Origin of the sequence: Natrarchaeobius chitinivorans, from assembly GCF_003841505.1 — an archaeon.
In the GTDB taxonomy this organism is placed as follows: Archaea; Halobacteriota; Halobacteria; order Halobacteriales; family Natrialbaceae; genus Natrarchaeobius; species Natrarchaeobius chitinivorans.
On the sequence record NZ_REGA01000008.1, the window covers coordinates 1 to 55,092 of the forward strand.

Below are 55,092 nucleotides of genomic sequence, written 5' to 3' on the forward strand. Positions count from 1 at the left end.
GACAATCCCATCGAATGCAGACGCACCGCGAACACCCTGACGGGTGTCGGGGTGCGCTCGTTCTCCCAAACCTCATCACAATCCACGTCTAAGGTCTCTCTGAGCAGGTTGGCGAGTTGCATTGGACACTTCTCGCCACCACCTGCTCGTTCCTCAAACTCTCATCTAGACAGTGCCGACTCCGCCATGTGAACAGTGATTGAGATTTCGAGCGGGTGCTCGAGGCGCTCTCGCTCCCGGGACCGGGCGACGAAGAGTGGAACCCGGTCGTAGACACGGCGACTACCATCCCGGAAACTGCTCGTCGGGTCGACCGGCGGGATCACCGAGATTCTGGACTGGGAGAACGCCCACGTCACTCACGCGGGATACGCACTGCGCCCGCGCCGAAACGCGATTCGTCGGGCTCTACGCCCGAACCGTGCCGCCCGCAGAGCGTATTGACCTCCGGCGGACCTTCCGAACGGCGTACGCTCGCCACGCGACGCTCGAGGAGGGGTTCGATCGGCGGAGACGGCGGCAGTGTCGGAACGCGCTCGCCCGGCGGCGGCCGTGATACGGTTTGCTGTACCGAGTACCACGCACCCGCGATCCAAGCGGCGGGGGCGTCGGTACTGACGGATAGTAAACCGTATGAATGCGGCAACCACGGCCGCACCGCTCGAGTTGGATCTCGGCGGTGCACCGCTCGAGTCGAGTTCCGATGGCCGGACCCCTCGAGTCGAATCCCGCCGGCAAGTTGTCGGCGGATTTATCCGCCGTTTTGTGTAAGCGATATACATGAACGACGACGAAAACGGAGACGGCGGTGGAACCGGGGACGGGTCCGATCGCGGCGGCTCCGTTCGAGACCGCCCCGACCGGGACGATGGGTCGGACGACGAATCGCGGATTCGCGTCGATCCTTCAGCATCCGAACCGGAACACGGGCCGAACGGGGGCGGACGGTCGGCGTCGGAATCGCCGTCGGAACCATCGGGATCGTCGCCGAGGCTGACGGCCGGCGGCCCCGATCCGGGACCGAACGCCGTCAGAAACTGGAGCGCGCTCCTCGTGGCCCTCGCGGTGGTTTCGTTCGTCACGGCGGCCGCGACGGTCGCCACCCACGACGACCCCCTCCCCGTCGCCGGTGTGACGGTTCTCGGAGTGGCGTTTCTCGCCATCGCGTTCGTGGGGCGAGCACGCGCCCCGTGGCTGCTCGAGGGGCTCGATGCCGCCCGAATCGAACACCGACGATACGTCTGGTTCGCGACCGGACTGTTCGCGTTCGGGATCCTCGTCGGCGTCGCGCTGTTGCTCGCGGGCGTGAACTTGCTCGAGTTGCTCATGGAACTCCTCGAAGAGGGGCTGTTTCCCGAATTCGAGGACGAGGAGTTCGAACTGACGGCGACCTTTTTCATCGTAAACAACAGCCAGCCGTTCGTGCTGTCGATCATCGGCGCGCTGTCACTCGGCGTGCTGACGGCGGTGATCATGCTCTTCAACGGTATTATCGTCGGCAACGTCGTCGCCGCCATCGTCGGCGTCACCGGGTTCGATTACGTCATCGTCGGGCTGGCACCTCACGGGATCTTCGAACTCGCCGCGCTGTTTATCGCCGCCGGCGTCGGCTTCCGTCTCCTCTATCGGCTCGCCGAGCGCGTTCTCGGACGGCGCGACACGTTCCTCGGCAAGCCCTACGTCCTCCGGACGCTCGCGTTCGTCGGCTTCGCCTGGCTCCTGCTCGTCCTCGCGGCGTTCGTCGAGGCCTACGTCACGCCGGAACTGCTCGAGATGCTGTTCGCCGAACGGCTCGAGGCGATCGACGACGAAACGGGCATGCCGTAAGTTTCCCAGTAGCTACTATATCGTTCCCGTTCGAGAACGAGTATGCGACTGTTCGTCAGCGTCGATCTTCCCGACGAGTTCGCACAACCGATCGCCGACCTCCAGGCCGAACTGTCTGACGCGAGCGGGCTGAACGTCACCGATCCCGAACAGGCACACGTCACGCTGACGTTCCTGGGAGAGGTCGACGAGGACCGACTGCCGACGCTCGCGGACGAACTCGCGGCCGCCGTCGACGACGCGGGCGTCGACCCGTTTCCCGTCCGCTACGGCGGCCTCGGCGTCTTCCCGGATCTCGAGTACATCAGCGTGGTCTGGCTCGGCGTCGAGGCCGGCGGCGGGCAACTGACCGAGCTACACGAGTCGATCGAAGACCGAACGACTGCGATGGGGTTCGACCCCGAAGACCACGACTTTACGCCTCACGTGACGCTCGCGCGGATGGAACACGCCGGCGGAAAGGAACTGGTCCAGGAGTTCGTTCGCGACCGCGACCCGACGATCGGCGAGACGACGGTCGAAGCGGTTCGACTGACCGAGAGCACCCTCACCAGCGACGGCCCGGTGTACTCGACCGTCGAACGGTTTCCCCTCGAGTGATACCGACTGCTGTAAGCCGACAGACGGTCACTGCGCCCTAATCGGGGTGCTCTGCGCTCGAGTCACGGGATGGCTTCCAATGGACAAGATTTTAAGCCAGCGTGGGCTACCTGGGGCTACTATGGGTAAGAAATCGAAGGGCAAGAAGAAGCGACTTGCCAAACTCGAGAACCAGAACAGCCGCGTGCCGGTCTGGGTGATGATGAAAACCGACATGAACGTCCAGCGAAACCCGAAGCGACGCAACTGGCGGCGCAACGACACTGACGAGTAACGATGAGCGCAACTGATTTCGAGGAACGCGTCGTCACCGTTCCGCTGCGCGACGTCAAGAAAGGACCGAACCACGAAGCCGCGGACTACGCGATGCGACTCATCCGCGAACACCTCGCGAAACAGTTCGCGGTCGACGAGGACGCGATCCGTCTCGATCCGTCGATCAACGAGGAAGTCTGGTCGCAGGGCCGATCTAACCCGCCGCGAAAGCTCCGCGTCCGTGCAGCTCGCTTCGACGAGGAAGGAGAGGCCGTCGTCGAAGCCGAGGTCGCCGAGTAAACTTGCAGCGTCTCGCCTTCGCCGGATCGGCGTACGTCGGCGTGTTCGCCCGTGCGACCGACTCGTGCGTGCTCGTTCGCCAGGACGTCGACGACGACGTCGTCACCGCACTCTCCGAGGAACTCGAGGTGCCCGCGTTACCGACGACCGTCGGCGGCTCCTCGACGGTCGGCGCGTTAGCGACGGGTAACGAGAACGGACTCCTCGTGAGTTCGCGCGCACTCGAGTACGAACGCGAACGGCTCACCGAGGAACTCGACGTCCCGGTCGCAGAACTCCCGGGCAACATCAACGCCGCCGGTAACGTCGTCCTCGCGAACGACTACGGCGCGTACGTCCACCCCGACCTCCCACGGAACGCGATCCAGATCGTCAAGGACACCCTCGAGGTTCCCGTCGAACGCGGCGACCTCGCGGGGGTGCGGACCGTCGGGACCGCGGCCGTCGCGACGAATTCGGGCGTGCTCTGTCATCCGAAGGCGACCGACGAGGAACTGGACTTCCTCGAGGAGGCACTCGACGTCAGAGCCGACGTGGGCACCGTCAACTACGGCGCGCCGCTCGTGGGCTCGGGCCTCGTCGCCAACGAGTCCGGCTACGTCGTCGGCGAAGACACCACCGGACCGGAACTGGGCCGGATCGAGGACGCGCTCGGATATCTCGAGTAGCGGTTCGGCGATCCGGCGGACGCCTTTTCCACGACCGTTCGCACTTGTTACGAACGGGCTGTCCCCGCCGCAGGGGTTACTCAAAACCGATTTTGAGCCTACGGGAGGGCTAACTACGCCGTCCGCGAAGACCTAGTCGCAATGGCAGTACTCCCCGCATTTCGAGACGGCTGGACAGTCCTCCGGGAAAATCCCGTGATACTCCTCGCCGGGTTGCTCTTTGCGACCGTCAGCCAGTTGGGTACAGCGGTAGAACTCATCAACCCGTGGGTCGCCATCGGCGTCAGCGTCGTCGGATTTCTGCTCGCGCCGTTTTTCCTCGGCGGCATCATCGGGATGGCTCTCGAGGCGTTAGAGGAGTCGGCGACGACGCTCGGCCAACTCGCAGCGTCCGGAAAGGCGTTTTACCTCTCGTTGCTCGGCGCGTCGGTTCTCTTCGGTGCGCTGATGTTCGCCATCGCCTTCGGCGGCGTGCTGATCGCGTTTTTCGGCATCGCAGCCGGCATCGGACTCGCGGGAGCGGAGGGCGGCGCGCTGGCGGTGCTGGGCGTCGGCGTCGGTATGCTGCTCGTCCTCGGCATGTTCCTGCTCGTCTTCGTCCTCTTTCTGTTCCTCCAGTTTTACAGCACGGCGATCGTCGTCGAAAACGAGCGAGCGTTCGGCTCGTTCTCCCGGAGCATCGACGTCGTTCGGTCGAACCTCGCGAGCGTCGTCGGCTACTCGCTTCTGTGGATCGGAATCAGCATCGTCGTGTTCACGCCGATCGTTGGACTCGAGTTCGCGTTAGTCGAACCCGGACTCGTCGACGGCGTCGACCAGACGCTCGCGCACGCGATCACGATTCTCGTCGCCGTCGTCGTCACCGGTCTGCTCTACTCGTATCTCTACTCCGTACACACGGCCTACTACACGCGACTGATTCCGGATCGGGTGGCGAGCTAACGGCGATCGGTGCAGACGGGATGCGAGCTAACGGCGATCGATGCGGATCGGGTGGCGAACTGACGGAGCGGTCGCCCGCTACCGTCGTTCGAAGCGATGCAAGACGACCTCGTTGTCGTCGTCCCACTCGAAATTTTCGTGGGCGCGCTCGAGCAGCCGTCTGTAGGCCTCGAGGTCGGCCATCCCTTCCGCCCGCGCGTCCTCGTCGGTCAGATCGCCAAGCGTGCGCTCGGTCACGGACGTCACTTCGAAGCGTTCGCCGTCGATATCGAACGTGTCTCCTTCCGATGCGTACTGGTGGCCGCGGTGGATCTGCGTGACGTCACCGTGGAGGACGCCCTCGCGCATCCGACCGCTCGGTAGCAGTTCGGTGGGATCGATGTCGCCCATACGCACCCGTCACCGGCGACGAGCAAAACGGTTTGCCAGCACTCGAGCGGCGGGCCGGGCTCGCGTCGATCGCCTCCGATGGAAGGGAAGATTCTTCCGACTGCCCGCCGGAGTGAAAGCCATGAGTCAATATACGGTCACCGGTCGGTTCAAGAACCGCGACGGCTTCGCCGAGTTCGAGACGACGATCGACGCCGAAAACGAGAACGTCGCCCGCGAGCACACGCTCTCCCAGCTCGGGAGCCAGCACGGTCTCAAACGAACCCAGATCGAACTCGAGGAGGTCGAGCAGCGATGAGCCAACAGCAACTCCAGCAGCTGTCCCAGGAACTCCAGGAGATTCAAGAGCAGATCCAGGTTCTACAGAACAACGTCGAATCGGTTCAAAGCGAGAAGAGCGAAGCGGACGAGGCCATCGACGCACTCGAGACCCTCGAAACCGGTTCGACAGTCCAGGTACCGCTCGGTGGCGGGGCATACCTCCGTGCGACGATCGAAGATATCGACGAGGCGATCGTCGAGATCGGTTCGGACTATGCAGCCGAGTTCGAACAGGACGGTGCCGTCGACGCCCTCGAGAACAAGAAAGATCACCTCGACGAGCAGATCAGCGAACTCAACGAGCAGATCGCCGAACTCGAGTCCGAGAGCAGCGAACTCGAACAGCAGGCCCAGCAGCTCCAACAGCAGGCGATGCAACAGCAGATGCAGCAGATGGGAGGTCAGGGACCAGGTCCCGACGAGTAACGTAGGAGCCGCCCATGTTCGACAACCTGAAGGAGAAACTCGGGAGCTTCCGCAAGGACGCCGAAGAAGCGGCCGAAGAGAACGTCGAAGCGGTCGAGGACGCGGAACTCGACGACGAGGACGACATCGACGCGGACGGCGCGGAACTCGACGATGCGGACGACGCCGACGCTCCCTCGGACGAAGTACCCGCCGAAACGGAGGGGAGAGCAACGGAACCGTCGGGTGCGGATTCTGCCGCGGCGGATCCGTCCCCCTCCGATTCCGAGGGGACAGCCGTCCTCGAGGAGGAGTTCGAGCCACGCGAGACGGCTGAAACGGCTCTCGAGGAGAACGCGGAGAATCTCGGGGAGAAGGCAGGTTCGGACGCAACTGACGGGATCGAGACGGACGACGCGGGGACGACCGGCGGGCCAGACGCAGCCGAAGGGTCCAACGCAGCCGAAGACCAGCAAGAGGCGGCGGACGACGATAACGGCTCGACCGGCTTCGGCCGCAAGGCGAAGTCCCTCGTCAAAGGCAAGTTCGTCATCGAGGAGGACGACCTCGAGGGACCGTTGCAGGAACTCGAACTGGCGTTGCTCTCGAGCGACGTCGAGATGGGCGTCGCCGAGGAGATCCTCGACAACATCCGGGAGGAGCTGATCGGCGAGACGCGGACGTTTACGACCTCGACTGGTGCCGTCGTCGAGGAGGCGCTGCGGGACGCGATCTACGACGTGATCAGCGTCGGGCAGTTCGACTTCGACGAGCGGATCGCCGTCGAGGACAAGCCCGTCACGATCGTCTTCACCGGCGTCAACGGCGTCGGAAAGACGACTTCGATCGCCAAACTCAGCCGGTACTTCGAGGAACGAGGCTACTCGACCGTGATGGCAAACGGCGACACCTACCGCGCGGGGGCCAACGAACAGATCCAGGAGCACGCCGACGCGCTCGGGACGAAGCTCATCAGCCACGAACAGGGCGGTGACCCGGCGGCGGTGCTGTACGACGCCGTCGAGTACGCCGAGGCCAACGACGTCGACGTCGTGCTCGGCGACACCGCGGGCCGGCTCCACACCGACGAGGGGCTGATGGATCAACTCGAGAAGATCGACCGCGTCGTCGGTCCCGATATGACGCTGTTCGTCGACGAAGCGGTCGCCGGACAGGACGCGGTCAACCGCGCCCGCGAGTTCGACGACGCCGCCGAGATCGACGGCGCGATCCTCACGAAGGCAGACGCCGACTCGAACGGCGGCGCGGCGATTTCGGTCGCCCACGTCACCGGAAAACCGATCCTCTTTCTCGGCGTCGGGCAGGGGTACGACCACCTCGAGCGCTTCGACCCCGACGAGATGGTCGATCGCCTGCTCGAGGACGACGCGTCCTGAGGCGGTCTACTGTCAGACGGAGCGTCGAAGATCTGTACCGGTGATCGCCCGGACGAGGTCGGTGATCACCGGGAAAACGCGACACCAATCCGCATCAGTCGTTGCCTGGCAGATGAGGCCGCGATCTCACCGGGATATCGACAGCAACCGCCCGATCCGTCTGGCGAGCAGGTGTGGGATGACGTGCAGTGGCTACGATATCTCCCGGCCCCGGTTGTGAGGGAATAGCATAGAAACCCCCGCCGGAGAAGTTTGCCGGTACCGGTGACGTCCTCGAGAGGCCCGAAACCGAAACCGGATCGTTCGATACTCTCGAGCGGGTTTCACGCGAATCGAAAATCGAGAGCTGATTTTTCGAGGTAATATTCTCCGCATAGGGCGACCGACGTCAGCTTTCGCCACATTACGGAGAGGTATACTTCGGGGGGATTATTACCCGCTAAACGATGGGATCTGAAGAGATCGGAACGACCGCCTTGCAGAACAGTCACGCCGGCAGGCGGTGGGACGAATGAACACGACCGAACGATACAAACAGGAGAAACACCCCCTCGACGTACTCGAGGACGTCTACGAGTACGCCGAGGACGGCCTCACGTTCGAGGAAATCGAAGACCGCGCCGGCGACGGCGAGTGGGAGCGCCTGAAGTGGGCCGGCATGTACGCCCAGAAGCAGGAGGGTTACTTCATGATCCGGACGAAAGTCCCCGGCGGGAAACTCACGCCCGAGCAGGCCGAAGTGATCGGCGAGGTAACCGACGACCTCGCGGTCGCACCCGAGGAGTACGGCGGCGAGGAGCAAAACGAACTCTGGGGCGACGCCTACCTTGACATCACGACCCGCCAGGACATCCAGAAACACTGGATTCGTATCGAGGACGTCCCCGAGATGTGGGACCGGTACGACGAGGTCGGACTGACGACGGTCCAGGGCTGTGGCGACTCCGCCCGGAACGTACTCGGCTGTCCCGCCGCCGGGATCAGCGACCACGAGTGTTTCAACGCCCAGCCGGTCGTCGACGCCGTCTCCGATTACTTCACCGGCAACCGCGAGTACGCCAACCTCCCGCGGAAGTTCAAGCTCACGATCACGGGTTGTGCCCACGACTGCGCGCAGTCCCAGATCAACGACGTCGGCCTGGTGCCGGCGAAAAAAGAACTCGAGGGCGAACACTATTACGGCTTTCACGCCCGCGTCGGCGGCGGCCTCTCGGACGGGCCACGGATGGCCTCGGAACTCGACGTCTTCATCCCGCCGGAAGACGTCGTCGAGTTCGTCCGCGCCGTCGCCCAGACGTTCAAAGAACTCGGCGACCGCAACAACCGCGGCGTCTGCCGGATGCGCTATCTCGTCGAGCAGCTTGGCCCCGAGACGTTCGAGGAGGCAGTGCGCGACCGCTGCACCGTCGATCTTCCGACCGGCGGCGAGAACCTGACCGTCGGCTACCAGGGCGACCACGTCGGCGTCCACGACCAGAAACAGGACGGCCTCACATACGTCGGCTTCAACGTCATCGCCGGCCGGATGGGCGGCGACGAGTTCGCCCAGGCGGCCCGCGCCGCGAAGAAGTACGGCACCGAGGACGCCTCGGTCCGCCTCGCGACCGACCAGAACTTCCTCATCACGCACGTCCCCGAGGAGAACGTCGACGAGCTCCTCGCCGAGCCGTTCGCCCGGGAGTACCAGCCGGATCCCGGCCCGTTCTCCCGCGGGGCCGTCGGCTGTACGGGCAACGAATTCTGTAACTACGCCATCATCGAGACGAAAAAGCGTACCAAGCGCTGGGCGCGCGAACTCGACGAACGGATCGACGTTCCGGACGACATCGAGGCCATTCGCATGCACATGTCCGGCTGTTCGGCGTCGTGCGCACAGCCACAGATCGCGGACATCGGCTTTCGCGGCGAGACCGTCAAACTCGAGGACGAAGACAGCCCGAACGACGAGGGCGACAACATCGTCGAGGGGATGGACTTCGGCCTCGGCGGCTCGCTCGGCGCGGACAACGAGTTCTTAGACTGGGTCGAGAGCGCCGTCCCCGCCCACGCCGTGATCCCGGCGCTCGAGCAGCTGTTCGACGCCTACGCGGACGATCGGCGCGACGACGAGGCGTTCTACGCCTGGTGTCGCCGCGTCGACAACGAGCGGCTCCGAACGATCATGCAGGGGGCGAACGCCCCGGTCGCCGGAGGTGTCGCGCATGGGGACTGACGAAAACGGCGACGACCGCCCGAACCGACACCTTCCTGGCGTCCCCGAGTCGGACGACGACGAGGCCGTCGTCGTTCCCGACGCCGGAAGCGCCGCGCCGCGATCGCGCGACGGGACAGATCACGCTCGAGACGGCGCGATCCGGACGGACGGCGCGGACTCGAGCGCCGATGCCGGTGACGGCTGCGCTCCCGACGCCTGCACCTGCGACGAGAAGTCGACCGCCGAGCGCGGATCGAAGCCCGTCGTCACGGACGGCGCGGGCGTCGCCAACGTCGACGACGGCGGCGAACTCGGCGACCTCGAGTTCACCGACCCCGCCGAGAACGTGAGCCAAGACGTCTACGACGACGCGCCGGACACCCGCGTCGGCGTTCCGGAAGGCGTCGACCTGGAGACGCCGGCGTACTCGATCCGATCGGAGATGAACGACATCGAGACGCCCGATGAGAAGACCTGGTTCCACGAGCTCGACGAAGCCGTAATCGACGAAGGCCGGTGTATCCAGTGTGGAACCTGTGTCGCCGCCTGTCCGTCGGACTCGATCGGCGTCGGCGACGACGACCTGCCGAAACTCGTCAAGATGTGCACCGGCTGTTCGATGTGTTGGGACTTCTGTCCCCGCGGCGGCCTGCGCTACGAGCGCCAGTGGAAGATCACCGGCGGCGAGGACAACGTCAAGGGCGCGGGCGACCCGATCACGGAGTTCTCCGCGAAGGTCGACGACGACTGGACCGACGGCGCACAGGACGGCGGCGTCGTCACCGGCATTCTCGCGACGCTGCTCGAGGAAGGCGAGATCGACGGCGCACTGATCGCCACCGAGAGCGACGACGAACCCTGGAAGGCAGAGAGCTTCCTCGCGACCACCGAAGAGGAACTAATCGAGAACGCCGGCACCGTCTACAACCAGACGCTCGCGCTCGGGAATCTCGACCTGAAACAGTGGGAGCACAAGCTCCCCGAGAAAGAGTGGGACGACATCAGCCTCGCGCTCGTCGGCACGCCCTGTGAGATCGAAGGCATCCGCGCCCTGCAGGACTTCGAGTGGGACTACCAGGCCCATGACGAGGGCATTCAGGCGGTGGAGTACACCATCGCGCTGATGTGTACGAAGAACTTCAACTACTACAGCCTCATCGGCGAGCAACTCGAGGAGAAACGCGACATCGCACCCGACGAGATCGGCAAAATGGACGTCCTCCACGGCAAGATGATGGTCTACGACCACGACGGCGAGATGATCCTCGAGGAAGACGTCGAGAACTTCCACGACGCCGCGCTCAAAGGCTGTGACGAGTGTGCCGACTTCACCGGCTTCTGTTCGGACGTCACCGTCGGCTCCGTCGGTTCCTCCGACGAGTACTCGAGCGTCATCCTCCGGACCGAGCAAGGCGTCAACGCGTGGGAACTCACCGAGCCGAAACTCGACTACCACGATCTCGAGGACAAGTCGGCCGTCGGCAAGCTCCAGGGCTGGGACAAGAAGAAGGCCTTCGAGAGCTTAGAGCGGCCGTTCGACCCCGACGCACCGCGCTTTATCGACTACACCGACCACGCGGAGAACTACGGGACGGCGCTGAATCCGCACGATCAGGGGCACTGAGTCGATTTCCTCTCGATCGACGGCTGTCACCTCTCACCACGACCGCCATCCCGTCACCTGTCACCTCGTCCGTCTCCCCGCCAACTCTTCACCCCGTCCGTCAGCCCCCAACGCCGGCTGTCTCTCCCTCCTCACCTACTGACGCGGTGATCTGACGCCGGGACCACTCGCGGAACCGGCCGTCGGAGAAGACGCCGGCCGTCAACACGACATCGGGATTCCGTCCTCGGGTTCGCCATCGTGACTGTCGACGCGATAGGTCTCCGTATCCGAAACGTAGTAGACCGCCTCCGCCTCGCCGTCGCCGTGAAATTCCTCGATCGACAGCGACGCGTCGATCGGTTCCCCATCGTGTGCGAGCGTTACCGTCTTCCCCTCGGCTCCGGTGAGATCGAACGCGTCGATGAACGCATCGCGAATCTCGTAAAACTCGTCGTGTCCGGAGTGAACGACCGTCTCGTCGCCGGATTCGAGAACTGCTGAGAGCGTGTCGTGAAAGGCCTCGAGATCGGCGAACGGATCGTCGGCCGACGACGGCGCGTCCGCCGGAAGGGAATCGCCGGGCCGAAACTCGATCTCGAGGACGTCGACGCCGGGAACGATCCAAGTTGATTCCACGACGACTTTCTCGAACGTCGTATCGTGACGCTCGCTCGAGGTAACCGACGCGTCGATAGACGGCGGATCGCCGTCGAAGAGTTCGGCTTCGAGGTACGACACCTCGCAATCCTCGATTTCGGATTCGGAGACGTTCGATTCCGTGGAGAGTCGCGACAGACATCCCGAGAGCGCTCCGAGGGCGACACCCGACCCGACGAGGACCGATCGACGACTCGCGGTGTGGCGCTTTGCGAATCCGGTACGGTTCACAGGTCGAGTTTTTGACGGGTGTGTATAAGTCTTCTACACGTTCGAACGGGCGCTTTACCGTCGTTCGATCGGTTGGGCGGGAAAACGGCGCAGTCAGTCGGGATCGATCGCGTCGACGCCGCGGAAGGCGAACGCGGTGCCGTCGTCGTCCTCCGCGACGCCGACGTCCCAGCCGTGGGCGTCGGCGATTCGCTCGACGAGCTCGAGCTGGGTGCTGGTTCCGTCGGCGTCGACCAGCCGACCGGGTTCCGGGTCGCTCCGTCGATCGTCGTTCGCCTCGTTCGAGCGCGGGGTGTGTCCGGCGACGTAGAACCCGTCGTCGGTCGCACCGACGGTGACGGTGACCGGATCCGCGTCGGGCTCGCCTGTCGCGTTCGCGTCTTCGATCGCCACCCGCAGGACGTACTCGAACAGCTCCTGCAACCGGTCGCGGTTCGCCTCGAGGAGGAGGTCGCCGTCGGTCGCGAGCGTCGCATCGCCGGTTTCCGCGTCGATCCAGGCGAGGTGTGCCATCTCCCGAATCCCGATCGGTTCGGTCTCGACGTCGCCGGTGGCGGCGACCTCGGTCACCGCCTCGAGGGACCCCGAGAGCTGGTCGTGGGCCTGTTCGACCATCTCGAAGTGTTCGCGGTTGCCGGTTTTCTCGGCGAGTTCGAGGTAGCCCCGAGCGGCGTTCAGCGGCGTTCGCGTCTCGTCGTCGACGAGTTCCGCGATCGTCTCGAGGCGATCTCTCGTTGCTGCGAGCGCGCGTTTCCGACGCCGCGATTCGGTGACGTCCTCATAGACCAGCAGACCGCCCGACTCGAGCGCGTCTGCAGGTCCGTCGGACTCGAGTTCGTCCGCGGATTCGGCGGTTTTCCCCCCGTTGGCGGATTCGGCGGTTCCGGTCTCGAGCGGAACGACGGTCAGGACGAACTCGCGGACGCCGTCGACGGTTTCGTGACGACACTGGAGGTGGCGCTGTTCACCCGACTGGATCGCCTCGCGGAGCGTCTTTGCCTCCTCGCTGAGGCCGTTCGGGACGGCGTACTCGACGACCGGAACGTCCGCGAGGTCCGCGGCGTCGTCGCCGAAGACCGCCACGAACGGCTCGTTTGCGTCTCGAACCACCGGCCGTCCGTCGACGAACCCGTACCGAATCGTCGGCTCGGAGACGCTCGAGACGAGCGAGACGAGGTCGTTTCGGTCGGCCTCCATTCGATCCCGGTCGGCGGCGAGTCGGTTGTACTCCGCGACGAGTCGCTCGCGTTCGCGCCGGAGCCTGTCCCGTTCGTTGCTGATTCCCGTCTCCGTCCAGTTCCGTTCGAGGATCGACGCGGCGGTTCCACACAGCCCCTCGAGCAACTCGAGGTCGGTCGTCGCGAACGCGTCGGGGAGTTCCGATGCGACGTAGAGGACGCCGACGTCGCCGACCGGAACGCAACACAGCGACCGGACGTGTTCGAACGGCGCCTCGACGGCATCGACGGTCGAGAGGTCCGCGATTCGGATCGACTGACGCGCTCGAAACGCGACGCTGAGCGGATCGTCGAGCGGCGTGGAGTCGAGCGCGCCGTCCGGAACTGCCGGTGCGACGGCACGCGGTACGAGTTCGCCGAAGTTGATCGTCGCGATCCAGCAGTACTCGAACCCGAGGACGTCCACCGCGCCGTCGACGAGCCGGTCGAAGAGCCGATCGCGGTCGCGACACGTGGCGATCGTCGCCGCGGTCTCGAGGGCGGCGATTCCCGTGTGGTCGTTCCCGCTCGGGAAGGGATCGCCGGCCGGCTGAACGTCGTCGCCGCGGCACAGACAGGTGATCTCGTCGACCAGGTGTTCCAGCGCGTCGTCGGCGTCACGGCGAACGTAGCCGTCGACGCAGTCGCTCGAGTGAAGCGCCGGAGGGGCGTCCTGTCCGTCCGCAAAGATGACGAGCGGCGTCGATCCACAGGCCGCGGCCACCTCGTCCAGGCGTGACTCGTCTCCGCCCTTCGCCGAAGTGGGTCCCTCCGCCGGCGAATCAGCGTCGGTCTCGGGCGGACCGGCGTAGACGACGCAGTCGACCTCCGGCGTCCACTCGCGGATCCGGTCGACAGACGCCGTCGGGTGGACCGTCCGATCCGGCCCGGTGGGAACCTCCTCGAGGGCGAGCGCTCCGTCCTGGGCGCGTTCGTCCGTCGCGGCCACGTAGAGTATCAAGAGGGGGTGTGCCCGCGGTGTCGAGTGTGCCATCGATGTCATCGAATCCACTTGTCCGTCTATACGTAGGTCCGGATGACCACGATAAAATTCTGCTGGGCGTTTCGACTCGTGAGGCGGCGATATTGCCACTATTGTACGACAGGTGTCTTGGTGAGAATCGCTGATTGTCGAATTTCGGTCGCGGCGAAAGACTGACGCGGTACTCGAGGTTGGATGGGTATCGAGTTCGATCAGTGGGACCGGATTACCGGGTCCGAGCAGCGGGGTCGGATTACCGGGTTCGATCCGAAACCAGATTACCGGGTTCGGCTGATGGGTGGACACGGGCAGCGCCCGACGGTCTCCTGTCCGACAGTTTCGGTGAGTCGGGGGCAGGTTCGGTGCCCCCCGATACATCGGTGTACGGTCCGTATCAGCCAATGAACGTTGCGGAACTGTTTTAGGCGCTGGCTGGCCAACACACGTACAATGAGCGAACTGGCGGACGAATACCGCCTCGAGTACTTCGAGGAGGAAGGTTTCGTGCGAAAGGAGTGTCCCGAGTGTGGGGCGCACTTCTGGACGCGCGACGAAGGCCGGGAAACCTGCGGTGAACCCCCGTGTGAGGAGTACGACTTCATCGACAACCCGGGTTTCGACGAGGAGTACAGTCTCGAGGAGATGCGCGAGGCGTTTCTCTCGTTTTTCGAAGACCACGACCACGAGCGGATCGAGCCCTACCCCGTCGCAGCCAATCGCTGGCGCGACGACGTCCTGTTGACCCAGGCGTCGATCTACGACTTTCAGCCGCTGGTCACCTCCGGCGAGACGCCGCCGCCGGCGAACCCGCTGACGGTCTCTCAACCCTGCATCCGGATGCAGGACATCGACAACGTCGGCAAGACGGGCAGACACACGATGGCCTTCGAGATGATGGCCCACCACGCGTTCAACGCGCGTGAGGAGGCTGACGAGGAGTACGCCTATCAGGGCGAAGTCTACTGGAAGAGTCGCACCGTCGAGTTGTGTGACGAACTGCTCGATTCGATGGGTGCGGACATCACCGACGTCACCTACATCGAGGACCCGTGGGTCGGCGGCGGTAACGCCGGCCCCGCGATCGAGGTCATCTACCGCGGCCTCGAACTCGCGACGCTCGTCTTCATGTGCATGGAACAGGACCCCGACGGCGAGTACGAACTCAAAGACGGGAACACCTACTCGTTCATGGACACGTACATCGTCGACACGGGCTACGGGCTCGAGCGCTGGACCTGGATGAGCCAGGGGACGCCGACGGTGTACGAGGCCATCTACCCCGAGATGATCGCCTTCCTCAAGGACAACGCGGGAATCTCCCACACCGAGGAGGAAGCCGAACTCGTCGGCCGTGCCGCACGCCTCTCGGGCAATCTGGACATCGACGACGTCGACGACGTCGAGGCCGCACGCGACGACATCGCCGGCCGGCTCGACGTCTCGACCGACGAACTCCGGACGCTGGTCGAACCGCTCGAGGACATCTACGCGATCGCCGACCACTGTCGGACGCTCGCGTACATGCTCGGCGACGGCATCGTCCCGTCGAACGTCGGTACCGGCTATCTCGCCCGAATGGTCCTCCGGCGCACGAAGCGCCTGTGTGACAACGTCGGCGTCGACGCGCCGCTCGACGAACTCGTCGACATGCAGGCCGACCGCCTCGGCTACGAGAACCGCGACACCATCCGCGACATCGTCCGGACGGAGGTCGAAAAGTACCGCGAGACGCTCGATCGGGGCGGCCGACGGGTCGAATCCCTCGCCGAGGAGTACGCCGACCGCGGCGAGGCGATCCCGACCGACGAACTCATCGAACTCTACGACTCACACGGCATCCAGCCCGACATGGTCGAAGAGATCGCCGCTAACGCCGGGGCGACAGTCGAGGTCCCGGACGACTTCTACAGCCTCGTCGCACAGCGCCACGACACCGAGACGGCTCTCGAGGGCGTGACTGAAGACGGTGACGAACGCTTCGAAGACCTTCCCGAGACGGAAAAACTCTACTACGACGACCAGCAGCGCACCCAGTTCGAGGCGGTCGTCCTCGACGTCTTTGAGCGCGAGGACGGGTACGACGTCGTTCTGGATCAGACGATGTTCTACCCCGAAGGCGGCGGACAGCCCGCCGACACGGGAACGCTCTCGACCGACGAAACCACGGTCGAGGTTCGCGACGTCCAGATCGAAGACGGCGTCGTTCTCCACCGGACCGACGAGGATCCCGGCAAGGGCGGGTTCGTCAACGGCCAGGTCGACACCGGCCGCCGCAGACAGCTCATGCGCCACCACACGGCCACCCACATCGTCGTCCACGCCACACGACAGGTCCTCGGCGATCACATCCGTCAGGCCGGTGCGCAGAAAGGCGTCGACTCCTCCCGGATCGACGTACGCCACTACGACCGGATCGACCGCGAGACCGTCCGAGAGATCGAACGGATCGCAAACGACGTCGTGATGGAGAACACGTCGATCAGCCAGGAGTGGCCCGACCGCCACGACGCCGAGGCCGAATACGGCTTCGACCTCTACCAGGGTGGCATTCCGCCGGGCGAACAGATCCGGCTCATCCACGTCGCCGAGGACGTCCAGGCCTGCGGGGGGACCCACGTCGCCCGAACCGGCGACGTCGGTGCGATCAAAGTGCTCTCGACCGAACGCGTCCAGGACGGCGTCGAGCGAATCACGTTCGCCGCCGGCGAGGCCGCCCTCGAGGCGACCCAGCGAACCGAGGACGCCCTCTACGACGCCGCGGAGGTCCTCGACGTCTCGCCCGAAGACGTTCCCGACACCGCAAATCGATTCTTCGAGGAGTGGAAAGACCGCGGCAAGCAGATCGAAGAGCTGAAAGAGCAACTCGCCGAAGCTCGCGCCGGCGGCGGGGACGGTGCGGACGAGGTCGACGTCGGCGAGACCACGGCGGTCGTCGACCGGATCGACACCGACGTGGGCGAACTACGGGCGACCGCGAACGCCATCGCCGAGGAGGGGAGTATCGCCGTCCTCGCCAGCGGAGAAGGCAGCGCCCAGTTCGTCGTCGCCGTCCCCGACGGCGTCGGCGTCAACGCCGGCGAGGTCGTCGGCGAACTCGCCGCGAAGGTCGGCGGGGGCGGCGGCGGACCGTCCGACTTCGCACAGGGCGGCGGTCCGGACGTCGACGCCCTGGACGAGGCGCTCGAGGACGCACCCGACGTGTTGCGCCAGATCCAGGACGCCTAATCCGGATACCGATACTCGATTTTCGAACCCCTCGAGTTCACGGTACCACCCGTGAAACACGTCCGAAAGCTCGAGTCTCGAGGACTGAGGACGACCGTCACCGCGTGGAACCGAAACCGTCGCCTTCCTCCGGGTACTTCCAGTCGGTATGCCCACCGCCACGAACGGCGACGTCTCGCTGTACTACGAGCGCGACGGCGATCCCGACGCCGACTCGATCGTCTTCGTTCCCGAGGCCGGCCTCGGCGGCTGGCTCTGGGGCTGGCAACACGCCGGACTCGCCGGCCCGTTCGAGACCGTCGTCTGGGATTTCAGGGGAACCGGCCGCTCCGACGCACCGCCCGGCCCGTGCGACCTCGAGGACCTCGTCGCCGACCTCGAGACCGTCCTCGCGGACTGTGAAATCCGCGACGCTCACCTCGTCGGTTGCGGTCTCGGCGGCGCGGTCGCGCTTAGTGCGGCCCGCGCGACCAACCGGGTCGAGACGCTGACGCTCTTCGGTGTCGCCGCCCGCGGGGACGACTACGCCCTCGAGTCGCTGTTCGCTCCGCCGGACGATCGCGACGCCCTCCGGCGGTCGCTCGAGACGGCGCTCTCCGCCGAGTTTCGCGACGAACAGCCCGACGCCGTCGACGGCATCGTCGACTGGCGCGCCGACGGCGACGCCGACCGTGCGGGCTGGGAAGCCCAGGTCGCCGCGCTCGAGGGATTCGACGCGAGCGGACGGCTGCTCGAGGTGACCCAGCCGACGCAGGTGTTCCACGGTACCGACGACGAACTCGTCCCGGCCGCGGCGGGCCGCGACCTCGCACGTGGACTACCGCGAGGGGAGTTCGTCCCGCTCGAAGGCGCGGGCCACCTCTGTTTCATCGAGCAGTCACGGACGGTCAACGATCGGATCGCGGGGTGGCTCGAGGAGCAGATGGCCGACGAACGGTAGACGTAGTCGTCCCCGAAAAAGCGGTGTCGATGACGGAGCTCTGCTTTGCGTTCGTACCGGTATAGGGATCGCTGTACGGAGCCTTAGGCCGTTTTCGCCTCGTTTAGGAAATCGTCCAATCCGTCGAACACCGCTTTCGATCCCTCGGGGCCGGTGATGGTAAGCCGCGTCTCATCGTACGGCGGCGACGTATCGATGGTGTACTCGGCAAACGAGCAACACTGTCGTTCGTTCGCGACGAACGTCGCGAGAGCGGCCAGTGTTTCGTCGCTGCCGTCGAACTGGAACGTGTAGCCGTCCTCGCGTTCGGTGGCGTCCTCGTACCGGTCGGCGAGGACGTTGCGGAGACGTTCGGCGCGTTCCGCTCGCTGTTCGGCGTTTAACGTACAGGCAATCGGTGGGTTCGGGTCGGATCCTGTCATGCTGCGCCTTAGCTTTGAATAGTGAAGTGCTTATACTTCAAAGTCCGAAGTATTGGAGTAGCTTCGAGTGATCGAACCGACGACAGAGAATCCGAGGTCCGCGGACGGCGACCCTGGTGGCACTGCCAACGGTAGACCGTATCAGATACGGCGAGATCGAGGATACGTTCGGCGGCGTCAGCAGTTCCACGCTATCGGCCCGACTGAGCGAGTTGATTGACGCCGGACTGCTCTATAATAGCCTCCCAAGCGTCGACTGATGAGCGAAATCACGCGATGTGGTCCGATTTCGCTCATCAGTGCAGGCTTGGGACGCCACTAGCGGACACAGCGGTCGTACCGATCGCCGGTTCGCGAGTGCCATCGCGATGACTCGAACCGATTGTGATCGGACGATCGCCGCCAGTCTGTGAGCAAAACAGACTTGTATACTGGCCCGTATACAACCATCTGTGAGCAAGAGTATCCGCGTCGACGAGGACACTCACGCCGCTCTCTCGTCACTGAAAGGCGAAGACGAGACGTTCGACGAGCTACTCTCTCGTCTCGTCGAGGAACGCCGGGAAAGCGTCCGGTCGGGGGCCGGTCTCTGGAAGGGAACCGACGCGGCGGAGAAGGCACGAGCGGTACGTAACGAGATGAAGCGAGACCTCGGGGGCCGATGACCGTCTACGACAGCAGCGTGCTCATCAGCTACTTGAACGGCGAGGACGGCGCTGTTCGGTACGTTCGGGAACACATCGACGAACGGGCGGTCGCTCTGCCCATCGTAGTGTTCGAAGTGTACCAGGGCGAGGTGTTCAAATCCGGAGCAGCGGACTTCGACGCCGTTGACGGAGCCCTCGAGTGGCTCACCGTTATCGAGAACACGGCTGAAATCGCCCGATCGGCAGCCGAATTACAGACTGTTCTTCACGAGCAGGGCAGTGCGCTTGCTGCTCGAGATACGTTCATCGCCGGAACAGCGATGGCGCTCGACGAACGACTCGTCGTGGCCGACTCGGATTTCGACGTTGCGGGTATCTCTGACGTGCTCGACGTCGATCTCGTCTGAGCGATCGTCGCCGCCTGATACGGTTTACTGTCAGTCCTTACCGGCGCATCCGCCGCCCTGGTCGCCGGGGCGCCGGTAAACAGTGACAGTGATCCGTATGAGTACCCTCCCAAGCGTCGGCTGATGAGCGAAATCGAACCACACCGCGTGATTTCGCTCATCAGTGCAGGCTTGGGACGCCACTGATTTCGACGAACGTCTCCTTGCAGATGACCCCCAAGCACCTACGGTCTCGAGCGTGGTTTTCGACGACGTGACTCTCTCGCTCGCCCGGCGGGCCGCTCGATTTCCCGACCGAACGGCCGTCGTCGACATCTCCGAGGATCGGCGGTACGCGCCCCCGGAGACCATCCACGAGAATCGAGTCTCCTACGCCGAACTCTCGGAGTTGGCAGATCGAACGGCCGCCCGGCTCGCCTCGGTCGGGATCGACGCGGGCGACACCGTCTGTCTGCTCACCCGAAACCGGATCGCCTCGCTCGCTCTCCTGTTCGCCTGTCGACGCCTCGGCGCGACGCTCGCTCCCATCTCGCATCTCCTGACGCCGGTGACGGTCGAACGGCCGTTCGACGCGCTCGAGCCGTCGCTCGTCCTGGCCGAACCCGCCCAGCGCGACCTCGTCCGCTCGATCCCCTTTGACCGGTCGATGACCCTCGAGGCGCTGTCCGATATCGATCCCGCCGACGTGGACGCCACCGACACCGACGCCGCCGACGCGGACCCCGCGGACGGCAACCGGCCGCAGTCGGAGAACGCAGGGAACAATCGGCAGAGACCGAAACCGGATTCGGACGACCGCCATCGGCCGCTGCTCGCCCTCCACGGCGAGGGCGGTCGACCGGTCGCCGCGTTCTCCGAACGAACCCTCGAGTGGAACTGCATCACGGCAGTCGTGACGTGGGGGCTCCGTCGGAACGACGTCTCGCCGGTCGTATCGCCACTTGCGACGGCAACCGGACTCGTGCGTAACGCGCTTTCGCTGCTTTACGTCGGCGGTCGACTCCTGCTCGATCGGGCGTTCGATCCCGGCGATACGCTGACCGCGATGGCTGAGGAGGACGCAACGCTACTCGTCGGGCGAAAACCGGCGTTCCGGGACCTCGCTGCGGATTCGTCGTTCGACGACGCGACACGCTCGCTCGAGCGGGCCGTCCCCGACCAGTCGGTCACCGCGGATCTGCTCGATCCCTACCACGAGCGCGGCGTGACGGTCACCCGTGCGTACGGTCGACTCGAGTGTCCGGCCGCGCTCTGTCAACCGGAACCGAACGGCGTCGATCCGCGACTCACACCCGACGACGGCGTCGCGGTCGGCGTTCCGGTTCCGGACTGCCGGGTTCGAGTGGTCGACGAAGACGGCGACGTACTCGAGGGCCCGGGGACGGGCCGACTCCAGGTCTCGGGACCGGTCGTCGCCGACGGCTACGTAAATGCTGCCGGTTTCGCCGACGACGATGGCGGGGAAAACGAGGCGACGTCCGACCGAACGGTGAAACCGGACGACGTTGGATTCGCTGGCGGCGGGCGATTCGTCGACGGCTGGTTCGACACCGAAGAGTGGGTTCGCCGCGACGGGGACGGCGGCTTCGTCCTCGAGTGACACGAACTGCCGTGAGCCAGAGGCGGCGTCATACGGTCTACTATGAGTCTTTACCGGTCGATCGCAGAACGGCGGGCTATCGACCGGCAATCAGTCATAGCAGACCGTATCAGTGGTCGCGGCAACGTCGGCGACGTACAGAAGGAATATCCCTCCGGAGCCACCAGTACCCCTCGATGAGTCAACTGCGGATCGCCGTCCTCAACGCATCTCAACGGGACGACAATACGACGCGAAACTTCCGGCGCGAACTCGACGCCTCGCTGTCCGAGTTCGACGTGACTGACGGCTTGCTCCCCGAAACGTTCGATTTCGACGGTGCAGTCGTCACCGGCTCGAGGACGTCAGTTTACTGGGACGAGCCCTGGATCGACGCCACCCGCTCGTGGGTTAGCGAGGCAATAGATCGCGACATTCCCTTCTTCGGCGTCTGCTGGGGCCACCAGCTACTCGCGGACGTCCTCGGCGGCACCGTCGAGGACATGGGCGTCTACGAGGTGGGCTACAGCCGGATCGAACGGACGGCGGCCGATTCCCGACTGCTCGAGGGAATCTCACGCGATTTTACGGCGTTTACGAGCCACACGGACGAGGTCTCGACGCTCCCGCCCGGTGCGACGCCCCTCGCGGAAAACGAGTACTCGAACCACGGCTTCCGAAAGGACCGCGTCTTCGGCGTCCAGTTTCACCCCGAGTACGATCCGAAGACTGCCCGGGAACTCGTCCACCGCAAGGGGCTCACCGAGGACCGCCTCGAGTCGGTCTTAGACGAGATCACGGACGAGAACTATCGGGCGGCCCACGAAGCGAAACTCGTCTTCGAGAACTTCCTCGAGTTCGTTCGGGAGGTAAACGCGACGACGGTCGAGGCGACTGCGGACGGACGGGCGAACGTCGGCCGTTCCGACTGAATTCAACGCAGTCCGTCGACCAACCGTTTTACGGGGCCGATCGACCGCGCGTCCGATTCGCCGGGTCCGTTGTCTCGCGTGTCTGATTCGTCGGGTCCGTTGTCTCGCCCGATCGCCTCGTCGCGGACGTCTTCTCGCCGGCCTTCGAGCACCCGCTCGTACTGGGTGATGATCGCTTGGCGGCGGTCCTCGCTCGCCTCGAGTTCGCGCTCGAGTGCGGCGACTCTGGTACGGAGATACGTTCGTTCGATCCGGACGGGGAGCGACTCGCTCGAGTCGGCGGGCTGGCCCGACGCCGCCGGTTCGGTGCTCGAGTTCGAGATGCTGGATTCGAACGCGAGTTCGACGCCCGGTCGCGGATCGAGTGGCTGTTCGGTGATGGAAGGGGGGTCGTCAGCGGGCTGTTGCTCGGCGGACATGAGCCGAACACTGGTACCACGTGAACGGGGAAAAAGCTCAGTCAGTCGGGCGTCAGACTGTCTGACGACGGTCGTACGTCCGTCTTTCCGGTGGGGCTTCCACCGATCAGGATTGCAGGTGCTCGAGCACTCCCTCAGTCTCCGCGGCCACCGGCTCCGGATCGTTGCCCGCGGCGGCGGCCGCGTCGGGGTCTTTGAGCAGGTGGCCGGTCGTCAGGCAGGCGACGCGCTCGTCGTCACCGACGACGCCCTCGGCGCGAAGCTTTCGCAGTCCGGCGACCGACGCCGCCGACGCCGGTTCGACGCCGATCCCCTCGCCAGCGAGGTCGCGCTGGGCCTCGGTGATCTCCTCGTCGGTGACCGAAATCGCGGTGCCGCCGGTCTCGCGGATGCCGGGTAGGGCCTTCGGCGCGTTCACCGGGTTGCCGATCCGGATCGCCGTCGCCCGCGTTTCGACCTCGTCCCAGCGGCGGATCTCGTCCGCGCCGTTCTCGATCGCCTCGACCATCGGGGCTGCGCCCTCGGCCTGGACGCCGACCAGTTTCGGCACCTCGTCCGCTGCGAGTTCGCCCGCCTGGACGAGTTCGCGGAAGGCCTTGTACAGCGCCGACGTGTTCCCCGCGTTACCCACCGGCAGCACGATCCGGTCCGGAACCGCGTCGTAGTCCGCGAGAAAGCCCTCGAGGATCTCGAGGCCGATCGTCTTCTGGCCCTCGAGCCGGAAGGGGTTCAGCGAGTTCAACAGGTAGGCCTCGCCCCGACTCGCGAGATCCTGAACGATGTCGAGACAGGTGTCGAAGTTGCCGTCGACCTCGAGGATGCGCGCGCCGTGGAGACTCGCTTGCGCGATCTTGCCCGCCGCGACTTTCCCCGCCGGGAGGAGCACGAGCGTCTCCATTCCGCCGCGGGAGCCGTAGGCCGCGAGCGCTGCGCTCGTGTTCCCGGTCGAGGCACACGCCAGCCGGTCGACGCCGAGTTCCCGCGCGACGGCGACGCCGACGGTCATGCCCCGGTCTTTGAACGACCCCGTCGGGTTCATCCCCTCGTGTTTGATCCGCAGCGCCTCGATGCCGACCGACTCCTCGAGCCGGGGCACCTCATACAGCGGCGTCGCACCCTCCTGGGTCGTGACGCCCTCCTCGAGCGGCAGGGCGGCGGTGTAGCGCCAGACGCCCTCTCCCTCGAAGTCCTCGAACGTCGGGAGGTCGGCGTACCGGACCTCGAGCAGTCCGTCACACTCGTCGCAGGTGTACCGGACGTCGTCGAACGGCGCGAACGTTTCGCCACACTCGATGCACTCGAGCCAGACGCCGTCGTCGGCGTCGTCGGGTACCGCCGGTTTCTCGCCGGAGAGACTGAGACTCATTGTGCCTCGAGAGGAACGGGAGGACAAAAAGCGCGTGGATTCCCCGACCGCTCGAGCGGGTGCTTTCCAGCCCGCGACGTGACCGAAAACTTGTATACGACGAATACGATGTATACACCATGGGAACGATTTCGGCCCGCGTTCCGGACGACCTCGAGTCGGAACTCGAGGAGTACCTCGAGGAGGAGCGCCTCGACCGGAGTACGGCCGTTCGAAAACTCCTCTCGGAGGGCCTCGACGAGTGGCGTCGCGAGCGAGCGCTCGAGCGACTCGCTGACGGCGAGGTGACGCTTTCGAAAGCCGCGGAGAGCGCCGGCGTCTCCGTCTGGGAACTCGCGCGGCTCGCGAACGAACGGGACGTCACCTGGGTCTCGAGCGACCACCTCGATTCCGATCTCGAGGAGCTGTAGATGTGGATCTTCGACGCGACCCCCCTCATCTACCTCGCAAAGGTGGATCGACTCGACCTGGTTACGCATCTCGACGGAGACTGTTTCGTCCCGGAGCGAATACACGCCGAAGTCGTAACGGCCGGCCTCGACGCGGGCTATCCCGACGCGCGTCGCATCGAACGATCCATCGAGGCGGGCGTTTTTGAGATCGTTTCGGCCGACGGGAACCGTCTCTGGGATCGGTTGCAGGACAGTCCTGGGTTGAGCGATGCGGACGTCGCGGTGCTCGCGTGTGCCGACGCGTTCGACGCGACCGCCGTCATGGACGAGTCGGCGGGGCGAACGGCCGCAGAGATCGAGGGTATCGAGACGAACGGAACGGCGTATCTGGTCTTGCTCTGTGCAAAACGCGGACACATCTCCGTCGCACAGGCGCGCGAGACGATCGATTCGATGGTCGACGACGGCTGGCACTGTGCACCCGAGCTGTACGCTCGGATCGTCCGAAAGCTGGAGTCGCTCGAGGACTGATACGGATCGCTGTAGCGGAACGACCGCGGGGAGACTCACTCGAGCAGCCAACTCAGAAGGGCCTTGACTGCCACCTTTTTTCGCTCGGGTTCGTTTCTCTCACCCTCACGAAAAAACCTGTCCGGCGAGAGCGTTGCTCTCGCTGACCGTCGCCTCACTTCGTTCGGCGAGAGACCAGAAAACCGCTCGCTTCGCTCGCGGCACACTCACTCGAGCAGCCAACTCAAAAGCGCCTTCTGTGCGTGCAGACGGTTCTCGGCCTGGTCGAAGACGATCGAGCGGTCGCTCTCGACGACGTCGTCGGTGACCTCCTCGCCGCGGTGGGCGGGCAGACAGTGCATCACCGACGCGTCGGGGGCCTGAGAGAGCAGGTCGGCGTTGACCTGGAACCCCTCGAAGTCGTTCATGCGGACGTCGCGTTCGTCCTCCTGGCCCATGCTGATCCAGACGTCGGTGTAGATGACGTCGGCGTCCGCGGCTGCGTCGACGGGATCGTTCGTGAGCGTCGGCTCGCCGCCGAGCGCTCGAGCGCGCGCTCTGACGTCGTCGTCGATGCCGTACCCCGCCGGCGTCGCGATCGTGAGGTCGATGCCGGCCAGCGCAGCGCCGACGGCGAACGACTGAGCGACGTTGTTGCCGTCGCCGATCCAGGCCACCGACACGTCGTCGAACCCGCCTTCGTGCTCGCGGATCGTCAGCAGGTCCGCGAGCGTCTGGCAGGGGTGGGCGTCGTCGGTCAACCCGTTGACGACCGGCACCGAGGCGTACTCCGCGAGCACCTCGATGTTGTCGTGTTTGAACACGCGAGCCATCACGGCGTCGACGTACCGCGAGAGGGTCCTCGAGGTGTCTTTCAACGGCTCGCCGTGACCGAGCTGAATGTCGTCCTCGCCGAGAAAGACCGCGTGTCCGCCGAGCTGGGTCATCCCCGTCTCGAAGGAGACGCGCGTTCGCGTGCTCGGCTTCTGGAAGATCATCCCAAGCGTCTGCCCGTCGAGGTCTTCGTGGTCTTCGCCTTCGTTCTGGGCGCGTTTGTACGCCGTTGCACGATCGAGGATCGACTCGAGTTCGTCGTTCGTGACGTCGTCGATCTCGAGAAAGTGTCTCGGCTGCGTCTCGTCCGTATCTGGTGTCATTGTCTGTAAACTCGTGTGAAGTGCCTGTATTCAGTTTTCGGCCTGCGTTCAGTTCTCGACCTACGGTCAGTTTTCGGTGAGCGTCCGCGCGACGCGCTCGAGGACGGCGACCGACCGATCGAACTCCGACAGCGACAGTCGCTCGTCGGGTGCGTGATCGAGATCGGAGTTCCCCGGACCGTAGGTCACCATCGGGCAGTCCCACGCCCCGGCGTAGATGTTCATGTCGCTGGTTCCGGTCTTTCGGACCAGGCGAGGATCTTCGCCTTCCGCCCGGATAGCGACGCGAAACGCCCGTGCGACCTCCGTTCGCGGGCTCATCATCACGGGCGAAACCTTGTCCTTCCAGGTCACCGTTCCGACCTCGAGTTCGCCTTCGGCGGCCTCCCGGACGGTTTCGACGGTGAGCGCCGGCGGGACGCGAAGTTGGACGTCCATCGTCGTCTCGACGGAGAGGCCGTCCTTGCTGACGCCGCCCTCGATGGCGACCGGCTTGGTCGTCACCTGCTCGAAGACGGGTTCGTACTCGCCGCCTTCGAAGTACTCCTCGACCGACGACCACCAGCGGACGGCGTGTTGGATCGCGTTCGGATCCGGACGGGACGTGTGTCCGGATTCGCTGGTCGCGACGTAGGTGCCGGCGAGCAGGCCACGATAGCCCAGCGTGATCCCGTCCGTTCCGGAGGGCTCGCCGTTGACGACGGCGTCGGGAGCGACGTCCCGGTCGTCGACCAGATAGCGCGAGCCGCGCGAGTCGACCTCCTCGCCGACGACGCCCGCGAACGAGACGCCCGTGCTGACGGCGGCGGCCGCCATCGCGGCGAGCGGTCCCGTCGCATCGACGCTACCCCGACCCCAGAGGATCTCGTCGTCACCGGTTTCCTCGGTTTCGACCGGGATATCCCCCGGGACGGTGTCGATGTGTGAGGTCAACAGGACGGAATCGTCGGCGGGCGCACGGACGTTACCGACCGCGTCGAGCCACACCTCCCGGTCGTGCGCCTCGAAGAAGTCGACGAGCCGTTTGGCCGCTTCGCGTTCCTCGCCGGTCGGCGAGGGAATCGAGACGAGGTCGACCAACAGCTCCCGCGCGTCGGCCTGCGGTACGTCCGTCGGTTCGCTCGTACTCGCGTTCATGAGTCGGTGTCGGGTGCGATGATCGCGCCCAGCGCGTCCACGAGTCGGTCCGCCTCCGCCTCGCCGATCACGAGCGGCGGCAGCAGACGAAGGACGGTCCGGCCCGCCGGAAGCGCCAGAATCTCGTGCTCGAGCGCCAGGTCGCGAGCGACGCGGTTCGCCCCGCGTTTCAACTCGACGCCGACGAGCAGCCCCTCGCCGCGGACCTCGCGGACCTCGTCGCCGAGCGTCGCCTCGAGTTCGTCGACCAGGTAGTCGCCGAGCTCGGCGGCGTGGGCGGGCCACTCCCCCTCGACCAGCGTCGAGATGGTGGCGTGGACCGCCGCGGTGACGACGGGACCGCCGCTGAACGTGGCGTTGTGCGAGGCCGCGCCGTCGGCGATCCAGTCCCGAACGGCGACCGCGCCGACGGGCAGGCCGTTGCCCAGCCCCTTCGCGGTCGTGAGCACGTCGGGCGTGACGCCCGCGCCTTCGCAAGCCCACATCTGGCCCGTCCGACCCATGCCGGTCTGGACCTCGTCGAAGACGAGCGCCGCGCCGGCCTCGTCGGTCAGTTCGCGGGCCGTCTCGAGGTAGCCCGCCGGCGGGACGTTGATCCCGCCCTCGCCCTGGATCGGCTCCAGGATTACGGCCGCCGTCTCCTCGTCGACGGCGTCGGCGAGTTCGTCGCCGTCGCCGTAGGGGACGAACTCCACGTCGCCGGCCAGCGGCTCGTAGGGCTTCTTGTACTTGTCCTTCCAGGTCGCCGCGAGCGACCCCATCGTCCGCCCGTGGAACGAGCGGGTCGCGGCGACGATCTTCGATTCGCCGGTCGCCGACCTGGCGAACTTCAGCGCGGCCTCGTTGGCCTCGGTGCCGGAGTTACAGAACCAGGCCTGATCCAGGCCGTCGGGCGTCGCCGCCACGAGCGAGGCGTAGGCGTCCTCGCGCGACTGCACGGGGTACGAGGAGTCGACGAAGGTCAACTCGCCGACCTGCGTTTGCACCGCGTCGACGACCGCGGGGTGGCTGTGTCCGAGCGGCGTGCAGGCGTAACTCGCGCCCGCGTCGAGGTACTCCGTGCCGTCCGCGGTGTAGAGGTACGGGCCCTCGCCGCGTTCGATGCCGATCGGCTTGCCGCCGGAGACGAAGTCGTGATCGCTCATTTCGGTGCCTCCTGTGGGGTTTCGTTCGCGTCCTCGTCCGCGAGCACGCCGGGCTCGAGCGTCGTGCCCGCGCCGGAGAGCGCGCTCGTGATCGGTTCGGCGGCGTTCGCGCTGGCGACGGTTACCGACGCCGCGCCGCCCTCGAGGGCCTCCTCCGCGGCCATGACCTTCTTGGTCATGAACCCTTCCGCGGCGTCTCTGACCGCGTCGAACTCCGCGGGCGTCGAGGCGGCGTCGAACTTCGTGGACTCGTCGTCGGGATCGGCGTAGATACCCGAGACGTCCGTCAATACGACGAGGTCGGCCTCGAGCGCGCCCGCGATGGCGGCGGCGGCGCGGTCGGCGTCGGCGTTGACCGCGGTGTAGCCGCCCTCGCGTTCGCGGCCCAACACGGGCACCGAGACGACGGGCGTGTAGCCGCCCGACAGCAGCGTCTCGAGTAAATCCGCGTTGACGGACTCGATCGTGCCCGAGTGGTCGCCGCGTTTGATCTTCTTCTTGCCGTCCTCTTTCACGCGGACGGCGGACTTGCGCTTGCCCTCGAGTAACTCGCCGTCCGTCCCGGAGAGGCCGACGGCGTTTACGCCCTCGTTGTGCAGGCTCTCGACCAGATCGGTGTTGAGCTTGCCCGGCATCACCATCTTGAAGACGTCCATCGTCTCCTCATCGGTAAAGCGGCCGACGACGCCGCCGGGCGTCTCGACGTAGGTCGGTTCCTGACCCAGTTCCTCGAGCGTCTCGTCGACGGCGGTCGAACCGCCGTGAGTGAGGACGACGTCTTCGCCCTCCTCGACGAGGGAGGCGACATCCGCAAGCGCACCCTCGGGATCGACGGCGCGGGCGCCGCCGATCTTGACAACTGTCGTCATTTACGGAGCCCCCACGGGGTGGAGCCCCGCGAACTCGAGCCCTGCCGTCTCCTCCAGGCCGAGTGCGACGTTGGCAGCGTGGACGGCCTGTCCGGCCGATCCCTTCATCATGTTGTCGATGGCGGAGAAGACGACGATCCGCTTGTTCGAGGGGTCGAGTTCGAAGCCGACCTCGGCGTAGTTCGTTCCGGCGACGGCCTTCGGTTCGGGGTAGCGGTAGACGCCGGAGCCGCCGGCGGCCATGCGGACGAACGGTTCGTCCTCGTAGCTCCCCCGGTAGGCCTTCCAGAGCTCCCCCTTCGAGACCGGTCCCGAGGGGAAGACGTGGCTCGTCGCGCTCGCGCCGCGGATCATGTCCACGGCGTGGCAGGTGAAGGCGACCGAGGTGCCGAGGAACTGCTCGATCTCGGCCTCGTGGCGGTGGCCCGTCGGCGCGTAGGGACGGACGACGCCCGATCGCTCGGGGTGGCTCGAGGCCTCGCCGCCGCCCGCGCCGCCTTCCGAGGAGCCGACTTTGACGTCGACGACGACCTGCTCTCCACCGTCGAGGATGTCGTGCTCGAACAGCGGGTAGAGTCCGAGGATCGTCGCGGTGGCGTTGCAGCCGCCGCCCGCGATGAGTTCGGCACCCGCGAGGTTCTCGCGGTTGATCTCGGGGAGCGCGTACTCCGCCTTCTCGAGGTACTCCGGCGCGTCGTGGCCGTCGTACCACTCGTCGTACTGCTCCTCGGTCTCGAGGCGGAAGTCCGCCGAGAGGTCCACGACCGTATCCGCGACGTCGAAGAAGTCGTCGATCTGGCTCATCGAGACGCCGTGGGGCGTCGCCGCGAACAGCACGTCGACGGACTCGAGGTCGTCGGGTTCCGTAAAGCGAAGCTCCGCCCCGCGAAGCGGCGGGTGGACGGAACCGACGCTCTTGCCCGCTTTCGACCGGCTGGTTACCTCGGCGATCTCGAGGGTGGGGTGGCCGGCGAGCAGGCGAAGCAGTTCGCCGCCCGTAAAGCCGGAGCCGCCGACGACGCTCGCGGTGACGCTCTCCGCTCCGTCGTCGGCGTCGGCCTCCGTTTCGACCGCCATCAGTGGGTCACCTCGAGTTCCTCGTCGGCCGCCGCTGCGGCTTTCGTCTCGAGCCAGTCGACGACGGTGCCGGCGACGTCGGTGTCGACGGCTCCATCGAGGGCTTTGAACTCGACGGTGTGGTTGACTTCGTGGACGGTGTATCGCTGCTCAGACTCCGGCTCCGATCCGGAGGCGTCTGCTGTTTCCATCAGATCGATCCCGAGCAGTCCGCCGCCGACGGCGTCGCTCGCCTTCTGGACGAGTTCTTTCGCCTCCTCGTCGGGTTCGAAGACGTCCGTCTCGGCACCCTTGGCCGCGTTGGTGATCCAGTGATCCGAGGAGCGAACCATGCCGGCGATCGGCTCGCCGTCGGCCGCGAGCACGCGAATGTCACGTCCCGGTTTCTCGACGAACTCCTGGACGTAGAACACCTTGTGCTCGTAGTGGCCGAGCGTCGCCTTGTGCTCTAAGATCGCCTCGGCGGCGTCCGGCGAGTCGATCTTTGCCATCAGCCGACCCCAGGAGCCGACGACGGGTTTCAACACGCAGGGGTAGCCGAAGCTCTCGATGGCGTCCATCGCGGTCTCTTTCGTGAACGCGACTTTCGTCGCGGGCGTCGGCACGCCGGCTTCCTCGAGCGCGAGGCTGTTTTTCACCTTGTCCGCACAGATCTCCGCGGTCTCGTGGCTGTTGATCACGGGTACGCCGTACGCCTCGAGGAACTTCGTGGCGTACAGGCTGCGGCTCGTGGCGAGACAGCGGTCGACGACGATATCGAGCTCCGAGAACTCCTCGGGAATCTCGCCGACGTCGAACTCCTGTTTGCGGACGTCGATCTTCTCGACCTCGTGATCGCGCTCGCGAAGCTCCTCGAGGAGCAGCTTCTCGTCCTTGCGGATTCGGGAGTAGAGTATTCCTATCTGCAAGGTCACTCACCCCAGTCCTCTTCGAGCTCCGGGGCTCGCTCGAGGACTGGCGGCTCGGTGTCGACGACTTCCAGCTCTGCTCCACAGGTCGTACAGTCAACGATCTCTCCAATCTCCAGATCGTCGTGCAGGGACACCTCGGCCCCACACTCGACGCATTCGGTCATTGTACTCGCAACTGGGAGCCGGGTATCCTTAAAGCCTTCGAACTTAACAGCAAAATTATACTATCTGCACTGCCTTCTAATGGACCGCTGACCACATCTCACCGCAGATCTACTTTGACATATCATTTAATGAGTAATTTGTCCCCTCGCGGGGATCGCCGCCGTGACGGTGGAAGTGAGACGGCAGCTTCAGACATACCCGTTTACCTCCGCCCGAAGCGCCTCGTGAGCCGCCTCGAGCGATTCCGTCGCGGCCTCCGTCGCCTCTCGGTCGGTCGAGAGCGCCTCGCGTGCGGACTCGAGTTGCGTCGCGACCGCCTCGGGAGCAGGTCCGCCGCGGGAGTCCCGGCTCGCGACGCTTTCGGCAGGGTCGAGGGCCGCCTCGACGGCCTCGCGGTCGACGAAAGACTCGAGTGGCTCCTCGAGGAGGTCCTGGGCGGCCGCCTCGACGGCGGCGTACTCGTCCCCGCGTTCGGCGGCGACGGCGACGACCTCGTGGGCCGTCCGGAACGGCAGTCCGTTCGCGGCGAGCAGGTCGGCGACGCCGGTCGCCGTCGAGAAGCCCGCGCCGGCTTCGGCGGCGAGGGCGTCCTCGTTCCAGTCGGCCGTCGCGACCGCACCGGCGGCGACCTCGCTCGCCTCGGTAACCGCATCGGCGGCCTCCCAGGCGTGGGTCGTCGCGCGCTGGAGGTCGCGATTGTACGCACGGGGCAGTCCCTTGAGCGTCGTCGTTAGCCCCTGGACGCCGCCCGCCGCGTCGCCCGCGACCGCGCGGACGAGCTCGAGCGTGTCCGGGTTCTTCTTCTGGGGCATGATCGACGACGTCGAGGAGTAGTCGTCCGCGAGGGAGACGAGCCCGCGGTTGGCGAAGACGATCAGGTCCTCCGCGAGCCCCGACAGCGTCGTCGCGTGCGTCGACAGCGCTTGGGTCGTCTCGAGCAGGAAGTCCCGGCTCGAGGCGGCGTCCATCGAGTTCTCGACGAGGCCGTCGAACCCGAGCAGTTCGGCGGTGCGCTCGCGGTCGACGTCGAAGGTCGTTCCGGCGAAGGCGGCCGCGCCCAGCGGCGACTCGTTGATCCGGTCGTAGGCCTCGAGCAACCGCGTGGTGTCGCGGCGAACCACACCCTCGTAAGACAGCGCCCAGTGGGCCACCGTGGTCGGCTGGGCCGGCTGGAGGTGGGTGTAGCCGGGCATGATCGTCTCGGCGTGTTCGCTCGCGACCGCACACAGCGACTCGCGGAGCGCGAGGGTCGTCTCGATCGCGTCGAGGACGTCCTCGCGCAGCCGGTAGCGGATGCAGGTCGCGACCTCGTCGTTGCGCGAGCGTGCAGTGTGCATCCGGCCACCCTCCTCGCCGACGCGCTGGATGACGCCCGTCTCGATCGCCTCGTGGACGTCCTCGCCGTCGGGCAGCGAGCCGTGTCCGTCGACTTCGATCGCGTCGAGCGCGGTGAGAACGTCGCCGGCGACGTCGTCTTCGACGATCCCCTGTTCGGCAAGCATGACGACGTGTGCGCGGTCGACCTCGAGGTCGGCCTCGAAGATCCGTTCGTCGGCGGCAAGCGAGGAGAGGAAACTCCGGGCGGGACCGCCGCTGAAGCGGTCCCGGCGGACGACGCCCGAACCGTCGTCGTCCCGGCGATCCGAAGACGGGGCGCCGCCATCGGTCGCGACTGCGGGATCGGGTTTCGCGCGGTCGTCGTCGGCGCGAGCGCTCTCCTCTGTCATGACTAGTCGTCCTCGTCGATTACGCTGTTCGCGAGGCGGCGCTGGAAGCCGTGGTACTTCGCGACGCCGGTCGCGTCCTCCTGGTCGATCTTGCCGACCGACTCGGTGTCGAAGGAGGCGTGTTCGGCCGAGTAGGCGGCGTACTCGCTGTCGCGTGCGACCGCGCGGGCCTGCCCGCCCTCGAAGCGGATCATCACGGTCCCGGTGACACGTTTTTGGGTCTCGTCGATGAATCCCTCGAGTGCACTGACGAGCGGCGCATCGATCAACCCCTCGTAGCCCTTCTTCGCCCAGCGCTGGTCGATCAGCTGTTTGAACTCGCGTTCTTCCTGGGTGAGGACGAGCGCCTCGAGCGCCTCGTGGGCGTTCAGAAGCGTCGTCGCCGCCGGGTGCTCGTAGTTCTCGCGGACCTTCAGCCCGAGCATACGGTCTTCCATCGAGTCCGTGCGACCGACGCCGTAGGCGCCGGCAACCTCGTTCAGGTGCTCGATCAGCGAGACGGGATCCATCGCCTCGCCGTCGATGGCGGTCGGATAGCCGTTCTCGAAGCTGATCTCGATCTCCTCGGTGTCGCCCGAGGGGTCGTCCGTCCACTCGTAGATGTCGGCCGGCGGAACGTAGTTCGGGTCCTCGAGTTCGTCGCCTTCGACCGAGCGACTCCAGAGGTTGGTGTCGATCGACCAGTCGCCGCCGCTGCCGCCCTCGACGGGGAGGTCGCGCTCGTCGGCGTACTCCTGTTCCCACTCGCGGGTGAGCCCGAGTTCGCGCACGGGCGCGATGACCTCGAGATCCGAGTCGCGCCAGACGGCCTCGAACCGAAGCTGGTCGTTACCCTTGCCGGTGCAGCCGTGGGCAATACCGGTACAGCCCTGTTCTTTGGCGACCTCGAGAATGGCCGACGCGATTACGGGGCGTGCCAGGGCCGTACCCAGTGGGTATCCCTGGTACGTGGCGTTCGCGCGAACGCTGTCGAAACAGAGGTCTGCGAACTCGTCTTTTGCATCGACGACGTAGTGTTCCAGGTCGAGCGCTTTCGCCGTCTCTTCGGCCTCCTCGAACTCCTCGGCCGGCTGGCCGACGTCGACGGTGACGCCGATGACCTCGTCGTATCCGTACTCTTCTTCGAGCAGCGGAACACAAACAGTCGTGTCGAGCCCCCCGGAGAACGCAAGTGCAACGCGTGTCATATCGTACTCGAGTGAAACAGAAGGACCCTATTAAATTCGTTGATTCGCATCCTGGAATTTTCGCGCAGAGAGGTTTCTAACCAGGAATAAGACGTTCTGACGATCAGTGGAACGTTCGATCGACCGGCCACGGGAAGTAGTATAGTACGGGCTCAAAAGGCCCGTCGCCGCTGCCGCCGCGATCGGAGCGGAGACCTAGTCCCGTCGGTAACGAAAACGGCGAGCGCGGTTCCGATGGGACGGCTCATTGAAAGCGGCTAGTAAACGGGTAGTATTAAATCCTGCTATACGGGCTCCAGCCTGCCGGTCCTCAACAGCGAGCGGTCGGAACCACAGAATACGAGTCCGGCGCTGGTCGGATCAGGCGGATTCGTCCTCCTCGGGCAGCGACAGGACGTTCTCCCGGCCGATCCGGAACACCTCGATCTCGTCGTCCTCCCGGAGCCCGCTTACGACCTGACTCGTCTTGGCCTCGGTCCACTCGAGTTCGGAGACGACCGCCTGCTGTTTGATCCGGCCGCCGCGTTGCTCGAGCAGTCGCAGGACCCGCTCTTCGTTGCTCAGGAGTTCGGCCGGCGGGTCGCCGGAATCCGTCGCTCCGCCGTTCGGACCGACCGACCGTGGTGGCGGTCCGGACGAACCCCATCCCGTCGAGTCCGATCCGCCGTCGGCCCGGTGTCTGATCAGCCAGCCGACGGCAGCGGCGAGGACGAGCAGCGACAACGCGCCGATGACTGCGAACCACGGCATCGCTGGACTCTCTTCGGGATCGGTCGGCTCGTCGTTCTGTCCGCCGTCTTCGATCAGGACGATCAACGGCTGATCGTCGGTAAACTCGGTGCCGTCACCGTCCCAGAAGATCGAATCCTCGGGCGGGTCGTCGGGGGACGGATCGACCTCGCGGACGGTGTAGCCGTCGGGCCAGAAAAACTGCAGCGTCGTATCGTCGACGAGCGTAAAGCCGGCGAGGGCGTCCCCGGCTTCGATCCGGTTCAGCTCCCGGTGGGAGAACGCGCTCCATTCGAACGTGAATTCGACGTGGCCGAGGTTCCGCGGTGCCGAACTCGTGTCCGTCTCGACCCTGACGTTCGAGATGTCCATCTCGCGATCGGTCCGGTTCTGGCCCGCCTCGACGGTAGTGCTCCAGTCCGCTCGTTCTTTCTCCGCGTACCCCTCCGGATTGGCCTCGACGTCGGCCTGGAGGTTCTCCCAGTCGGTCGTCGACGCGTTTTCGAACCGGTAGTCGACGACGAACGTCGCCGATCTGTTTTCGTGGAGGAAGACGTCGATGTGGACTTCGTCGGCGTTGTCGAGCTGATCGCTCTCGTTGAGTCCCCACTCGTCGGTCCCATCGCTCTCGTTATCGTCGCTCTGGTCGTTCTCGCTGCCGTCGGTTTCCTCGCCCTCGTTACCGTCGTCCTGGTCGGTCTCGTTGACGGCGTCGTCTTCGTCCGCCTGTTGCTCGCTTTCGTTCGTCGACTCCTGAGACGCGACGCTCCCCGTGTCGACGTCTGCCACCACAGCAGTCGACACCGTTGGAGCGATCACGACCAAGCACCCGACGACCACGAGCACGCAAACAAGGGCCCGTAGCCCCCTCACGTCCATTATGGAAGTATGACGTAGCCGACTAAATAGGTCTTTCCGACGCCGACGGCGTCGGCTTTTTACCGAATTATAAATAGTTGGAATATTCTGGTTCGGTGATTCGACCCGGTGTCAGTCTGCCGAAACGGATCGAACGAAGCGCAGGACTGATACCTCGAGCGAACCTATCGGAAGCGAAGTGTACAGCGTCAACGTTCCGGTTCCGGGGCGAGTCCGAACCCTGGCGAACGACCTCTATCCCGATCTGATCGGCTTCGACACCGTCCGCGAGGATCACTCGTGTCTCCTCAAACGCCTCGGTGAGGCAAACCACGTCGCACAGCTCCAGCATCGTGCGCACCGCGCACTCGAGGGGACGCCTGCGGTCGAGGCCCGAATAACGGGGATCGACTACTTCGCGGACCCGCCACTTGGATCGGCTCCCGTCGTCTACCTCGCCGTGGAGAGCCCCGGTCTCGAGTCGATCCACAGCGAACTCGCCGAAACGTTCGGCACGGTCGAGGGACTCGAGGGCGAGGAGTACGTCCCCCACGTCACGCTCGCCCGCGGCGGCGACGACGCGGCCGCTCGCCGGCTCGCAGACAGGGAGATCGATCCGATCGAGTGGACGATCACCGAACTCGAGTTCTGGGACGGAACGTACCGTCTCCCGGTGAGTCGGGTCTCGTTGCCCTCCTGATTGACCCGCTCGGCCGGAAGCTATTACGTACCGGTGTGGGTATCTCGAGTCATATGCGACGACGTGCGTTCATGAGACTCGCGACGCTCGTTCCACTCGCCGGTTGCAGCAGTCTACTCGGTGGCGGCCCCGTCGATACGACGCTCGGGAGAGGAGATACCGCGGAGTACAGCGCAGACGAGGGAGAGGTACTGTCGATCACGGTCGAGGTCCAGGAGATCTTCCAGCCGGAAGACGAGGAGACGGACCTCGAGCGGGAGTGGGTCACGTTCCGACTCGATCACGACGAAGAAGGCGTCGTCGACACGTGGATGATCGAAGAATCGGAGTCGATCGAGATTACAGCAGAGAACGGCGGGACGTACGTCGCGATGGTGAGCAACGGCGTCGCCGACGTCACGATCGAGTGAGAGACTGTTGTCCCGATCCCCCAGTCGATCGAGATTACGGCGACGGCGGGTCGCCGTCGTACACGCCGTGGTCTCCGTAGAAGTTCAGCATCGCGAACTTGAGTTTCGCCGGCTCGAGGTCGAGTAACTCCTCGCGTTCTTCGTGTGGAAAGCTCCCGTTGACGCTGTATTTACCGAGATCCGACTTCGCATCCCGCGAGTAGCGCGCGTCGAGGAGCGCGCGAACGCCGACGTCGGCCGGCGAGCGGATCACTCGACCGAGCGCCTGCCTCGTCTTTCGCACCGTCGGAATTTCGACGGCGTAGCGCCAGCCCGTGTCGGTCCCCTCGAACGCCGCGTCGTAGGCATCCTGGACCGCCTGGGCGCGGTCGTCGAGGTGTGGATACGGGACGCCGACGACGAGTACCGTCCGAGCGTCCTCGCCGTCGAAGCTGACGCCCTCGGCGAGTGTCCCCCACAGCGACGTACAGAGAACCGCGTCGTCGTCGGCGACGAACGACCGACGGACGTCCTCGACCGACGTTCCCGGTTCGTCGAGATAGACGGACGCCGCGGCGTCGGTGCGTTTCTCGAGTCGTTCTGCGTACCGGCTGGCCTCGCCGTAGTTGGGGAAAAACGCCAGCGTGTTCCCCGGCGTCATCCGGACCGCGTCGTGGATCGTCCCGGTGACGTCGTCCTGAACGGCGGGGTCGTCCCGATCGGAGGAAAACAGCGGTGGCGTCTCGACGGCGTACGTCCGGCGATTTTCCGCGGGAAACTGCAACCCGTAGGCCATCGTCACCGCCTCCTCGAGGCCGAGGACGTCCTCGGTGACGTCGAACGGCTGGAGCGTCGCACTCATCAGGACCGTTCCGTACACCTCCTCGAACAGCCGTCCCGTCACCTGCCGCGGGAGACAGGTGTACAGTTCGGCCCGGCCGTACACTTCGTCCGTGCCGGCGTCTCGGGTCACCGAGACGACCGGATACAGCCCCTCTTTCGATCCCTCGTTCATCCACGCGCTGACGAACGCCGCAGCCTGCAGAGTCTGACACTCCGTCCGCGTCGCCGTCTCGCCATCGCGGTAGGCCTCCTCGTACTCCTCGTCTAGGTCCTGGCCCAGCTTCATCGCGGCCTCGAGGTCGGCGTCGATCCCCGCTCCGGAGTACCGTTGCAGGAACTCGAGGGTGAGGTCGTCGCGCCGGTCCTCGTTCGCGATGGGGACGTCCGCCCAGTTCTCGTCGATCCGCTCTCGGTCGCCGAAGCCGAACGACTCCTCGTAGGTCTCGACGAGCGCGCGGTGAAACGCCGAGAGGACGTTCGCGGCGTCCTCGGATCGCGGATCGTCAGTCTCGGCCAGTTCGTCGATCGCTGACTCGAACGTTCGTTCGGAACAGGTCCGGGTGGCGTGTTCTCGAGCGGCGTCCTCGACGTTGTGGGCCTCGTCGAAGACGGCGATCACGTCCTCGGGGTCGCGGCCGAGCCACCGGAAGAACTGCTCTCTGATGGTGGAGTCGAGCAGGTGGTGGTAGTTACAGACGACCAGATCGACGCCCTCGATCCCCTCTTTTAAGAGTTCGTATCCACAGAACTCTCGCTGGTCGGCGTACTCGTAGATCTCTTCTGGACGGCGGACGTCCTCGAACAGCCAGGCGAAAAAGTCGTCCGTGTCCTCGGTCAGGTTGTTCCGGTAGTACTCACAGACGTTGCGCTCTTCTAGGTCCTCGAGTCGGTCGTCGATCGCCTCGAGTTCGTCCATGACCGCGCTGCGCGCGTCGGCCGCGCCGCCGTCGCCCTCCTGGCTCTCCGAGAGGAGTTCCCGCTGTCGGCGCTCGAGTTGCTCGCGGTCGCGCTCGGCGTCGACGACCGACCGGGTAGTGTCCCGAAGCGCCTGACACTCCTCGTACCCGACGTCGATGTGACACATCGACGACTTTCCCTTGAAGACGATCGCCCGGATCGACTCCTCGGCGGTGATCGCGCGGGCTTCCGCGACGAACTGGCGCATCTGCTGGTGGACGTCGGTCGTGATGACGACGGTCTTGTCCCGTTCCCGGGCGACCTCCAGGGCGGGAACGAGCGAGGAGAGGGTCTTTCCCGTCCCACAGGCACCCTCGAAGAGGACGTCCTGCCCGCGAACCAGCGCGTTGTAGATGCGGTCCATCGCCTCGCGCTGGTTCTCGTAGGGCTGGTCGTAGGGGAAAAACCGCATGTAGTCGCTCGTCTCGGACACGATCCGTGATAGGTTCCCGCTACGATAAAAGCGTTCGTCTCGAGCGGGTCCCAGGCCGGCGACCGGACACGATCCGGACCGAGGGCTCGAGCAAGCGGGTAGCGAGCGCCAGGGGGTAACGGATCACCGACCCAGTTATGGGATGAGCAGGCGCAAATCCTCGCGCTTCAGCGCGGGGAGGATGTCAACGTCAGGATACCACCGTTGACGACGACGTCGGTGGCGTCGGGCGGAACGTCGAACTCGAACTGGATGTTGTCGACGACCACGATCGCCGTTTCGGCGACGACGTCGAGTTCGGGTTCGCCCGCGGCGGGACCGAAATCGACCGCGATAACGGATTCGTCGTCGTATTCGCGGTTGGTGATCGTGACGTCCTCCGTACGTCCGACGGCAGCCTGGAGTTCGGGCGGTGTTTCCATGGTTGACCGTTGGTGGGGACCGCTCGTAAGCAGCATGCAGGAATGTGCCCTTCGGTCGGTAGCCCGATCTCCGCAGCGTTCCAGACCGCCTGTGGCTTTTCGAAGGGAAGTTCTGACGGCGAGCGAAGCCAGCGAACGAAGTCGCCGATGTTGACCGTCCGACGGATCGGATGCCGTCGCGTGCGCCGAGATCAGTAATGCACAGTGAATTTATGGGAGCGGACACTGTATCGATAGTCGAACGAATGGATGCACGCGATTCCGGTGTGCCGCCCGGAGGACACGCCCTCGAGAGCGCGATCGAGGAATTCCTCGAGTCGGGGAACAAGGCGGGCAACTATCGCGACGCCTTAGAGCGCGTGCTCGGCGACTGGCGGGAACGGCTCGAACGCCGCGGCGTGAGGACCGTCGAAGCGGTCACGAAACGCCACATGGCAGAGTACGCGAAGGCCCTCTCCGGCCGAGTGACGAGCGGCGACCGCAACGCCGACGGCGGGATTTCCGCGGCGACGGCGTGGACGTATTACGATTACGTCTCGGCGTTTCTCTCCTACTGCGTCCGGTGGGACTGGCTCGAGGAAAACCCCGCTCAGAAAGGAGTTGCACTCGAGGAACTCCCTCCCCGACCGAAGAAACGAAGCGGCGACCAGCAGTTCTGGTCGCCGGACGATCGGAACCGCTTGCTGCGCTATGCCGACCGTCGCGCACACGACGCCGTCGAGGCGAAGGGGTCGGGTGCGCTCGAGGAACTTCGCGACCGGGCGCTCGTCTACGTCCTCGCCTACTCCGGCGTTCGCGGAGGGGAGATACTCAGCGATCCCAGGGACGACCGCCGCAACGGACTCCGGTGGGGAGACGTCGACCTCGAGAACAGCCAGCTACTCGTCCTGGGGAAGAACCAGCACGCGGACGAAGAAGTCCAGCTTCCCAGACAGGCGCATTCGCCGATCGAGCGCCTCGAGCGGGCGCTGGACCCGCCGTCCGCGGAGTGGCCGGTGTTCGTGACGAATCACGCGCCGTCGCTTTACGCCACGCTTCCGGACGACGTCGATCCGTCGACGGGGGATCCGCTCACGTTACACCGCGAACGCGGGACCGTCCCGCCGTCGCTCTCGACGAACGGCGGTCGATCCGTCCTGAAGCGACTCTGCGAGGACGCCGATATCGACGTCGACGGCGGCTATCTGAAACCCCACGGTGCGAGACGTGGCGTCGGGGAAGCGGTGTATCGCGAGCACGGTGCGGCCGCAGCACAGCGGGTGCTTCGTCACGCTGATCCGCGGACGACCTCGGAGATGTACGCCCACATCGAAGCCAGCGAACTGGCCGAAGAGGTGTCCGAAGTGTTCGAAAGCGAGTGATACGAAATGAGACGGCGGTCACCCCGAACTCCACCCAATCGACCACGAGCGAGAGACGACTCGAGGTCGCTCCGTGATACCGAGGGACACTGCCGGCGACTGCGCGGTCTATCGCCTTGTGCCTCGAGTTCTTCGCCCCGAATATGCCCATTCCCGGCTACGACCCCGGTACGGTCGCGGAGTTCACGCTCGATCGCGCGGGTGCGCGACTCGACGTCGTCGCGGGCGTCGTCCCCGAGACGGTCGGCCTCGAGCCGGCTGCAACCGATCCGCCGGCGGCGGCGCTGTCGAAACCGGTCGAACTCGTCGGGCTCGATGAACTGCGGGCGATCGAGGCGATCCGCATCGAACTCGTCTACGACCCGGCGGCGTTGCCGCCGGGGGCGAGCCCGACCGACGTCGCCGTCGGCGTCGAGACGGACGACGGCTGGACACCCATCCGATCCGCCGTCGACCTCGAGGAGACGACGGTGACGGCGGCGTCGAACGACCGACCGCCGGGGTCGACGGTCGTAGCGATGTACGCGGACTGATACGGTCAACTGTGAGACATTTCCGAAGACCGCGGGAAGTCGTTCGGTCGCTCCGGTAATGACGTACAGCAGTCCTACGAAGCGAGGACTCCACGTAGGCCACCCCGCCGACTGACGCTTCATCACACCAGTCGGGGGCCGAAAAGAACGTCGTCTTCGAGCCCGTATCGCAGGCTATGATCGCGATCTTCTCCGATACACACAGCAATCGCGGCCACGAACTCGAGGGGGAGGCACTGGCCGCCGCACGGGACGCCGACGTGGTGATTCACGCCGGCGACTTTACGAGCACCGTCGCGCTCGAGGCTTTCCAGAACGAGTGCGAACGGCTGTTCGCCGTTCACGGCAACGCGGACAGCGCCGCCGTTCGAGACCGCCTGCCGACGGCCCGGGTCGTCGAGGAGGACGGCGTTCGATTCGCCGTCACCCACCGACGGGACGGGGGGACGACCGGACTGGCGATGTTCGGCCGCTCGCGAGACGCGGACGTCGTCGTCTCCGGACACAGCCACCGGCCGACGGTCGTCGAAACCGGGGAGTGTCTGTTGCTCAACCCCGGGAGCCACGCGGATCCACGGGGAAACAGGCCGGGATTCGCCGTCATCGAGTTCGAAGGCGACGATTCGGGCACGCTCGAGGGCCAACTGCTCGAGCCGAACGGGAGGCGGATCGACGGGTTCGAAATTCAGCGGGAGTGATCCGAACGGGTGTATCGTATTCGTTGAAACGGTCACTCACCGATCGCCGATCCGCCTTGCGATCAGGTCTGCAGTGACGTGCAGTGGTTACTATGGAACACTGGAGGAAAGCCGTCCGGACGCGGGACGGAAGCGTCAACGGGGCGATCACGGCCGAGGGCGGGAGGTCCTCGAGAGAGGCGAGCCCTGGGGCGAGGGCGTGGAGGGCGGACTCGTTCTTCTCGACGGACAAGTGCCGCGGAGGGCGTGCGACACCCATCTTCGGCTACGGTGGCACGTTCAATATAAGCGACGTAAGCTGAAAAAGCGGTTTTAGCTACCGGTGTGTGCGCTCCCAGCCGGCGATATGTGCGGTGAGATCGACGGCAGGAACCACCCCCACAGGCGGTCACGCAACGTCGAAACGGTTTTGCACGCTGACACAGTACTCGCCTCGTATGCTCGAGTACATCCCGGACGATCCCGTCATCATTGCGGTCGTCGTGATCCTGCTCTCGCTCGTGTTCTTCTCGTATCTGTTGCTCCGCCGAACGGTCCTCGAGTTCCGCGACGGGATGCGCGGCCGGTAGCGCGGATCGAATTCGAGCCCGACGACCGATCGCAGTTTTGGCGACCGATCCGGCTCGAAGCCGCCCGTTCGCGGCTGGATGGCTCGCGTCCGGGAGGCAACCGTTCCCAACTCGTCGTCTCGAAGAGCGTCATCTCCCTGTCATCGCCGCCATTACACGCTCGAGCGCGCGGTCGACGTCCTCGCCCGAGACGTCCCGGTGCGTACAGAACCGAACCGTCGTCGGTCCCATCGCCGACGCTAGCACGTCCCGTTCTCGCAGTCGCTCGAGGACGGCCTCGGCGTCGTCACCGGTTCCCGACACGTCGACGAGGACGATGTTCGTCTCTGGAGGACGGACGTCGAAGCCGTCGACGTCGGCCAGCCCGTCGGCCAGTCTCCGTGCGCGTTCGTGATCGGCCTCGAGGTCGTCGACGTTCTCGAGGGCACGAAGTCCCGGCGCGCCGACGACGCCGACCTGTCGCATACCGCCGCCGAACAGTTTCCGGGTTCGACGGGCGCGGTCGACGAATTCCTCAGGACCGGCGAGCATCGAACCGATGGGCGCGCCGAGCCCCTTCGAGAGACAGAACATCACCGAGTCGACGTGGTCGGTGATCTCGGTGACGGGGACGTCGAGCGCGACGGCCGCGTTGAACACGCGAGCCCCGTCGAGGTGAACCGGGACGTCGTGCCCGCGGGCCGCCTCGGCCGCCGCGGCGATCCGGTCGGGTTCGATCGCGACGCCGCCTCTCGCGTTGTGCGTGTTCTCGAGACAGAGCAAGCCGGTCCCGGGCCGGTGGAGGTCCTCCTCGACGACTCCCGCATCTACCTGCTCGGGCGTCGGGACACCCCTGTCGCCGCCGTCGAGGGTTCGCACCTGCAGACCCGAGTGGCGGGCCAGCCCGCCGAGTTCGTACTTGTAGACGTGACTCGCACGCTCGACGAGCACCTCCTGGCCGGGTTCGGTGTGTACCTGCGCCGCGATCTGGTTGCCCATCGTCCCGGTCGGAACGAACAGCGCGGCTTCTTTGCCGACCGCCTCGGCCGCACGCGCCTCGAGTTCGCTTACCGTCGGATCCTCGCCGTAGACGTCGTCGCCGACGTCGGCCGTGCGGGCGGCCTCGCGCATCGCCTCGTCGGGTTTCGTCACCGTATCCGAACGCAGATCGATCATGGCTGTCGTAACGGACCGACGGGAAATATACTGTCGGACTTACGGGAGGGTCCGCTTCGACGCTCGCTTCCGTCTCGCTCGGTTGGCCGGTTCCGTCCGGGTGAAACACTCGTCCGGATCGATCGCCGTTTCCGATCCGTATATAAATAGACGATAGGTATCGCGATAACACACTCTCGAATCCCGACTCGAGTAAGCGTATGGCCACCGACGAACATCTGGCGCGGAGTCGGGCGGTGTGGGATCGCAAGAGCGACCGCTACGGGATGAGCGAACGGGACTTCGAACCGATTCGGGAGACGGCGATGGATTACCTCGAGTTGGGTGCCGGCGACCGGGTGCTGGACGTCGGCTGTGGGCCGGGGGTCAACTTCGAACGGCTCCGGAGCGACGTCGGGGAGTCCGGGTCCGTCGTCGCCGTCGACTACAGCCCGGAGATGGTCGCCAACGCACGCGAGCGGGTCGACCGCCACGGCTGGGAGAACGTCGAGGTACTGTGTGCGGACGCGACCGAAGTCGACCCCGACGGCGAGTTCGACGCGGCGATGGCGTCGCTGTCGATGGCCGTGATGCCCGACGCTCGTCGGGCCGTCGAGAACGTGTATCGGCTGCTCGCCCCGGGCGGGACGTTCGTCGTCTTCGATCTCAGGCGGGTTCAGACGGGGCCAGCGCGGGTGTTCAACCCGTTGCTCTGGCGGTTCCTCCGCTGGTATGCAAACTGGAATCCGGAGAACGACGTCCTCGAGGCACTGCGGACCGTCTCCGACGAAACCGACGTCGTCGAGACGTACGCGGCCGGCGTGGGGTACACCGTCCGCTGTCGAAAACGACCCGATTCGGGAGAGTGAGCGGTTCGTTTATTGAGCGACGAGGATGACACCGACGCCCGCGAGCAGGAGCCCTGCGACTCTCGTTGTGGTTATTTCGTCCCCGAGCACAGCCATCCCGATTAACGCTGCGACGACAAAATACATGGCACCGAGAGTCGAGACGACCGTCGTTGAGCCACGTGAAAGACCGATGTACATCGAGACGAAACCAACTCCGGCGAACACCCCAGCCACGCCAGCAAGCGCCCCGCCTCGTGGCGTGATGGCCAGTGAGGCCCCTGACACGAAAACGTACCCGACTGCAAGGATGGCTGCGACGAGATACGAGATCGCGGCAGCCGTCGTTGGGTCGATGGATTCTGACGCGGCGTTCCCCACGACGATCCAAATTCCCCACGAGACCATCGTTAGTACCCCGAATGCCACAGCCGCATTTACCTCTGGGACTTCCATCGGTTGTAGCTTCGTCCCTGTGTCGATAAAAGACGCTGCTTGTAGCAATTCTGATCTAAGTGGAGGACCCAACTGCCAGTGACCGACTTGTGCCCTGTATTCACCACTATTTCTCAAATAAATCACAAATCGAGAGCTCTCAGTAGAGCCGACCAACCAGATCACGAACCGGAACCGGACTCACGGATCGGATTCCAGCATCCGGCCGATCACGTTGGCTTCGCCCCGTCGGACCAGTTCCGAAGCCGTCGAAACCGCACACTCGAGTTCGTCGGCGATCGCTTCGATGCCGTTCCGTCGCGGAACGTCGTAGTAGCCGACAGCCCAGGCGGCCTCGAGTGCCGCGTGCTGTCGGTCGGAGACGGGGGGATCGGCGGCCGTAACCGAGTCGCTCACCCACAGGACGTCCGCCGCGATCCCGTCGGATTGTGCCTCGAGGATCGCGGTGAGATCGGTCGGATGGCCGACGATCGTCAGCCGGATCGTCCGGTCCGATCGGACCTCGATCGGCGGGACGACGACGACGGTGTCCTGTGCGAGCGCGTTCAACAACGAGAGTCCATCGGGGCCGAGCTCCCGGCGGAGGTACAGGAAAAAGCCGCCCTCGGCGGGCGTGATATCGTACTCCCGAATCCGCTCGAGGCCGTCGAGCACCGACTCGTAGGCCGGGCGCTCGCCGTAGACGAAGGAGGTGATCGTCTCGACGCCGTCGACCGCCTGGCCGCCGAGGATGATCTCCCGATCGATCTCCGGCGACGTACAGATCCCCTCGTGGATCGGCGAGAGCGCGTCGTCGTCGTGGTCGAGCGACACGCGGACGGATTTCATCGATCGACGAATGCGCGCCGAAGTATATAAAGCCACGATAGGCTTCGGGGACACCCCGAGGATCCGCCGGCACCTGTCATCGGGTATGAACCGTCACGTTCGACGAGTGGTTCGCGCTGGACTCGTTCTCGGAGCCGTCATCGCCGGCGTTGTCGCCTATCGCCGGTTGCGAACCCGACCAACCCAACGCGAACCCGAACCGATCACGGAACGGCACAGCGGGGCGTTTCTCGTCCGCCGCCGGTGTGAGCCCGACCGACTCGAGGACGTGCGAGACGCCGTCGAACGACACGGCGGGACGTCCGCGGACGAGTGGCTGCTCGCCCTCGAGGGCGCGAGTACGGCCTCGCTGTTTCTCGATCGAACCGGCGACGACCCCGAACTCGTCTGGTACGTCGAGGTGCCGTGGGCCGCCGTCGAACAGTGGGACGGCGACGACCCGGAGACGACGGTCGCGGCTGCGTTTCCACTGACCCACGAGGCGCTCGATGACGCCGACGAGCCGGTCGATCGGGAGCTGCTCGTCCACGCGGTCCATCCCTCGCGGCCACGCAGGACCGTCGTCGACGCCGTCGCACTCGAGGGAACCGGTGACGCACTCGAGCGGGAGGCGCAGGCGGACCGAACCGCCGACCGCTCCGTCGACGTCGAACTGGTTCGGATGGACCTCGAGTCCGGGGTTCCGGAGCGATTCGCCGACTGGTTCGCCGCCCTCTCCCGCAACGTGACCGATGGCGAACTGCGACTGAATCGGATCGAAGCCTGGAGCATCGAGATGCTCGAGGCCGAAGACATGTTCACCGAATCGATCTTCCTCGAGCGCCGGCCCGACGGCTACTCGCTTCTCGGCTACATGGAAACGGCCGAGATGGCCCGCGTGTACGACGCCTACTACGACACGTGGAACCCCGTCGCGCGGGCGTCCGAACTCGTGCTCGGTCGGGTTCTCGTCGATCCGGCGGTGATTCTCGAGTACCCGCTCGAGACGGACGTCGAACTCCTCGCACACGCGACGAATCCCGACCGGCCGCGTCGAGCGTCGGCGTGTGAGCGCTTCTCGAGCGAGTCTTCGGCGGAGTGATACGGATTGCTGTAACGATTTACCGGCGCAACCGCCGCCCGGGTCGCGGTTGCGCCGGCAATGACTTACAGTAAACCGTATGAATCACTCGTCGTCCAGTACGTACGAGAACGCGCGCAGCGTGTTCCGGCCGCGTTCGGTCGTCGACACGCGCTTCGTCCGGCCGACGTCTTCGACCGTGAGGGAGCAACTGTGTCGGACCCATCCGATCTACGGGTGACGGCGAAACGACTCGAAAGACATTACTTCGATTATCGAAGTAAAGGGCAGGGGCATTTCACACTGCCGAAATCGACTATCGGTCGAGACTCGTCCGAGACGGCGATGCTACCGTGCGGACCGACGACGGACCGCACGAGCGAGAACGGTCGATTTTTCCCCGCGGTGAACGATCCACGGACGATGAACGGCGTCGACGGACGGGCGACCGGGCGGAGGGGGTGTCGATGACCGACGGGGACTCGAGCGAGGCGGGCGGTCGCGCCCGAACCGTCGTCTCCGCGCTCCGTCTGGTCGCGGTCGTCTCGCTGCTCGTCGGCTTCAGCGGCTGGCTGCTCGAGGACGGCGAGGTGGTCCTCGAGTCGCCGTACACGCTCGCTTTCGCCGCGGGCGTCGCTTGCGCGCTCGCATCGATCTACCTTGGGATTTTTCTGGCCGAAGGCGGCGACTGATACGGATTACTGTACCTGTGTACCGGAGCGACCGCGGGACTGCGCCCGGTCGCTCCGGTAACGACGTACAGTAAACCGTATGAGATGGTTGCGGGCTGGCCGTCTCGAGGCGGCTTCGGAAATCCCTCGAGCGTTCACCCGTCCATTCCTTCAGTACAATCCAGTAATTATATTATCGTTCAGAACGACCGTCACGATGGGAGCCAACCCGCTCCAGAACGCGGACGCGGGGGCATGCGTTGGAAAGTGCCCCGGGTGCAGAGACACCCGAGGCGGGTGGCTTCCAAATCGTCCCGATTTGGTTGCCATGCTTTCGTTACTGCCACCGAGACAAAAAGGTCTCGCACGACAGTCGTCTCTCGCCACCGATCAGCCACCGGCCTCGAGCCCGCCTCGGAGGCGACACCGATGAGTTCCGAGCGCGAAGCTGCCGGCGCAGAAAGCGTCGACGATTCCGAACTCCGCTGCGATCGCTGCGGGGATCCGATCCGCGAAAACCGGGTGATACACCTCTCGAGCGATCCGTGTCCCGCACTCGCGGGCCGCTATGTGGCCGTCACAGAGACGTACTGTCCCGACTGCGTCGCCGGCATCGGCATGCTCGCGTTCGTGGCGGAGACTCGAGCGCGCTCGTCGCCGAAACCTGAGTGACGGCCGCTCGAGCGGGGTCGTTTTTTGTCCGGCAGTATCAGGCCGGCGCTACAATTACCGGGAGGACCTCCACGGGGTATGAACGAAATCGACGTCGAGACGACCGGGTACGACGACGCGATCGCGAGAGCGGACACGTTCGCCGCGCAGGCGCGTCGACGAGCGGAAACGGAACGGGAGGCCGTCGAGTGGGCTATCGGGGAACTCGAAGCGCTGGTCGACACGCAGGGTGTCGACCTCGAGCCGTTGCTCGAGTACAGTCGGCGAAGCCGGGAGAGCCTCCCCGACCGCCACCGGCGGGCCTACGAGGCGATGGCCGACGAGTTCGACGTCGATCCGGACGTGTACGAAGCGTACGTCTTCGCGTTCTCGGAGCTCTGCGAGGAACTGGCCGACGGAACGGGGCGATCGGAGAAGAACCCGAAGGGGTGTACGAACGCGCTGGTGTCGGGGCCGAAACTCGCCACCGAGAGCGACGCCGACGGCCCGCTCGTGTTGAAAAACCGGGACATCGCGGGGCGAGGCGTCCGACCCAAATCGATCGTCGAGCAGCCGCCGATCGACGACTACCACGGCTTCCTGACGATCGACACCTGCGGCACGATTTCGATCTTCAAGGGCGTCAACGACCGGGGGCTCGTCGCGGCGAACACCCACATCGACAGCGAACGCGACGACGTCGATCCCGAAGACCAGCTCCGAAACGGGACCGTCATCCGAATTCTGCTCGAGGAGTGTGCCACCGTCTCTGAAGCGCGGACCGTCCTCGAGTCGTACCCGACGCGTCGGCTGATGGGCCAGACGCTGTTTCTCGCCGACGGAACCGACGCGATCTTGCTCGAGGTCGATCCGGTCGCCGAGCGGATCGCCGTCGACGACGAGCCGATCGTAACGCGGACGAACCACTTCGTGAACTCCCGCTCGACCGAAACCGAGAGTTCGACGATTCGGCGGGAGCGAGCACTCGAGGAACTCGAGGGCGACGGCCGGCTGGATCGCGACGACCTGTGGGAGATCGCGCGCGATCACGAGAACAGGCCGGGCGACGACTCGGTCTGTCGCCATCCGGAACCCGAGACCGACGAACCCCACGCGTTCGGTCAGCTGACGACGGCGAGCACGGCGGTTTTCGAGGGCGGGTCGCCGACGATCGAGGTCGCGATGGGAAACCCCTGTGGAACCGAGCGCACCCAGTGTGCGTTCGGCGACGAGATTCCGACGGCGTTCCGGACGGGCCAGCGATGGCTCTCCCAGGTGAAAGAGAGCAAGACGTGATACTCCGATAACTCGTTTCAGCGACTCCGACGAGCAGGAACCGTGCGACGCTCGAGGTCGGCCTCGAGCCGGGTCGCCGCCTCGAGGCGGAGCGTCTTCGCACGGTGTTTCGACAGCCGTGAGTCCGGCAACCGATCGGACAACGGATCGTACGCCGACGGGGTGAACCCCATCGTTTGCAGGTAGTTTCGGACGTTCGCCGACTCGAGTCCGTCGCGTATCGCGGCGTCCGTGATCGTCTCGACGGTGTCGAACGCGGGAAGGGGTACCTCACCGCCGGCTCCGCCGCGATCGTGCGAGTCGGACTCGAGAACCGTCGTTCCGCGTTCGTCCGCTTGCATCACGACCGTCCGGACCTCCTCGGCGAGTCGAAGCACCTGGCTCGGGAGCGCCGCGTCGGGTGAGCGCCACTCGACCGTCGGAAACGCCTCCCGCAGCCGGATCGGCGTCCAGACCGCGTCGTAGGGGTCGAACTCGTCGTCGAACTCGGCCGGTTCGACGCCGCGCTCGAGCGCCCGGTCGCGAAACGTCTCGTAGGCGTCCTCGAGTCGCTGGTCCCACTCCGCGACGCTCTCGACGTACGGCCAGAGCTGTCCCTGCTCCGGACAGGGGTCATAACACGACCGTCGATAGAGGTGGGGACGGGCACACTCGAGAATCCGCTCGCCGCGGTAGTGCGACGAGCTGTTGACGAGCGCGAACGCGGGATCGATCGCGGTCAACGCGTTGAGCTGGTCGACGACGTTCGACTGCTCGAAGTGAACGTGGGTGCCGGCACAGACGCGGGCGTCGTCGAACGTCGGGCCCACGATCCGGCGCTGGAGGTCGGTGCCTCGCTTGTCGCGGTAGGGAATCTCCGACGGCGCGGCGAAAAGGGGCGTCGCCAGCGGGACGAGTCGCTTGTCCCGTTCGCGCGCCGCGTCGACTGCGGTACTGACCCGATCGAGAAACGTCTCGCGGAGTTCGGCCATCGACTGACACGGGGATGTTTTGATCTCGAGCATCGGCTCGACGAACTCGGGGTCGGTCCACTCGAACTCGTCGAGCAGTGAGTCGGGGGTGATCAGGTCGCCATCCTCGTCGACGACCCAGTACTCCACCTCGAGGCTGGTTTTCATAGATGTCTCCGTTGAACGTCGGCTGATTCGAGTCCGCGAGCAATCGAGCGCGGACCGCCACCAGTCGGAGATCGGACCCGGATTCACACGTCGTCGTCCGAATCCGGGTCCGATCTCCGACTTCCTCTCCTGTTGTGTGGATGAAGGTGTAGGCAACTGCTACCTGAATCCGTTGAGTCTGCACACGCAGGGAGGTCCCCGGTCGGAATCGAACGGCGAACGGTGATTCGAATCCGACGACGACCGGCGATTCGAAGCCGACGGCGACCGGTGATTCGAAGCCGACGGCGAATGGTGGATCGAATCCACCGATTCCGGATCCGGCGATCGACCCACTGACACGATTGTTACGTGGTTGCTCGAGGGTTTCTGCCGGATTGATAGCCTCGCGGTAACACTTTGTAACTGCACATGACCGACGAGACGAACGCGGGCGGAGACGAACTACCCTCGGTGATCGTGGTCGGCGGCGGCCCCGCCGGACTGAGCGCGGCGCTGTTTACCGCGAAAAACGGCCTCGAGACGACGGTGTTCGACACCGACGAGACGTGGATGCACAAAGCACACCTCTTTAACTACCTCGGGATCGGTTCGGTCGGCGGCAGCGAATTCATGGCGACCGCACGCCAGCAGGTCGAGGATTTCGGGGCCGATCGACGGCAGGGCGAGGAGGTAGCGGGAGTCGAGCGGACGGACGACGGGTTCGTCGTCGACACCGAAGAGGGACGCTACGAGTCGACGTACGTCGTGTTCGCGACCGGCGCGAACCGCGACCTCGCCGAGGACCTCGGCTGTGCGTTCACCGACGACGGCGTCGTGGACGTCGGCGTCGAGATGGAGACGAGCGTCGAGAACGCCTACGCGACGGGGGCGATGGTCCGAGTCGAGGAGTGGCAGGCCGCCATCGCCGTCGGCGACGGGGCCGCAGCAGGACTTAACATCCTCTCTGAAGTACGTGGTGAACGCTTCCACGACTTCGACGTGCCCGCCGACGCCGAGCGCGTCTTCGGCGAGGCCGTCGCGGAATAACTCACCATGTCCGACGAACCCACCAACCCAGTCACGCCCGAACCGCCCGACAGCCCGTTTCGAACCACCGGAACGGATCACATCACGATCTGGGGGAGCAACGAGGCGGACACCGTCGCGTTCTACCGCGACCTCCTCGGGATGCCCCTCGTGTTGCGCCAGCCGAACCTCGACGATCCATCCCAGACCCACCTGTTTTTCGACACCGGCGACGGCCGCATTCTGACTTTCTTCGTCAGCGACGACCGCCCCTCGAACCGGGGCGGCCAGCGCGGCGGCGTCGGGGCCGTCCACCACCTCTGTTTCAGCCTCGATCCCGAGGAGTACGAGGACGTCATGGACTCCCTCGAGGACGCCGGCCACCAGTACAACGTCTTCGATCGGGGGATCTTCCACTCGATTTACACCACGGACAACAACGGCCTCGTGATCGAACTCAGCGCCGACAAGTACGAAGTGCCCGACGACCGCCGCGGCGAGGTGCTCGCGAAAGCACAGGAACTCCGCGAGGACGACGGAGCCGAGTACGCCAAGGACGAACACCTCCGCGAGGCGATCGAGGCGGTCGGTCTCGAGGTCGTCGAGCACGATCTGCCGGAGGCCAGTACCGGCGTCGGTGGCGTCGAATGAGTCCGACGACAGACGGTGGCGTCGGATGACCCTACCACCGGGAGATGATGTCGGATGAGTCCGGCGTCGAACTCGAGCCCCGACGACGCGGACGGTCCACATCAGGGCCAGCCGCTGGTCACGGCCGGCACGCCCCTCGAGGAGGCCGACGCGGCGCTCGTCCTCGTCCACGGCCGCGGCGCGACAGCGCGGAGTATCATCCAGCTGGGAACGGAGGTCGGCCGGGACGGCGTCGCCCTGCTCGCGCCGCAGGCCGCAGGTAACGAGTGGTACCCGAACTCGTTTCTCGCGCCCGTCGAGTCGAACGAACCGGGGCGAACGTCGGGACTGCGGGCCGTCGCCGACGCGGTCGGCGAAGCGACTGACGCCGGCGTCCCCCTCGAGCGCGTGACGATCCTCGGCTTCTCGCAGGGAGGCTGTCTCGCGAGCGAGTTCGTCGCGCACAATCCACAACGGTACGGCGGACTCGTCGCGCTGAGTGGCGGCCTCATCGGCGAGTCGGTCGAACTCGAGGGGGACACGTCAGATGCGGAGGACGCCGGCGACGACGGAGATTCGGCCGGCGAGCTCGCGGGGACGCCCGCGTTTCTCGGCTGTAGTGACGCCGATCCCCACATCCCGCTCGAGCGCGTCCGCGAGACGACGCGGGTGCTCGAGGCGCTCGGTGCGGACGTCACCGAGCGCATCTACGAGGGGATGGGCCACGGCGTCAACGAGGACGAACTCGCGTTCGTCTCCGGGATGGTCGAGCGACTGGTCGACGGCTGATCCGGACGAGCGCGCGGGTCGATTTGGCGATCCGTCGTCGCGACCGGCAGATCGGTTTCGTCTCGAGACGAGCGCGTTACTCGGGCGGATACCGCAGCGTGATCGTCACTCTCGTTTCTCGGTGTTCGACGTACCACTTTCCGTCGACGGCGCGGTCGGGACCCAACGTCGCTTCGATTCGGTCGACCTCGCGGTGCGATCCGGCCGGATCGTCGCCGTACACGCTCCGCCGAGTGAGTTCGGTACCGTCCGGGACGCGCTCGTCGGAATCGGACGCGTCGTCTTCCAGGTTCGCTTCGTAGTTGTCGACGGCGACGTCGAGAACGTGCTCGAGGTGCCAGTTTTCGACGAGCGAATCCTCCTGTGGATCGAGAACGGACGCGTTTTCCGGGATCTCACCGGTTAGACGGACGATCAGCGTCCCCGGCAGGTGAGGACTACTGAAACTATCGTCGGTTTCGCCTCGATCGGTCGGCTCCTGGGAATCGGCGTCGACCTCTTCACCGGGTTCGTCCCTCGTGGGGTGATTGGTATCCAGCTCGTCGCCGCCGTCTCCGTCCGATCCTCCCTCGTTACAGCCGGCGAAGAGCAGGCTCGTAATGCCTCCAACCGATCCCAGAAGCGTCCGCCTGTCCATGACCGTCCAGCAGTACTGTTGTCGTAAATTATTACCGACCTGCAGACCATATATTAAGTGAGAGAGGGGGGCGAACACCTACCAAAAGAGGGGAAGCCGTCAATCCGCTCGAGCACGTAGGTCGGTTCGTGGCCTCGAGCCGACCCACCAGGCGGACGGTGCTTGCTGGTATCGCGGCGACGAGCGCGGCGGCCGTCGCCGGCTGTCTGGACCGCTCAGCGGAGCGATCCGAGGACGAAGACGACGAGGCGATCGTCGAGGCGGCCGAGGCGACGGCGAGCGAGGGCAAGACCGATCCCGACGCGTGGGCCGACGTCGAGAAGATTCGGCTAGACGCACACGTCGGCGGCTGGGTCGGCGCAGAACCCGATTTCGTCGATCGGATCGAGAACCCGACGCTCGTGTTGCTCGAGGGCCGGGAGTACGAGATCGTCTGGGAGAACCGCGACGGCGCGAAGCACAATTTCGCGCTTCACGACGACGACGGTGAGGTGGTCGACGAGTACGCCACCGGCGTCGTCGAGGACGTCGGCGCGACCGAACGCCTCGAGTTCGAGGCCCGACCCGAAATGACGACCTACATCTGCGAACACCAGCCGGTGATCCAGCACGGCGACGTGGTGGTTCTCGAGGACGACGAGAGCAGGACCGATGGCTGATTACCGGACGACGGTCACCGAACGGGACGATAATCGAGCGCGACGTACACCGAACGCGGCGATTACCGAACGACGGTCACCGGCACGGGGGACCGGCGGACGATCGTTTCGGCGATGCTACCGAGCAACACCCTCGAGACGCCGGTCCGGCCGTGGCTGCCGACGATGACGTGGTCGACGTCGTGTTCCTCGGCGTAGTCGACGATCGCTCGCGCGGGTTGGCCGACCGCCACCTCGGTTCGGTACTCGACGTCCGCCGCGTTCTCGAGGTCGGGAATCTCGGCGAATCCCTCCTCCTCGACCTCGTCTCGACGGTCTTTGAAATACTCCTTGACGAGATCGACCCCCGCGCTCGTCGACCCACCCGCCGCTTCGACCACGCGCAACAGGACGATCTCTTCGTCAGGATACGTGGCGAACGCGTGTTCGACTGCTTGCTGTGCCGGCGTGGAGCCGTCGTACGCGACGAGTATAGCCATAGTATCGATACCGACGCTCGAATCTTAAAAGCCACCGATGGGTCGACCTCATGGTACCCAGAGTGAATCGACGGAAAGCGATCGGAGCGAAACATCGAAGCACCTCGAGTGTATACACTCGTGTGTACAT

The 55,092-nt window shown here is 65.3% G+C and carries 60 protein-coding genes and 1 pseudogene (1 of these 61 only partly in view); 36 read left to right on the forward strand and 25 right to left on the reverse strand.

What is annotated here, in order from left to right; genetic code table 11:
- Window positions 1-122: pseudogene (locus tag EA473_RS10385) on the reverse strand (IS6 family transposase); the annotation flags it as partial.
- A 658-nt stretch (window positions 123-780) separates the two neighbouring features.
- Between EA473_RS10385 and EA473_RS10390 the strand changes: the two are divergent.
- The 6 genes from EA473_RS10390 (at window position 781) to EA473_RS10415 (ending at window position 4,592) form a co-directional block, all read left to right on the forward strand.
- A complete protein-coding gene (locus EA473_RS10390) occupies window positions 781-1,827 on the forward strand; it encodes a stage II sporulation protein M (RefSeq protein ID WP_124195599.1) in 1,047 nt (348 codons plus the stop codon).
- A 42-nt stretch (window positions 1,828-1,869) separates the two neighbouring features.
- A complete protein-coding gene (gene thpR / locus EA473_RS10395) occupies window positions 1,870-2,427 on the forward strand; it encodes an RNA 2',3'-cyclic phosphodiesterase (protein WP_124195600.1) in 558 nt (185 codons plus the stop codon).
- 121 nt (window positions 2,428-2,548) lie between these two features.
- Complete coding sequence (locus EA473_RS10400) at window positions 2,549-2,701, forward strand: 50S ribosomal protein L39e (RefSeq protein ID WP_124195601.1); 153 nt, start codon at window positions 2,549-2,551, stop codon at window positions 2,699-2,701.
- 2 nt (window positions 2,702-2,703) lie between these two features.
- Window positions 2,704-2,982 (forward strand): 50S ribosomal protein L31e, encoded by a 279-nt coding sequence (locus tag EA473_RS10405; protein ID WP_124195602.1) that lies wholly within the window; start codon window positions 2,704-2,706, stop codon window positions 2,980-2,982.
- A gap of 2 nt (window positions 2,983-2,984) precedes the next feature.
- Window positions 2,985-3,650 (forward strand): translation initiation factor IF-6, encoded by a 666-nt coding sequence (locus EA473_RS10410; protein WP_124195603.1) that lies wholly within the window; start codon window positions 2,985-2,987, stop codon window positions 3,648-3,650.
- 141 nt (window positions 3,651-3,791) lie between these two features.
- A complete protein-coding gene (locus EA473_RS10415) occupies window positions 3,792-4,592 on the forward strand; it encodes a DUF7847 domain-containing protein (protein WP_124195604.1) in 801 nt (266 codons plus the stop codon).
- 78 nt (window positions 4,593-4,670) lie between these two features.
- Here EA473_RS10415 and EA473_RS10420 read toward each other — a convergent pair whose 3' ends face one another.
- A complete protein-coding gene (locus tag EA473_RS10420; RefSeq protein ID WP_124195605.1) occupies window positions 4,671-4,982 on the reverse strand; it encodes an ASCH domain-containing protein in 312 nt (103 codons plus the stop codon).
- Window positions 4,983-5,103: 121 nt separating this feature from the next.
- Between EA473_RS10420 and rpl18a the strand changes: the two genes are divergently transcribed.
- The 5 genes from rpl18a (at window position 5,104) to EA473_RS10445 (ending at window position 10,923) form a co-directional block, all read left to right on the forward strand.
- Window positions 5,104-5,280, forward strand: coding sequence for a 50S ribosomal protein L18Ae (gene rpl18a, locus EA473_RS10425; RefSeq protein ID WP_124195606.1), 177 nt, complete (start codon window positions 5,104-5,106; stop codon window positions 5,278-5,280).
- Window positions 5,277-5,729, forward strand: coding sequence for a prefoldin subunit alpha (gene pfdA / locus EA473_RS10430; protein WP_124195607.1), 453 nt, complete (start codon window positions 5,277-5,279; stop codon window positions 5,727-5,729). The genes rpl18a and pfdA overlap by 4 nt, the downstream gene beginning before the upstream one ends.
- Window positions 5,730-5,743: 14 nt before the next feature.
- Complete coding sequence (gene ftsY, locus EA473_RS10435) at window positions 5,744-7,105, forward strand: signal recognition particle-docking protein FtsY (RefSeq protein WP_124195608.1); 1,362 nt, start codon at window positions 5,744-5,746, stop codon at window positions 7,103-7,105.
- A 511-nt stretch (window positions 7,106-7,616) separates the two neighbouring features.
- Window positions 7,617-9,317 (forward strand): nitrite/sulfite reductase, encoded by a 1,701-nt coding sequence (locus EA473_RS10440; protein WP_124195609.1) that lies wholly within the window; start codon window positions 7,617-7,619, stop codon window positions 9,315-9,317.
- Window positions 9,307-10,923 (forward strand): Coenzyme F420 hydrogenase/dehydrogenase, beta subunit C-terminal domain, encoded by a 1,617-nt coding sequence (locus EA473_RS10445; RefSeq protein WP_124195610.1) that lies wholly within the window; start codon window positions 9,307-9,309, stop codon window positions 10,921-10,923. The genes EA473_RS10440 and EA473_RS10445 overlap by 11 nt, the downstream gene beginning before the upstream one ends.
- 201 nt (window positions 10,924-11,124) lie before the next feature.
- Here the strand turns inward: EA473_RS10445 and EA473_RS10450 are convergent, their stop codons facing one another.
- The gene (locus tag EA473_RS10450) at window positions 11,125-11,793 is read right to left on the reverse strand and encodes a hypothetical protein (protein ID WP_124195611.1); all 669 of its coding nucleotides are present in this window, start codon (window positions 11,791-11,793) and stop codon (window positions 11,125-11,127) included.
- 93 nt (window positions 11,794-11,886) lie between these two features.
- Window positions 11,887-14,004 carry a GAF domain-containing protein gene (locus tag EA473_RS10455; RefSeq protein WP_124195612.1) on the reverse strand — a complete coding sequence of 706 codons (2,118 nt, stop codon included), beginning with the start codon at window positions 14,002-14,004 and terminating at the stop codon, window positions 11,887-11,889.
- Between the two features lie 438 nt (window positions 14,005-14,442).
- On the opposite strand from EA473_RS10455, the gene alaS reads away from it, so the two are divergent.
- A complete protein-coding gene (gene alaS, locus EA473_RS10460) occupies window positions 14,443-17,217 on the forward strand; it encodes an alanine--tRNA ligase (RefSeq protein WP_124195613.1) in 2,775 nt (924 codons plus the stop codon).
- Between the two features lie 148 nt (window positions 17,218-17,365).
- Window positions 17,366-18,157, forward strand: a complete 792-nt coding sequence (locus EA473_RS10465; protein WP_124195614.1) for an alpha/beta fold hydrolase — start codon at window positions 17,366-17,368, stop codon at window positions 18,155-18,157.
- 83 nt (window positions 18,158-18,240) lie between these two features.
- Here EA473_RS10465 and EA473_RS10470 read toward each other — a convergent pair whose 3' ends face one another.
- Window positions 18,241-18,579 (reverse strand): Zn-dependent oxidoreductase, encoded by a 339-nt coding sequence (locus tag EA473_RS10470; RefSeq protein ID WP_124195615.1) that lies wholly within the window; start codon window positions 18,577-18,579, stop codon window positions 18,241-18,243.
- Between the two features lie 116 nt (window positions 18,580-18,695).
- Here EA473_RS10470 and EA473_RS22550 point away from each other — a divergent pair, with 116 nt between their 5' ends.
- The 5 genes from EA473_RS22550 (at window position 18,696) to EA473_RS10495 (ending at window position 22,144) form a co-directional block, all read left to right on the forward strand.
- On the forward strand, window positions 18,696-18,839 hold the full coding sequence (locus tag EA473_RS22550; RefSeq protein ID WP_207890169.1) for a hypothetical protein: 144 nt from the start codon (window positions 18,696-18,698) through the stop codon (window positions 18,837-18,839).
- Between the two features lie 192 nt (window positions 18,840-19,031).
- A complete protein-coding gene (locus EA473_RS10480) occupies window positions 19,032-19,244 on the forward strand; it encodes a DUF7557 family protein (protein ID WP_124195616.1) in 213 nt (70 codons plus the stop codon).
- Window positions 19,241-19,633 carry a PIN domain-containing protein gene (locus EA473_RS10485; protein ID WP_124195617.1) on the forward strand — a complete coding sequence of 131 codons (393 nt, stop codon included), beginning with the start codon at window positions 19,241-19,243 and terminating at the stop codon, window positions 19,631-19,633. Before EA473_RS10480 ends, EA473_RS10485 begins: the two co-directional genes overlap by 4 nt.
- A gap of 238 nt (window positions 19,634-19,871) precedes the next feature.
- Window positions 19,872-21,233, forward strand: a complete 1,362-nt coding sequence (locus tag EA473_RS10490; protein WP_243645229.1) for a class I adenylate-forming enzyme family protein — start codon at window positions 19,872-19,874, stop codon at window positions 21,231-21,233.
- Between the two features lie 176 nt (window positions 21,234-21,409).
- Window positions 21,410-22,144 (forward strand): type 1 glutamine amidotransferase, encoded by a 735-nt coding sequence (locus EA473_RS10495; RefSeq protein WP_124195618.1) that lies wholly within the window; start codon window positions 21,410-21,412, stop codon window positions 22,142-22,144.
- 2 nt (window positions 22,145-22,146) lie between these two features.
- On the opposite strand, the gene EA473_RS10500 is transcribed toward EA473_RS10495, so the two are convergent.
- Entirely contained in the window at window positions 22,147-22,563 is a 417-nt protein-coding gene (locus tag EA473_RS10500) for a hypothetical protein (protein WP_124195619.1), read from the reverse strand.
- A gap of 106 nt (window positions 22,564-22,669) precedes the next feature.
- The gene (gene thrC, locus EA473_RS10505) at window positions 22,670-23,929 is read right to left on the reverse strand and encodes a threonine synthase (RefSeq protein WP_124195620.1); all 1,260 of its coding nucleotides are present in this window, start codon (window positions 23,927-23,929) and stop codon (window positions 22,670-22,672) included.
- 119 nt (window positions 23,930-24,048) lie between these two features.
- Between thrC and EA473_RS10510 the strand changes: the two genes are divergently transcribed.
- Window positions 24,049-24,339 carry a UPF0175 family protein gene (locus EA473_RS10510; protein WP_124195621.1) on the forward strand — a complete coding sequence of 97 codons (291 nt, stop codon included), beginning with the start codon at window positions 24,049-24,051 and terminating at the stop codon, window positions 24,337-24,339.
- A complete protein-coding gene (locus EA473_RS10515) occupies window positions 24,340-24,852 on the forward strand; it encodes a DUF3368 domain-containing protein (protein ID WP_124195622.1) in 513 nt (170 codons plus the stop codon).
- A gap of 206 nt (window positions 24,853-25,058) precedes the next feature.
- Here the strand turns inward: EA473_RS10515 and argF are convergent, their stop codons facing one another.
- The 10 genes from argF to EA473_RS10565 all read right to left on the reverse strand — a co-directional run bounded on the left by argF (window position 25,059) and on the right by EA473_RS10565 (window position 35,724).
- Window positions 25,059-25,988: an ornithine carbamoyltransferase gene (gene argF, locus EA473_RS10520; protein ID WP_124195623.1), complete on the reverse strand. Its 930-nt coding sequence runs from the start codon at window positions 25,986-25,988 to the stop codon at window positions 25,059-25,061.
- Window positions 25,989-26,054: 66 nt separating this feature from the next.
- Window positions 26,055-27,125 (reverse strand): [LysW]-lysine hydrolase, encoded by a 1,071-nt coding sequence (locus tag EA473_RS10525; RefSeq protein WP_124195624.1) that lies wholly within the window; start codon window positions 27,123-27,125, stop codon window positions 26,055-26,057.
- Complete coding sequence (locus EA473_RS10530; protein ID WP_124195625.1) at window positions 27,122-28,270, reverse strand: aspartate aminotransferase family protein; 1,149 nt, start codon at window positions 28,268-28,270, stop codon at window positions 27,122-27,124. Before EA473_RS10530 ends, EA473_RS10525 begins: the two co-directional genes overlap by 4 nt.
- Window positions 28,267-29,139: an acetylglutamate/acetylaminoadipate kinase gene (locus EA473_RS10535; protein WP_124195626.1), complete on the reverse strand. Its 873-nt coding sequence runs from the start codon at window positions 29,137-29,139 to the stop codon at window positions 28,267-28,269. Before EA473_RS10535 ends, EA473_RS10530 begins: the two co-directional genes overlap by 4 nt.
- Window positions 29,140-30,216 carry an N-acetyl-gamma-glutamyl-phosphate reductase gene (gene argC / locus EA473_RS10540; protein WP_124195627.1) on the reverse strand — a complete coding sequence of 359 codons (1,077 nt, stop codon included), beginning with the start codon at window positions 30,214-30,216 and terminating at the stop codon, window positions 29,140-29,142.
- On the reverse strand, window positions 30,216-31,130 hold the full coding sequence (lysX, locus tag EA473_RS10545; RefSeq protein ID WP_124195628.1) for a lysine biosynthesis protein LysX: 915 nt from the start codon (window positions 31,128-31,130) through the stop codon (window positions 30,216-30,218). Before lysX ends, argC begins: the two co-directional genes overlap by 1 nt.
- Window positions 31,127-31,291 carry a lysine biosynthesis protein LysW gene (gene lysW, locus EA473_RS10550; protein WP_124177073.1) on the reverse strand — a complete coding sequence of 55 codons (165 nt, stop codon included), beginning with the start codon at window positions 31,289-31,291 and terminating at the stop codon, window positions 31,127-31,129. Before lysW ends, lysX begins: the two co-directional genes overlap by 4 nt.
- A gap of 189 nt (window positions 31,292-31,480) precedes the next feature.
- Complete coding sequence (gene argH / locus EA473_RS10555) at window positions 31,481-33,019, reverse strand: argininosuccinate lyase (protein WP_124195629.1); 1,539 nt, start codon at window positions 33,017-33,019, stop codon at window positions 31,481-31,483.
- Window positions 33,020-33,021: 2 nt separating this feature from the next.
- Window positions 33,022-34,206, reverse strand: a complete 1,185-nt coding sequence (locus tag EA473_RS10560) for an argininosuccinate synthase (RefSeq protein ID WP_124195630.1) — start codon at window positions 34,204-34,206, stop codon at window positions 33,022-33,024.
- Window positions 34,207-34,566: 360 nt separating this feature from the next.
- A complete protein-coding gene (locus EA473_RS10565) occupies window positions 34,567-35,724 on the reverse strand; it encodes a helix-turn-helix transcriptional regulator (RefSeq protein WP_243645230.1) in 1,158 nt (385 codons plus the stop codon).
- 268 nt (window positions 35,725-35,992) lie between these two features.
- On the opposite strand from EA473_RS10565, the gene EA473_RS10570 reads away from it, so the two are divergent.
- Window positions 35,993-36,493: a 2'-5' RNA ligase family protein gene (locus tag EA473_RS10570; RefSeq protein WP_124195632.1), complete on the forward strand. Its 501-nt coding sequence runs from the start codon at window positions 35,993-35,995 to the stop codon at window positions 36,491-36,493.
- Between the two features lie 71 nt (window positions 36,494-36,564).
- A complete protein-coding gene (locus EA473_RS10575; RefSeq protein WP_243645231.1) occupies window positions 36,565-36,903 on the forward strand; it encodes a hypothetical protein in 339 nt (112 codons plus the stop codon).
- Between the two features lie 34 nt (window positions 36,904-36,937).
- Here EA473_RS10575 and EA473_RS10580 read toward each other — a convergent pair whose 3' ends face one another.
- Both EA473_RS10580 and EA473_RS10585 read right to left on the reverse strand, forming a co-directional pair.
- The gene (locus EA473_RS10580; protein WP_124195634.1) at window positions 36,938-39,115 is read right to left on the reverse strand and encodes an ATP-dependent DNA helicase; all 2,178 of its coding nucleotides are present in this window, start codon (window positions 39,113-39,115) and stop codon (window positions 36,938-36,940) included.
- Between the two features lie 167 nt (window positions 39,116-39,282).
- Window positions 39,283-39,537 carry a DUF7127 family protein gene (locus tag EA473_RS10585; RefSeq protein WP_124195635.1) on the reverse strand — a complete coding sequence of 85 codons (255 nt, stop codon included), beginning with the start codon at window positions 39,535-39,537 and terminating at the stop codon, window positions 39,283-39,285.
- Between the two features lie 245 nt (window positions 39,538-39,782).
- On the opposite strand from EA473_RS10585, the gene EA473_RS10590 reads away from it, so the two are divergent.
- The 4 genes from EA473_RS10590 (at window position 39,783) to EA473_RS23065 (ending at window position 42,698) form a co-directional block, all read left to right on the forward strand.
- Window positions 39,783-40,898, forward strand: coding sequence for a tyrosine-type recombinase/integrase (locus EA473_RS10590; RefSeq protein ID WP_124195636.1), 1,116 nt, complete (start codon window positions 39,783-39,785; stop codon window positions 40,896-40,898).
- A gap of 143 nt (window positions 40,899-41,041) precedes the next feature.
- The gene (locus EA473_RS10595; protein WP_124195637.1) at window positions 41,042-41,431 is read left to right on the forward strand and encodes a hypothetical protein; all 390 of its coding nucleotides are present in this window, start codon (window positions 41,042-41,044) and stop codon (window positions 41,429-41,431) included.
- A gap of 176 nt (window positions 41,432-41,607) precedes the next feature.
- Complete coding sequence (locus tag EA473_RS10600; protein WP_124195638.1) at window positions 41,608-42,129, forward strand: metallophosphoesterase; 522 nt, start codon at window positions 41,608-41,610, stop codon at window positions 42,127-42,129.
- 437 nt (window positions 42,130-42,566) lie between these two features.
- The gene (locus EA473_RS23065; protein ID WP_279387657.1) at window positions 42,567-42,698 is read left to right on the forward strand and encodes a DUF7859 family protein; all 132 of its coding nucleotides are present in this window, start codon (window positions 42,567-42,569) and stop codon (window positions 42,696-42,698) included.
- A 129-nt stretch (window positions 42,699-42,827) separates the two neighbouring features.
- Here the strand turns inward: EA473_RS23065 and EA473_RS10605 are convergent, their stop codons facing one another.
- Window positions 42,828-43,853, reverse strand: a complete 1,026-nt coding sequence (locus tag EA473_RS10605) for a threonine aldolase family protein (RefSeq protein ID WP_124195639.1) — start codon at window positions 43,851-43,853, stop codon at window positions 42,828-42,830.
- Window positions 43,854-44,053: 200 nt separating this feature from the next.
- Here EA473_RS10605 and EA473_RS10610 point away from each other — a divergent pair, with 200 nt between their 5' ends.
- Window positions 44,054-44,701 carry a class I SAM-dependent methyltransferase gene (locus tag EA473_RS10610; RefSeq protein ID WP_124195640.1) on the forward strand — a complete coding sequence of 216 codons (648 nt, stop codon included), beginning with the start codon at window positions 44,054-44,056 and terminating at the stop codon, window positions 44,699-44,701.
- A 9-nt stretch (window positions 44,702-44,710) separates the two neighbouring features.
- On the opposite strand, the gene EA473_RS10615 is transcribed toward EA473_RS10610, so the two are convergent.
- Window positions 44,711-45,136 carry an EamA family transporter gene (locus tag EA473_RS10615; protein ID WP_124195641.1) on the reverse strand — a complete coding sequence of 142 codons (426 nt, stop codon included), beginning with the start codon at window positions 45,134-45,136 and terminating at the stop codon, window positions 44,711-44,713.
- Window positions 45,137-45,316: 180 nt separating this feature from the next.
- The gene (locus EA473_RS10620; RefSeq protein ID WP_124195642.1) at window positions 45,317-45,964 is read right to left on the reverse strand and encodes a helix-turn-helix domain-containing protein; all 648 of its coding nucleotides are present in this window, start codon (window positions 45,962-45,964) and stop codon (window positions 45,317-45,319) included.
- 85 nt (window positions 45,965-46,049) lie between these two features.
- On the opposite strand from EA473_RS10620, the gene EA473_RS10625 reads away from it, so the two are divergent.
- From EA473_RS10625 to EA473_RS10640, 4 genes are all read left to right on the forward strand, one after another.
- Window positions 46,050-47,045, forward strand: a complete 996-nt coding sequence (locus tag EA473_RS10625) for a DUF6176 family protein (RefSeq protein ID WP_124195643.1) — start codon at window positions 46,050-46,052, stop codon at window positions 47,043-47,045.
- Between the two features lie 446 nt (window positions 47,046-47,491).
- Window positions 47,492-47,716, forward strand: a complete 225-nt coding sequence (locus EA473_RS10630; protein WP_124195644.1) for a hypothetical protein — start codon at window positions 47,492-47,494, stop codon at window positions 47,714-47,716.
- A gap of 408 nt (window positions 47,717-48,124) precedes the next feature.
- Entirely contained in the window at window positions 48,125-48,367 is a 243-nt protein-coding gene (locus tag EA473_RS10635; protein WP_124195645.1) for a hypothetical protein, read from the forward strand.
- A 78-nt stretch (window positions 48,368-48,445) separates the two neighbouring features.
- Window positions 48,446-49,642 (forward strand): C45 family autoproteolytic acyltransferase/hydolase, encoded by a 1,197-nt coding sequence (locus tag EA473_RS10640; RefSeq protein ID WP_124195646.1) that lies wholly within the window; start codon window positions 48,446-48,448, stop codon window positions 49,640-49,642.
- Between the two features lie 17 nt (window positions 49,643-49,659).
- Here the strand turns inward: EA473_RS10640 and EA473_RS10645 are convergent, their stop codons facing one another.
- Window positions 49,660-50,760 carry a glutamate-cysteine ligase family protein gene (locus EA473_RS10645; protein ID WP_124195647.1) on the reverse strand — a complete coding sequence of 367 codons (1,101 nt, stop codon included), beginning with the start codon at window positions 50,758-50,760 and terminating at the stop codon, window positions 49,660-49,662.
- 411 nt (window positions 50,761-51,171) lie between these two features.
- Here EA473_RS10645 and EA473_RS10650 point away from each other — a divergent pair, with 411 nt between their 5' ends.
- From EA473_RS10650 to EA473_RS10660, 3 genes are read left to right on the forward strand one after another with little or no spacing between them, the layout of a single operon-like run.
- Window positions 51,172-51,789: an NAD(P)/FAD-dependent oxidoreductase gene (locus EA473_RS10650; RefSeq protein ID WP_124195648.1), complete on the forward strand. Its 618-nt coding sequence runs from the start codon at window positions 51,172-51,174 to the stop codon at window positions 51,787-51,789.
- A gap of 6 nt (window positions 51,790-51,795) precedes the next feature.
- Entirely contained in the window at window positions 51,796-52,419 is a 624-nt protein-coding gene (locus EA473_RS10655) for a VOC family protein (RefSeq protein ID WP_124195649.1), read from the forward strand.
- 54 nt (window positions 52,420-52,473) lie between these two features.
- The gene (locus EA473_RS10660; RefSeq protein WP_124195650.1) at window positions 52,474-53,187 is read left to right on the forward strand and encodes an alpha/beta hydrolase; all 714 of its coding nucleotides are present in this window, start codon (window positions 52,474-52,476) and stop codon (window positions 53,185-53,187) included.
- Window positions 53,188-53,263: 76 nt separating this feature from the next.
- On the opposite strand, the gene EA473_RS10665 is transcribed toward EA473_RS10660, so the two are convergent.
- On the reverse strand, window positions 53,264-53,824 hold the full coding sequence (locus EA473_RS10665) for a hypothetical protein (protein ID WP_124195651.1): 561 nt from the start codon (window positions 53,822-53,824) through the stop codon (window positions 53,264-53,266).
- A 128-nt stretch (window positions 53,825-53,952) separates the two neighbouring features.
- On the opposite strand from EA473_RS10665, the gene EA473_RS10670 reads away from it, so the two are divergent.
- Window positions 53,953-54,483 carry a hypothetical protein gene (locus EA473_RS10670; protein ID WP_124195652.1) on the forward strand — a complete coding sequence of 177 codons (531 nt, stop codon included), beginning with the start codon at window positions 53,953-53,955 and terminating at the stop codon, window positions 54,481-54,483.
- Window positions 54,484-54,545: 62 nt separating this feature from the next.
- Here the strand turns inward: EA473_RS10670 and EA473_RS10675 are convergent, their stop codons facing one another.
- Window positions 54,546-54,962 (reverse strand): universal stress protein, encoded by a 417-nt coding sequence (locus EA473_RS10675; RefSeq protein ID WP_124195653.1) that lies wholly within the window; start codon window positions 54,960-54,962, stop codon window positions 54,546-54,548.
- A 128-nt stretch (window positions 54,963-55,090) separates the two neighbouring features.
- Between EA473_RS10675 and EA473_RS10680 the strand changes: the two genes are divergently transcribed.
- A protein-coding gene (locus tag EA473_RS10680; protein WP_165875260.1) for an antitoxin VapB family protein crosses the window boundary here: on the forward strand, window positions 55,091-55,092 show a 2-nt sliver of it. It continues 211 nt past the right edge of the window; a 2-nt sliver of its 213-nt coding sequence is all that appears in the window; only part of the start codon is in view: it crosses the right edge, with 2 bases visible at window positions 55,091-55,092; its stop codon lies off the right edge, out of view.

Bases quoted from the DNA above. Each gene is read 5' to 3' on its own strand.
- EA473_RS10390 (WP_124195599.1), top strand. From the start codon at position 781: ATGAACGACGACGAAAACGGAGACGGCGGTGGAACCGGGGACGGGTCC.
- thpR (WP_124195600.1), top strand. From the start codon at position 1,870: ATGCGACTGTTCGTCAGCGTCGATCTTCCCGACGAGTTCGCACAACCG.
- EA473_RS10400 (WP_124195601.1), top strand. From the start codon at position 2,549: ATGGGTAAGAAATCGAAGGGCAAGAAGAAGCGACTTGCCAAACTCGAG.
- EA473_RS10405 (WP_124195602.1), top strand. From the start codon at position 2,704: ATGAGCGCAACTGATTTCGAGGAACGCGTCGTCACCGTTCCGCTGCGC.
- EA473_RS10415 (WP_124195604.1), top strand. From the start codon at position 3,792: ATGGCAGTACTCCCCGCATTTCGAGACGGCTGGACAGTCCTCCGGGAA.
- EA473_RS10420 (WP_124195605.1), bottom strand. From the start codon at position 4,982: ATGGGCGACATCGATCCCACCGAACTGCTACCGAGCGGTCGGATGCGC.
- rpl18a (WP_124195606.1), top strand. From the start codon at position 5,104: ATGAGTCAATATACGGTCACCGGTCGGTTCAAGAACCGCGACGGCTTC.
- pfdA (WP_124195607.1), top strand. From the start codon at position 5,277: ATGAGCCAACAGCAACTCCAGCAGCTGTCCCAGGAACTCCAGGAGATT.
- ftsY (WP_124195608.1), top strand. From the start codon at position 5,744: ATGTTCGACAACCTGAAGGAGAAACTCGGGAGCTTCCGCAAGGACGCC.
- EA473_RS10440 (WP_124195609.1), top strand. From the start codon at position 7,617: ATGAACACGACCGAACGATACAAACAGGAGAAACACCCCCTCGACGTA.
- EA473_RS10445 (WP_124195610.1), top strand. From the start codon at position 9,307: ATGGGGACTGACGAAAACGGCGACGACCGCCCGAACCGACACCTTCCT.
- EA473_RS10455 (WP_124195612.1), bottom strand. From the start codon at position 14,004: ATGGCACACTCGACACCGCGGGCACACCCCCTCTTGATACTCTACGTG.
- alaS (WP_124195613.1), top strand. From the start codon at position 14,443: ATGAGCGAACTGGCGGACGAATACCGCCTCGAGTACTTCGAGGAGGAA.
- EA473_RS10465 (WP_124195614.1), top strand. From the start codon at position 17,366: ATGCCCACCGCCACGAACGGCGACGTCTCGCTGTACTACGAGCGCGAC.
- EA473_RS10470 (WP_124195615.1), bottom strand. From the start codon at position 18,579: ATGACAGGATCCGACCCGAACCCACCGATTGCCTGTACGTTAAACGCC.
- EA473_RS10485 (WP_124195617.1), top strand. From the start codon at position 19,241: ATGACCGTCTACGACAGCAGCGTGCTCATCAGCTACTTGAACGGCGAG.
- EA473_RS10495 (WP_124195618.1), top strand. From the start codon at position 21,410: ATGAGTCAACTGCGGATCGCCGTCCTCAACGCATCTCAACGGGACGAC.
- EA473_RS10500 (WP_124195619.1), bottom strand. From the start codon at position 22,563: ATGTCCGCCGAGCAACAGCCCGCTGACGACCCCCCTTCCATCACCGAA.
- thrC (WP_124195620.1), bottom strand. From the start codon at position 23,929: ATGAGTCTCAGTCTCTCCGGCGAGAAACCGGCGGTACCCGACGACGCC.
- EA473_RS10510 (WP_124195621.1), top strand. From the start codon at position 24,049: ATGGGAACGATTTCGGCCCGCGTTCCGGACGACCTCGAGTCGGAACTC.
- EA473_RS10515 (WP_124195622.1), top strand. From the start codon at position 24,340: ATGTGGATCTTCGACGCGACCCCCCTCATCTACCTCGCAAAGGTGGAT.
- argF (WP_124195623.1), bottom strand. From the start codon at position 25,988: ATGACACCAGATACGGACGAGACGCAGCCGAGACACTTTCTCGAGATC.
- EA473_RS10525 (WP_124195624.1), bottom strand. From the start codon at position 27,125: ATGAACGCGAGTACGAGCGAACCGACGGACGTACCGCAGGCCGACGCG.
- EA473_RS10530 (WP_124195625.1), bottom strand. From the start codon at position 28,270: ATGAGCGATCACGACTTCGTCTCCGGCGGCAAGCCGATCGGCATCGAA.
- EA473_RS10535 (WP_124195626.1), bottom strand. From the start codon at position 29,139: ATGACGACAGTTGTCAAGATCGGCGGCGCCCGCGCCGTCGATCCCGAG.
- argC (WP_124195627.1), bottom strand. From the start codon at position 30,216: ATGGCGGTCGAAACGGAGGCCGACGCCGACGACGGAGCGGAGAGCGTC.
- lysW (WP_124177073.1), bottom strand. From the start codon at position 31,291: ATGACCGAATGCGTCGAGTGTGGGGCCGAGGTGTCCCTGCACGACGAT.
- argH (WP_124195629.1), bottom strand. From the start codon at position 33,019: ATGACAGAGGAGAGCGCTCGCGCCGACGACGACCGCGCGAAACCCGAT.
- EA473_RS10560 (WP_124195630.1), bottom strand. From the start codon at position 34,206: ATGACACGCGTTGCACTTGCGTTCTCCGGGGGGCTCGACACGACTGTT.
- EA473_RS10575 (WP_243645231.1), top strand. From the start codon at position 36,565: ATGAGACTCGCGACGCTCGTTCCACTCGCCGGTTGCAGCAGTCTACTC.
- EA473_RS10585 (WP_124195635.1), bottom strand. From the start codon at position 39,537: ATGGAAACACCGCCCGAACTCCAGGCTGCCGTCGGACGTACGGAGGAC.
- EA473_RS10590 (WP_124195636.1), top strand. From the start codon at position 39,783: ATGGATGCACGCGATTCCGGTGTGCCGCCCGGAGGACACGCCCTCGAG.
- EA473_RS10595 (WP_124195637.1), top strand. From the start codon at position 41,042: ATGCCCATTCCCGGCTACGACCCCGGTACGGTCGCGGAGTTCACGCTC.
- EA473_RS10600 (WP_124195638.1), top strand. From the start codon at position 41,608: ATGATCGCGATCTTCTCCGATACACACAGCAATCGCGGCCACGAACTC.
- EA473_RS23065 (WP_279387657.1), top strand. From the start codon at position 42,567: ATGCTCGAGTACATCCCGGACGATCCCGTCATCATTGCGGTCGTCGTG.
- EA473_RS10605 (WP_124195639.1), bottom strand. From the start codon at position 43,853: ATGATCGATCTGCGTTCGGATACGGTGACGAAACCCGACGAGGCGATG.
- EA473_RS10610 (WP_124195640.1), top strand. From the start codon at position 44,054: ATGGCCACCGACGAACATCTGGCGCGGAGTCGGGCGGTGTGGGATCGC.
- EA473_RS10615 (WP_124195641.1), bottom strand. From the start codon at position 45,136: ATGGAAGTCCCAGAGGTAAATGCGGCTGTGGCATTCGGGGTACTAACG.
- EA473_RS10620 (WP_124195642.1), bottom strand. From the start codon at position 45,964: ATGAAATCCGTCCGCGTGTCGCTCGACCACGACGACGACGCGCTCTCG.
- EA473_RS10625 (WP_124195643.1), top strand. From the start codon at position 46,050: ATGAACCGTCACGTTCGACGAGTGGTTCGCGCTGGACTCGTTCTCGGA.
- EA473_RS10630 (WP_124195644.1), top strand. From the start codon at position 47,492: ATGACCGACGGGGACTCGAGCGAGGCGGGCGGTCGCGCCCGAACCGTC.
- EA473_RS10635 (WP_124195645.1), top strand. From the start codon at position 48,125: ATGAGTTCCGAGCGCGAAGCTGCCGGCGCAGAAAGCGTCGACGATTCC.
- EA473_RS10640 (WP_124195646.1), top strand. From the start codon at position 48,446: ATGAACGAAATCGACGTCGAGACGACCGGGTACGACGACGCGATCGCG.
- EA473_RS10645 (WP_124195647.1), bottom strand. From the start codon at position 50,760: ATGAAAACCAGCCTCGAGGTGGAGTACTGGGTCGTCGACGAGGATGGC.
- EA473_RS10650 (WP_124195648.1), top strand. From the start codon at position 51,172: ATGACCGACGAGACGAACGCGGGCGGAGACGAACTACCCTCGGTGATC.
- EA473_RS10655 (WP_124195649.1), top strand. From the start codon at position 51,796: ATGTCCGACGAACCCACCAACCCAGTCACGCCCGAACCGCCCGACAGC.
- EA473_RS10660 (WP_124195650.1), top strand. From the start codon at position 52,474: ATGAGTCCGGCGTCGAACTCGAGCCCCGACGACGCGGACGGTCCACAT.
- EA473_RS10665 (WP_124195651.1), bottom strand. From the start codon at position 53,824: ATGGACAGGCGGACGCTTCTGGGATCGGTTGGAGGCATTACGAGCCTG.
- EA473_RS10675 (WP_124195653.1), bottom strand. From the start codon at position 54,962: ATGGCTATACTCGTCGCGTACGACGGCTCCACGCCGGCACAGCAAGCA.